This window comes from Salinivibrio sp. VYel1, from assembly GCF_009377945.1.
Lineage (GTDB): Bacteria > Pseudomonadota > Gammaproteobacteria > Enterobacterales > Vibrionaceae > Salinivibrio > Salinivibrio siamensis.
In genome coordinates, this window is the sequence record NZ_RSAM01000015.1 from 1 (window position 1) to 57,671 (window position 57,671).

General features: G+C 51.9%; 51 protein-coding genes and 1 riboswitch. Of the genes, 18 read left to right on the plus strand and 33 right to left on the minus strand.

Annotation, left to right across the window (positions count from 1 at the left end):
* Positions 1–466 precede the first annotated feature (466 nt).
* Positions 467–949 (plus strand): RNA-binding protein, encoded by a 483-nt coding sequence (locus EHW58_RS13345; RefSeq protein WP_152796979.1) that lies wholly within the window; start codon positions 467–469, stop codon positions 947–949.
* Here the strand turns inward: EHW58_RS13345 and murI are convergent.
* Positions 903–1,724 carry a glutamate racemase gene (gene murI, locus EHW58_RS13350; protein ID WP_152796981.1) on the minus strand — a complete coding sequence of 274 codons (822 nt, stop codon included), beginning with the start codon at positions 1,722–1,724 and terminating at the stop codon, positions 903–905. The two genes, EHW58_RS13345 and murI, sit on opposite strands and share 47 nt — an antisense overlap.
* A gap of 79 nt (positions 1,725–1,803) precedes the next feature.
* Positions 1,804–3,612, minus strand: coding sequence for a TonB-dependent receptor domain-containing protein (locus EHW58_RS13355; protein ID WP_152796984.1), 1,809 nt, complete (start codon positions 3,610–3,612; stop codon positions 1,804–1,806).
* 54 nt (positions 3,613–3,666) lie between these two features.
* Positions 3,667–3,822: riboswitch (cobalamin riboswitch) on the minus strand.
* 178 nt (positions 3,823–4,000) lie between these two features.
* Here EHW58_RS13355 and trmA point away from each other — a divergent pair.
* On the plus strand, positions 4,001–5,104 hold the full coding sequence (trmA, locus tag EHW58_RS13360; protein WP_077579510.1) for a tRNA (uridine(54)-C5)-methyltransferase TrmA: 1,104 nt from the start codon (positions 4,001–4,003) through the stop codon (positions 5,102–5,104).
* 85 nt (positions 5,105–5,189) lie between these two features.
* On the opposite strand, the gene EHW58_RS13365 is transcribed toward trmA, so the two are convergent.
* Both EHW58_RS13365 and fabR read right to left on the minus strand, forming a co-directional pair.
* On the minus strand, positions 5,190–5,573 hold the full coding sequence (locus EHW58_RS13365) for a YijD family membrane protein (protein WP_046074424.1): 384 nt from the start codon (positions 5,571–5,573) through the stop codon (positions 5,190–5,192).
* A gap of 13 nt (positions 5,574–5,586) precedes the next feature.
* Positions 5,587–6,222: an HTH-type transcriptional repressor FabR gene (gene fabR, locus EHW58_RS13370; RefSeq protein ID WP_046074425.1), complete on the minus strand. Its 636-nt coding sequence runs from the start codon at positions 6,220–6,222 to the stop codon at positions 5,587–5,589.
* A 195-nt stretch (positions 6,223–6,417) separates the two neighbouring features.
* Here fabR and sthA point away from each other — a divergent pair, with 195 nt between their 5' ends.
* Positions 6,418–7,836, plus strand: a complete 1,419-nt coding sequence (gene sthA / locus EHW58_RS13375) for a Si-specific NAD(P)(+) transhydrogenase (RefSeq protein WP_077579507.1) — start codon at positions 6,418–6,420, stop codon at positions 7,834–7,836.
* 43 nt (positions 7,837–7,879) lie between these two features.
* Here the strand turns inward: sthA and cysQ are convergent, their stop codons facing one another.
* Genes cysQ through gspC form a run of 14 tightly spaced genes read right to left on the minus strand, consistent with a single transcriptional unit; the run spans position 7,880 to position 20,494 of the window.
* Positions 7,880–8,692, minus strand: a complete 813-nt coding sequence (cysQ, locus tag EHW58_RS13380; protein WP_046074427.1) for a 3'(2'),5'-bisphosphate nucleotidase CysQ — start codon at positions 8,690–8,692, stop codon at positions 7,880–7,882.
* 3 nt (positions 8,693–8,695) lie between these two features.
* Positions 8,696–9,250 carry an ADP compounds hydrolase NudE gene (gene nudE, locus EHW58_RS13385; protein ID WP_046074428.1) on the minus strand — a complete coding sequence of 185 codons (555 nt, stop codon included), beginning with the start codon at positions 9,248–9,250 and terminating at the stop codon, positions 8,696–8,698.
* A 42-nt stretch (positions 9,251–9,292) separates the two neighbouring features.
* Entirely contained in the window at positions 9,293–10,039 is a 747-nt protein-coding gene (locus EHW58_RS13390; protein WP_152796985.1) for a type II secretion system protein N, read from the minus strand.
* Between the two features lie 3 nt (positions 10,040–10,042).
* Positions 10,043–10,537, minus strand: coding sequence for a type II secretion system protein GspM (gspM, locus tag EHW58_RS13395; protein WP_046074429.1), 495 nt, complete (start codon positions 10,535–10,537; stop codon positions 10,043–10,045).
* Positions 10,534–11,778: a type II secretion system protein GspL gene (gene gspL / locus EHW58_RS13400; RefSeq protein WP_046074430.1), complete on the minus strand. Its 1,245-nt coding sequence runs from the start codon at positions 11,776–11,778 to the stop codon at positions 10,534–10,536. Before gspL ends, gspM begins: the two co-directional genes overlap by 4 nt.
* A complete protein-coding gene (gene gspK, locus EHW58_RS13405; RefSeq protein WP_152796987.1) occupies positions 11,747–12,751 on the minus strand; it encodes a type II secretion system minor pseudopilin GspK in 1,005 nt (334 codons plus the stop codon). The genes gspL and gspK overlap by 32 nt, the downstream gene beginning before the upstream one ends.
* The gene (gene gspJ / locus EHW58_RS13410; protein ID WP_077668115.1) at positions 12,748–13,386 is read right to left on the minus strand and encodes a type II secretion system minor pseudopilin GspJ; all 639 of its coding nucleotides are present in this window, start codon (positions 13,384–13,386) and stop codon (positions 12,748–12,750) included. The genes gspK and gspJ overlap by 4 nt, the downstream gene beginning before the upstream one ends.
* Positions 13,370–13,747 (minus strand): type II secretion system minor pseudopilin GspI, encoded by a 378-nt coding sequence (gene gspI, locus EHW58_RS13415; RefSeq protein ID WP_227486554.1) that lies wholly within the window; start codon positions 13,745–13,747, stop codon positions 13,370–13,372. Before gspI ends, gspJ begins: the two co-directional genes overlap by 17 nt.
* A complete protein-coding gene (gene gspH, locus EHW58_RS13420; protein WP_172970050.1) occupies positions 13,728–14,294 on the minus strand; it encodes a type II secretion system minor pseudopilin GspH in 567 nt (188 codons plus the stop codon). The genes gspI and gspH overlap by 20 nt, the downstream gene beginning before the upstream one ends.
* Position 14,295: 1 nt before the next feature.
* Positions 14,296–14,754, minus strand: coding sequence for a type II secretion system major pseudopilin GspG (gene gspG / locus EHW58_RS13425; protein ID WP_046074434.1), 459 nt, complete (start codon positions 14,752–14,754; stop codon positions 14,296–14,298).
* Positions 14,755–14,758: 4 nt separating this feature from the next.
* Positions 14,759–15,994: a type II secretion system inner membrane protein GspF gene (gene gspF / locus EHW58_RS13430; RefSeq protein WP_152796991.1), complete on the minus strand. Its 1,236-nt coding sequence runs from the start codon at positions 15,992–15,994 to the stop codon at positions 14,759–14,761.
* Positions 15,994–17,520, minus strand: a complete 1,527-nt coding sequence (gene gspE, locus EHW58_RS13435; protein ID WP_152796993.1) for a type II secretion system ATPase GspE — start codon at positions 17,518–17,520, stop codon at positions 15,994–15,996. Before gspE ends, gspF begins: the two co-directional genes overlap by 1 nt.
* Positions 17,517–19,511, minus strand: a complete 1,995-nt coding sequence (gene gspD, locus EHW58_RS13440) for a type II secretion system secretin GspD (protein ID WP_152797040.1) — start codon at positions 19,509–19,511, stop codon at positions 17,517–17,519. The genes gspE and gspD overlap by 4 nt, the downstream gene beginning before the upstream one ends.
* A 56-nt stretch (positions 19,512–19,567) precedes the next feature.
* The gene (gene gspC, locus EHW58_RS13445; protein WP_152796995.1) at positions 19,568–20,494 is read right to left on the minus strand and encodes a type II secretion system protein GspC; all 927 of its coding nucleotides are present in this window, start codon (positions 20,492–20,494) and stop codon (positions 19,568–19,570) included.
* 226 nt (positions 20,495–20,720) lie between these two features.
* Here gspC and hslR point away from each other — a divergent pair, with 226 nt between their 5' ends.
* The 4 genes from hslR (at position 20,721) to EHW58_RS13465 (ending at position 25,959) form a co-directional block, all read left to right on the plus strand.
* Positions 20,721–21,125, plus strand: coding sequence for a ribosome-associated heat shock protein Hsp15 (gene hslR / locus EHW58_RS13450; RefSeq protein WP_101494489.1), 405 nt, complete (start codon positions 20,721–20,723; stop codon positions 21,123–21,125).
* Positions 21,126–21,159: 34 nt separating this feature from the next.
* Positions 21,160–22,035, plus strand: a complete 876-nt coding sequence (gene hslO / locus EHW58_RS13455; RefSeq protein ID WP_046074438.1) for an Hsp33 family molecular chaperone HslO — start codon at positions 21,160–21,162, stop codon at positions 22,033–22,035.
* A 322-nt stretch (positions 22,036–22,357) separates the two neighbouring features.
* Positions 22,358–23,986 carry a phosphoenolpyruvate carboxykinase (ATP) gene (gene pckA / locus EHW58_RS13460; RefSeq protein WP_152796997.1) on the plus strand — a complete coding sequence of 543 codons (1,629 nt, stop codon included), beginning with the start codon at positions 22,358–22,360 and terminating at the stop codon, positions 23,984–23,986.
* Positions 23,987–24,114: 128 nt separating this feature from the next.
* Positions 24,115–25,959, plus strand: coding sequence for an AsmA family protein (locus tag EHW58_RS13465; protein ID WP_152796999.1), 1,845 nt, complete (start codon positions 24,115–24,117; stop codon positions 25,957–25,959).
* Here the strand turns inward: EHW58_RS13465 and EHW58_RS13470 are convergent.
* From EHW58_RS13470 to EHW58_RS13480, 3 genes are read right to left on the minus strand one after another with little or no spacing between them, the layout of a single operon-like run.
* Positions 25,956–26,900, minus strand: coding sequence for a bifunctional GNAT family N-acetyltransferase/hotdog fold thioesterase (locus tag EHW58_RS13470; RefSeq protein ID WP_046074441.1), 945 nt, complete (start codon positions 26,898–26,900; stop codon positions 25,956–25,958). The two genes, EHW58_RS13465 and EHW58_RS13470, sit on opposite strands and share 4 nt — an antisense overlap.
* Positions 26,901–26,927: 27 nt before the next feature.
* Positions 26,928–27,362: a D-aminoacyl-tRNA deacylase gene (gene dtd / locus EHW58_RS13475; RefSeq protein WP_046074442.1), complete on the minus strand. Its 435-nt coding sequence runs from the start codon at positions 27,360–27,362 to the stop codon at positions 26,928–26,930.
* On the minus strand, positions 27,334–28,302 hold the full coding sequence (locus EHW58_RS13480) for a virulence factor BrkB family protein (protein WP_077579495.1): 969 nt from the start codon (positions 28,300–28,302) through the stop codon (positions 27,334–27,336). The genes dtd and EHW58_RS13480 overlap by 29 nt, the downstream gene beginning before the upstream one ends.
* A 64-nt stretch (positions 28,303–28,366) precedes the next feature.
* On the opposite strand from EHW58_RS13480, the gene EHW58_RS13485 reads away from it, so the two are divergent.
* Positions 28,367–29,008 carry a DUF2959 family protein gene (locus EHW58_RS13485; protein WP_370517865.1) on the plus strand — a complete coding sequence of 214 codons (642 nt, stop codon included), beginning with the start codon at positions 28,367–28,369 and terminating at the stop codon, positions 29,006–29,008.
* 67 nt (positions 29,009–29,075) lie between these two features.
* Here EHW58_RS13485 and typA read toward each other — a convergent pair whose 3' ends face one another.
* The gene (gene typA / locus EHW58_RS13490; protein ID WP_046074444.1) at positions 29,076–30,902 is read right to left on the minus strand and encodes a translational GTPase TypA; all 1,827 of its coding nucleotides are present in this window, start codon (positions 30,900–30,902) and stop codon (positions 29,076–29,078) included.
* A 517-nt stretch (positions 30,903–31,419) separates the two neighbouring features.
* Here typA and glnA point away from each other — a divergent pair.
* The 6 genes from glnA (at position 31,420) to add (ending at position 39,808) form a co-directional block, all read left to right on the plus strand.
* A complete protein-coding gene (gene glnA / locus EHW58_RS13495) occupies positions 31,420–32,829 on the plus strand; it encodes a glutamate--ammonia ligase (protein WP_046074445.1) in 1,410 nt (469 codons plus the stop codon).
* Positions 32,830–32,941: 112 nt separating this feature from the next.
* Positions 32,942–33,481 (plus strand): DUF4124 domain-containing protein, encoded by a 540-nt coding sequence (locus EHW58_RS13500; protein ID WP_152797003.1) that lies wholly within the window; start codon positions 32,942–32,944, stop codon positions 33,479–33,481.
* Between the two features lie 109 nt (positions 33,482–33,590).
* On the plus strand, positions 33,591–34,655 hold the full coding sequence (glnL, locus tag EHW58_RS13505) for a nitrogen regulation protein NR(II) (RefSeq protein ID WP_152797004.1): 1,065 nt from the start codon (positions 33,591–33,593) through the stop codon (positions 34,653–34,655).
* Entirely contained in the window at positions 34,648–36,057 is a 1,410-nt protein-coding gene (gene glnG / locus EHW58_RS13510) for a nitrogen regulation protein NR(I) (RefSeq protein ID WP_152797006.1), read from the plus strand. The genes glnL and glnG overlap by 8 nt, the downstream gene beginning before the upstream one ends.
* Positions 36,058–36,168: 111 nt before the next feature.
* Entirely contained in the window at positions 36,169–38,721 is a 2,553-nt protein-coding gene (locus EHW58_RS13515) for an EAL domain-containing protein (protein WP_152797008.1), read from the plus strand.
* An 85-nt stretch (positions 38,722–38,806) separates the two neighbouring features.
* Positions 38,807–39,808 (plus strand): adenosine deaminase, encoded by a 1,002-nt coding sequence (gene add, locus EHW58_RS13520; RefSeq protein WP_077639133.1) that lies wholly within the window; start codon positions 38,807–38,809, stop codon positions 39,806–39,808.
* A 69-nt stretch (positions 39,809–39,877) separates the two neighbouring features.
* Here the strand turns inward: add and hemN are convergent, their stop codons facing one another.
* The 5 genes from hemN to EHW58_RS13545 form a co-directional block, all read right to left on the minus strand.
* A complete protein-coding gene (gene hemN, locus EHW58_RS13525) occupies positions 39,878–41,251 on the minus strand; it encodes an oxygen-independent coproporphyrinogen III oxidase (protein WP_046074450.1) in 1,374 nt (457 codons plus the stop codon).
* A 200-nt stretch (positions 41,252–41,451) separates the two neighbouring features.
* Positions 41,452–41,946, minus strand: a complete 495-nt coding sequence (locus tag EHW58_RS13530; protein WP_370517864.1) for a DUF2489 domain-containing protein — start codon at positions 41,944–41,946, stop codon at positions 41,452–41,454.
* Positions 41,947–41,959: 13 nt separating this feature from the next.
* Positions 41,960–42,445 carry a Der GTPase-activating protein YihI gene (gene yihI, locus EHW58_RS13535; protein ID WP_152797011.1) on the minus strand — a complete coding sequence of 162 codons (486 nt, stop codon included), beginning with the start codon at positions 42,443–42,445 and terminating at the stop codon, positions 41,960–41,962.
* Positions 42,442–43,083 (minus strand): class I SAM-dependent methyltransferase, encoded by a 642-nt coding sequence (locus tag EHW58_RS13540; protein ID WP_077607199.1) that lies wholly within the window; start codon positions 43,081–43,083, stop codon positions 42,442–42,444. Before EHW58_RS13540 ends, yihI begins: the two co-directional genes overlap by 4 nt.
* Before the next feature lie 669 nt (positions 43,084–43,752).
* Positions 43,753–44,370 (minus strand): cytochrome c, encoded by a 618-nt coding sequence (locus tag EHW58_RS13545; protein ID WP_046074454.1) that lies wholly within the window; start codon positions 44,368–44,370, stop codon positions 43,753–43,755.
* Positions 44,371–44,519: 149 nt separating this feature from the next.
* Between EHW58_RS13545 and yihA the strand changes: the two genes are divergently transcribed.
* On the plus strand, positions 44,520–45,161 hold the full coding sequence (gene yihA, locus EHW58_RS13550) for a ribosome biogenesis GTP-binding protein YihA/YsxC (RefSeq protein ID WP_046074455.1): 642 nt from the start codon (positions 44,520–44,522) through the stop codon (positions 45,159–45,161).
* Positions 45,162–45,719: 558 nt separating this feature from the next.
* Here yihA and polA read toward each other — a convergent pair.
* The gene (gene polA, locus EHW58_RS13555) at positions 45,720–48,470 is read right to left on the minus strand and encodes a DNA polymerase I (RefSeq protein WP_077639136.1); all 2,751 of its coding nucleotides are present in this window, start codon (positions 48,468–48,470) and stop codon (positions 45,720–45,722) included.
* Between the two features lie 453 nt (positions 48,471–48,923).
* Here polA and elbB point away from each other — a divergent pair, with 453 nt between their 5' ends.
* On the plus strand, positions 48,924–49,574 hold the full coding sequence (elbB, locus tag EHW58_RS13560) for an isoprenoid biosynthesis glyoxalase ElbB (protein WP_152797012.1): 651 nt from the start codon (positions 48,924–48,926) through the stop codon (positions 49,572–49,574).
* Between the two features lie 559 nt (positions 49,575–50,133).
* On the opposite strand, the gene EHW58_RS13565 is transcribed toward elbB, so the two are convergent.
* The 4 genes from EHW58_RS13565 to recQ form a co-directional block, all read right to left on the minus strand.
* Positions 50,134–50,568, minus strand: coding sequence for a GNAT family N-acetyltransferase (locus EHW58_RS13565; RefSeq protein ID WP_077666762.1), 435 nt, complete (start codon positions 50,566–50,568; stop codon positions 50,134–50,136).
* A 61-nt stretch (positions 50,569–50,629) separates the two neighbouring features.
* Entirely contained in the window at positions 50,630–51,298 is a 669-nt protein-coding gene (locus EHW58_RS13570) for a 7-cyano-7-deazaguanine/7-aminomethyl-7-deazaguanine transporter (protein WP_046074459.1), read from the minus strand.
* Between the two features lie 112 nt (positions 51,299–51,410).
* On the minus strand, positions 51,411–51,713 hold the full coding sequence (locus tag EHW58_RS13575) for a DUF3630 family protein (protein ID WP_152797015.1): 303 nt from the start codon (positions 51,711–51,713) through the stop codon (positions 51,411–51,413).
* Positions 51,700–53,514: an ATP-dependent DNA helicase RecQ gene (gene recQ / locus EHW58_RS13580; RefSeq protein WP_227486558.1), complete on the minus strand. Its 1,815-nt coding sequence runs from the start codon at positions 53,512–53,514 to the stop codon at positions 51,700–51,702. Before recQ ends, EHW58_RS13575 begins: the two co-directional genes overlap by 14 nt.
* A 237-nt stretch (positions 53,515–53,751) precedes the next feature.
* Between recQ and rarD the strand changes: the two genes are divergently transcribed.
* Together rarD and EHW58_RS13590 are read left to right on the plus strand one after the other, a co-directional pair.
* Positions 53,752–54,684, plus strand: coding sequence for an EamA family transporter RarD (rarD, locus tag EHW58_RS13585; RefSeq protein WP_172970052.1), 933 nt, complete (start codon positions 53,752–53,754; stop codon positions 54,682–54,684).
* Positions 54,681–55,325, plus strand: a complete 645-nt coding sequence (locus EHW58_RS13590; protein WP_077668103.1) for a LysE family translocator — start codon at positions 54,681–54,683, stop codon at positions 55,323–55,325. The genes rarD and EHW58_RS13590 overlap by 4 nt, the downstream gene beginning before the upstream one ends.
* An 86-nt stretch (positions 55,326–55,411) precedes the next feature.
* Here the strand turns inward: EHW58_RS13590 and uvrD are convergent, their stop codons facing one another.
* Positions 55,412–57,592, minus strand: coding sequence for a DNA helicase II (gene uvrD, locus EHW58_RS13595; protein ID WP_069360776.1), 2,181 nt, complete (start codon positions 57,590–57,592; stop codon positions 55,412–55,414).
* Between the last annotated feature and the right edge of the window lie 79 nt (positions 57,593–57,671).

Consider the following 57,671-nt stretch of genomic DNA (forward strand, 5'->3'; position numbering starts at 1 on the left):
GAAGCTGCGCTTCGCTTGGTCAGGGCTGCGTATCTTACGCGCCTTGCCGTTAAAGTCAAGAAGAAATTTTATCTTTTATTTTCAACCCGCCGGGTGAAATAAAACCTCTTTTTGACTCCCCTAACGCTTGGCGTTAAGTAGGTCGGCCATCTTAATCTTTTAAAAACTCACGTCAAGCGTTTATTTTTATTTGATTTTTTGCCTCGACATGGCAGTAAATCGCTTGCCGTGTCGATGTGGGGCGTAGTATAGCGACGCGGATCACACTGACAAGGGATTTTTACGTTTTTTATTTCGACTGAGCAATAATCCACCTAAAATGATGAATAACCAGCGATTTGAAACATTATTGATACGAGACCTTTACCGCAAGGTAACGCTGGCTTGTTTTCTTGGTCTTTTTCACGACATGCATTGCCGAAATGTTGTCATGTCATCACTTTAATCGTTCTATTTAATTACGCTTATGAAATCACCAGTTAATTTTGCTTTAGTCATCTGCATCGCCGTCCTTGGCGCAATTATTGTCAGCCTGATGGACGTCAGCTCACCCGCACTCTCGTTTGCTGTGGGTGCGATACTTAGTGGCCTGGCTTGCCTATATCTTCCTTTGCCCAACTTTATTCAGCCAGAGCAAGCACCATTTACATCTACCTCGTCGAGCGAAAAAGAAGAAGAGTCTCCGCAAAGTAAAACGCTATACGTTGGAAACTTACCTTATCGTGCGAATGAAAATGATGTACGCACGCTGTTTAGCGAACATGGAGAAGTGTTTGCCGTTCGTCTAATGAAAGACAAGCGGACGGGGAAACGCCGAGGGTTTGGTTTTGTGGTGATGGCCGCCGGGCATGCCGACGATGCTATCAATGCGCTCAATAATAATGTTTATGGTGAGCGGACACTTAAAGTCCGTGAAGCGAATGAGCCAAAAAAGCAGGCGAATAGCTGACATCCGTAAAACCTATCGATCGGATAAAGTCCGCCAAGGCATCGGCTTTAATAGGGGTTGCCGTCGCATAAGCGCAATGCTTCGACGTCGCTGCGGTAGCCCTTGCGTCGCTATCTAGACTCACCAGCGAGACCACGCGACGCGCAATCGCCTCTCCCGAATCAATTAAGTGGACTTCATCCCCCACCACTGATTGAATTTCATCACGCAGTAAAGGGAAGTGAGTACAGCCGAGCACGAGGGTATCGACGCTCGCTTTAAACGGACGCAATATCGCCGCTAGATCTTGCTGGTTCACCGCCTCACCCCGGAGTTTGCGCTCTGCCATATGCACGAGTGCCGTGGTACCGACTGAGACTACCTGGCAATCTTTGGCAAAGTCAGCCACCAATTGTTCGGTATACGGACGAGCCACCGTGGCGGGTGTTGCTAATAAGCCAATCGCCTTTTGCTGACTCATTGCGGCCGCAGGCTTGATCGCGGGTACAACCCCCACGACCGGAAGCGCCAACTGCTGACGGAGCGTGGGTAATACCAGCGTCGATGCTGTATTGCATGCAATGACGACGATATCAATATCATGATGCGCACACACAGCGCGCACTTGAGCCGCCACCCGTGTGACCAAGCGCGAGTCATCTAACTCACCGTATGGAAAAGCTTCGTTATCGAACAAATAGGTGTAGTTAGCGTCAGGAAGCTGGTCTCGTACCGACTGGTAAATCGATAAGCCACCCACACCAGAGTCAAAAATCAAAATATTGGGCTGCGCCATGGGACACTCATGCAATCAATAAGGCCCTTATCATAACGACAAGGGCGTGAAGAAAGCTAGTTTCGCCGAGAAGCAATCACTAGTACTGATAGTCCAACGTCATAAAATAGGCGCGCTCAGCGGCAGGGTACCCACCCGCAGTCTCATACTCTTTATCAAACACATTATCGACTTTGCCTTTCACGGTCAGATTTTCAGTCGCCCGATAGGAGGCAGTGACCGTCCACAGGCTATAACTTCCCAACATATCTCCGCCGGAATAATCAAGACGCTCACTTTGATACTGCCACTGAGTACCGAGTTGCACCTGCTCCCATTGGTACGATGCATCCCATTTCGCCACCCGTTTGGCGCGACGAGCTAGCTGCTCGCCCGTTTTATCATTTTTAGGATCTTTATATTCTAACGATATGCGGTTATTTAAAGAGCGCACATCAAAGTTAGTGATAAATTCAACCCCCTTAATCGTTACCTCTTCAACATTGCGATATTTACTCGTCGCGAGATCGTAATCAATCATATTATCGATATGGTTGATGTAGCCGGTAAGCGACCAATCGATGTCTGCAGTTAAGCCATGCAGAGCAAGCTCGGTATTTGCGGATTCATCTGGATTTAAGTTTTCATCTCCATACTGACCATAAAGCTCAGTAAAAAGCGGTGCTTTGAAGGCGGTGCTATAACTGGCGACCAATTGATACCCTTCCGCTATCGCAAGACCCGCGCTTGTCTGCCACGTCGTATGCTGCCCGTATTGTTCGTTATCATCCAAGCGCACGCTTGCTTCAATAGATAGTGGCTCTACTGGGCTAAATTGCGTTAAAAAGTAAGTGCCCAGGTTATCGCGCGGATTGATTGCAATATCATCGGGGTTGGTAATCAAGCTTCCTTCATTAAAGGTATCGTGTCGATAATCCACACCACCGCCAAGCAGCCAACCCTCCGAGGCTTGATACTGGAGTCCCAACGAGGTAGAGACTTGTTCCAAATCAGAGTTTTTATTCTCCTTGCGCGCACTGCCAGGAAAGTAGTCATACTTATCTCGCTGAGAAAACTCCCCGCTCAGCGTTGCACTCCAGACCCCTGAGCGATAATTCAGATTGCCAGCCAGTGCTTGGCTTTCTAACCAGCCATGTTTCAAGCTCCCTGAATAATCGTAATCGTATTCATTCTGGTACCAGCGCCCGGTGATATCGGCCGACCAAGATGCATTCCAACGATGGCTGTATCCAAGTTGTGCATTGCGGCCAGTAAAACCATGCTGATCGCCACGGTTACTCGGCGTCGGATGAACATTGTATCCATCACTGGACTCATACCCAGCCATGCCAGAGAAGTGACCGTTATCGCCCAATTTTGTTGCCCATGCGCCACTAACAGCATGATGATCCAAACTGCCCATGGTTACGGAAACATTGGCTCGCTCTTTATCGGTTTTGGTGATGATATTGATCACACCACCAATCGCACTCGACCCATACAGTGTGGCGCGTGCGCCGCGAATGATCTCAATCCGCTCGATACTGTTTACTGGGATCTGATTAAAATCCACCGAGCCTGTGATGGACGAGGCCATACGCACCCCATCAATCAAGACTAAAGAGTGGTCTGATTCTGTGCCGCGCATAAAAATAGAGGCAAGTTGGCCACGGCCTCCGCTTTGCGCAATCTCGATGCTCGGCACCGTACGCAATACATCGACAAGGCTTCGAGCCTGCAAGCGCGCAATGTCTTGACGCGTCAAAATGGTTGCCGATTGCAACACTGAGGCATCGGACTGCGCAAACCGACTGGCGGTCACCACCACCGTTTCGGTGTTTGGCTCGGCCCACGTGCTCACAGGAAAAAATGACGCTGCCACTAGGCTCGCCACTATCTGTTTGTTCATTGGTTGTTCCTTCCTATCGCGAGAATGTGCAGCGACGTGCTGCGTCTGTGGGCTGTATTCGGACTTAAGAGCATGGCTTTCGCCGCCTACTGCTAACGACTTCCCATCGCATACTATTTATCAGCATTGGCGACAGTGTCTGACCTTGGGTCGGGTTAGGGTCGTTCTCTTACACCGCTGCGCGTCAGTTGCGGGCTCTCACCGCATTCCTGTGACCCGTCACATATAGCAAGACAGGATCACTTTCCCACGCCTGGATATTAGCCGTCTAGATGGATATTGTCCATTGATAACCTTATTGAATAAGGGAGAATCGTGAGCAAGGGTGGACATAGCTGGGGATTTGTCTAAAATCTGCGCTCATTTTCCAATCGCTGAGGCAGCCATCATGACCAAGGCTCACACCGCCGTTGACTACGACACACAGCTTGCTGAGAAAGTCCAACGACTCAATGCACAACTCGCGCCGTTTCACGCACCTGAGCTAGAGATCTTTCGCTCACCGGAAACCCACTATCGGATGCGCGCAGAGTTTCGGGTATGGCATGAAGGCGACGACTTGTATTACATCATGTTTGATCCTGCGACCAAGCAGAAGTATCGGGTCGATACCTTTCCTGCCGCGAGCCGCTTGATCAATGACCTCATGCCGCTATTAATGGAGGCCATCAAGCCCAACGACGCCTTACGACGTAAACTGTTCCAGGTTGATTTCCTCTCCACCTTAAGCGGTGAGATCTTGGTATCGTTGCTCTATCATCGCCAGCTAGACGAAGAGTGGGACAGCGCCGCGCAAGCGCTTAAACAACGTTTGAACGATGAGGGCTTTAATCTCAATTTGATTGGCCGTGCGCGCAAGCAAAAGAAAGTGCTAGACCGCGACTACGTTTTAGAAAAGCTCAATGCCGATGGTCAAACGCTGATCTACCAGCAAATTGAAAACAGCTTTACCCAACCTAACGGGCCGGTGGCGGAGAAAATGCTGGAATGGGCCATCGATTGCACTCGCGATAGCCAAGGTGATTTGCTGGAGCTGTATTGCGGGAACGGCAACTTTTCCCTCGCCTTGGCGAAAAACTTTCGCCGCGTCCTCGCCACCGAGCTGGCGAAACCCTCAGTGCAATCAGCGCAGTACAATATTGCCGCCAACAACATCGACAATGTGCAGATTATTCGCATGTCTGCCGAAGAATTCACTCAGGCGATCAATGGCGAGCGCGAGTTCCGCCGCTTAAAAGATCAAGGGGTGACACTGAGTGACTATCAGTGCAATACCATTTTTGTCGATCCCCCTCGTGCGGGCATGGATGATGAAACCTGCAAAATGGTGCAAGGTTACGATCGGATTTTATATATCTCCTGTAACCCTGAGACCTTGGTCGAGAACTTAGAGCGCCTAAGCCAAACACACCGCATTAGTCGCTGTGCGCTGTTTGATCAATTCCCGTTCACCCACCATACCGAAGCAGGGGTGTGGTTAGAGCGCAAATAGTCACGGCAAGCAAGCGCGGATAAACGTAAAAAGGCGTCTTCTCGACGCCTTTTTTGGGTTTCAATCACAGCTGTTTTAGAGGCAATTAGACGTCAGAGGCGGTATCATTTTTCGCTTTGCGGCTGAAAAAGCCCAGTTTGTGGCCGACCCAGAACGCCAGTGCCATGGCAACCAAAATCGAGAAGAAGTTGCCACCCAGCTCTGGCATTTGCATACGGATAAACGCTGAATAGCCAAATGCCCCCACCAAGAAGCAGGCAAACGCAATCAGCGGCGTGCCTTCCGTCAGTGGCTGGCGTTCGTGAAGTTGGTAGCAAGCGTGCACGGCCAGTACAAACGCAAGAATGGGAAAAATAGAAAATGCCACACCACTGACGAACAGTGTCGCGAGGGTTGCACTTCCACAAATGCCGGTAACCAGTGCCAGCAGCAAAAATTTACGTTCTGATTTCACTTGCTCGTGTTCCATGTCTTCACCTGTTTTATGACAGTTTTTCCTGTAAGGCTCGCCGCTCCCGGTCTTTTCGGTACCAGTAAGCTCCCTTGGCTATCATGCGTAATTGTAACACCATGCGCTCGGCCAATTCTGCGCGGGCGTGAGGATCGAGATCAAGCGCTTCCGCGCCCATATTAAAGACCAAGATCACACATGCTTCCGACTGATTGTACGCTTCTTCATAGGTGAGCTGCGTACGAGATTGTAAATACTCGGTCAACTCAGCAACAAAATGTTGTATTTCCCTTGCCACAGCGGCACGAAACGCCGAAGAGGTGCCTGAACGCTCGCGCAAAAGCAACCGAAACACATTTGGGCTGCTCTCGATAAACTCCATAAAGGTTTCTACCGAAGTACGCACCACACTGCCTTCCGCGGCTATCCGCTGACGCGCTTGACGCATCAATTGACGGAGCAATAGCCCGCCCTCATCAACCATGGTTAACCCCAGCTCATCCATGTCTTTAAAGTGGCGGTAAAAAGAGGTGGGCGCGATTCCCGCCTCTCGCGCCACTTCGCGCAAGCTGAGGCTGGAAAAACTGCGCTCAGCACTGAGCTGGCTGAACGCCGCATCAATGACAGAACGGCGCGTTTTTTCTTTTTGTTGTGCTCGAATACCCATCGCACTCTATCCATGGTCACCATGCTGCCACTATACGCAATTTTAGCGTTTAAATCAGCCAATCCAGGCAGTGTTCCCCATCGCGGCGGCGCGGATTTGAACACAGATTTGCTCGCAAAAGTTAACCTTACGGATAATAAGCGTTAAACTGGTCATAAATAGATGTTGCAATAATGAAAATAAGGTCTGAACCCTATGAGCAAGTCGAGCCCTCGCCCGCAAGATCATTTTGATGCGATCGTGATAGGTAGTGGCCCCGGTGGTGAAGGTGCCGCCATGGGCTTATCCAAAGCGGGTAAGCGGGTGGCAGTGATTGAGCGAGAAAGCACCGTTGGCGGTGGCTGTACCCATTGGGGCACCATCCCGTCTAAAGCACTACGCCACACTGTCAGCCGGATCATTGAATTCAATCAAAGCCCTATCTACACCCAAAACAGCAAGAGTATCCACAGTACTTTCTCACACATTCTCAGCCATGCTGAGTCGGTCATAGGCAAACAAACCCGTATGCGCCAAGGGTTCTATGACCGAAACCAATGTACCCTGCTCCATGGTAGCGCCGAATTTGTCGATGCGCATACCTTAACCGTGCATCATAGTGATGGCAGCGCTGATACCTATACAGCCGATCACTTTGTGGTTGCTACCGGCTCTCGCCCTTATCAACCCGCTGACGTGGATTTTTCCCACCCACGCATCTACGACAGTGACTCCATTTTGTCGTTAGCCCATGACCCGCGCCACGTGATTATTTATGGCGCAGGCGTGATTGGCAGTGAATATGCGTCTATTTTCCGTGGGCTCGGGGTCAAAGTGGATTTAATCAACACCCGTGATCGCTTGCTGTCGTTTTTGGACAACGAAATCTCTGATGCTTTGTCTTATCACTTTGGCAGCAGTGGTGTCATGATCCGCAATGATGAGACCTATGAGCGCATTGAGGGCACCGACGATGGCGTGATTGTGCATCTGGAGTCAGGCAAAAAAATGAAAGCAGATTGCCTGCTGTATGCCAATGGCCGTGCAGGCAATACCGATAAACTCAATTTGTCCTCGGTCGGCCTTACACCTAACTCGCGTGGGCAGCTCGACGTTGATAGCGAAAGCTACGCAACAGAAGTGGGGCATATCTATGCCGTCGGTGATGTGATTGGTTACCCTAGCCTTGCCAGTGCCGCTTATGATCAAGGGCGCGTGGTGGCCGAAGCCATTTGCCAAGGCAACGCCAACGTGCGCTTGATTGAACACATCCCCACGGGGATCTATACCATTCCAGAAATCAGCTCAGTGGGTAAAACCGAGCAAGAGCTCACCGCAGAAAAAGTCCCGTATGAAGTTGGCCGATCGCTATTCAAGCACTTAGCACGCGCGCAAATCGCGGGGATGGATGTCGGCAGTTTAAAAATCCTTTTCCACCGCGATACCCGCGAAATATTAGGCATTCACTGCTTTGGCGAGCGCGCCTCGGAAATCATTCATATCGGCCAAGCGATTTTTGAGCAAAAAGGCGAAGGGAATACCATCGATTATTTTGTGAATACCACCTTCAACTACCCGACCATGGCCGAAGCTTACCGGGTGGCAGCCCTCAATGGCTTAAATCGTTTGTTCTGAACCGGTCATAAAAGAAAACGGCACCTGACGGTGCCGTCAATCATTACGATGCCTGCAGTATCGACGACCACGCGAGCGACTCATCCCCCAACACAATAAAGTTAGGGTTCTGTAATGAGTCCCGTTCGTTGTACGACAAAGCCCCGAGCTCTGTGCTCAGAATACGTCCACCCGCTTGCTCAACAATGCATTGGGTAGCGGCAGTGTCCCACTCCCCTGTGGGGCCCAAGCGCAAATAACAATCGACCGCGCCTTCTGCGACCAAGCAGGCTTTGAGTGCCGCGGAGCCTAATGGCACCAAATCATAATTAATTTCAGGTGCCAGCTTTTCGGTGACCGCATGAATATCTTGACGGCGACTGATGGCGATAGAGAGTGAGGTAATCGTCTCTTCTCGCTTCATTGTCGAGATGCGATGCATTTCGCCATCTGGGGTGATTTTCCAGGCCCCTTTGTCTTGGCAAGCATAGTAGGTCACCCCGGAGACGGGGGCATAGACCACGCCCATGACGGGATGGTTATCCTCCACCAGCGCGATAATAGTGGCAAAGTCACCACTGCCTGCAATAAACTCTTGGGTACCGTCGAGGGGATCAATCAACCAATAGCGCTGCCATTGCTGACGGTCGCTTAATGGCACACCACAGTCTTCTTCTGATAACACGGGGATGTCTGGCGTCAACGCGGTGAGCTTTTCCGTGATCAGCTTATGTGCCGCCAAATCAGCACTGGTTACTGGGGTTTGGTCACTTTTAGTGATCGCTTCAAAATCACCGTCTTGGTAAATATCTAAAATAACCTGACCCGCAGAGCGAGCAATATCAATCACCTCGGGTAACAACTCAGGCAATGCCATGCCTCACCTCTCAGATTGTAAGTACTTCAGCGCCATCATTAATGCGGTGATACTGCGCGCTTCACAAAAATCACCGTGGGTGAGTAACTCTTCCGCTTGGGCAAGTGGCCAACGAATGATTTCAAGCGGTTCAGGCTCATCCCCTTCCAAGCTTTCTGGATACAAATCACGTGCCAACATCAGCGTCATGCGGCTAGAAAAGTACGACGGTGCCAGAACAACCTCTTTCAGTGGCACTAGCTCACGGGCACCTTGCCCAATTTCCTCTTTCAGCTCCCGCACCGCCGCTTGCTCGGGCGCTTCACCCGGATCAATCAGTCCTTTGGGAAAGCCTAGCTCATACTGTTCTGTGCCTGCGGCATATTCGCGTACCAGTAAGAGATCGCCCGATTCGGTCACCGGCACCATCATCACAGCATTACGCCCCGACGGTTTCATCCGCTCATAGGTACGCTCGACGCCATTACTAAAAATCAGTTCCAGCGACTCCACTTTAAACAAGCGAGAAGTGGCGACCACCTGCTTAGACTGAATGTAAGGAAGTTTACGCTGCGTCATATCGTGATTTGCCACCCTTTTTGATAAGCCTATCAGGCCTTGTTAGCCGCGAAAAGAAAAGCGATAGCGTCCTTGATTATCCGGTGCACCCAACCAAGAGAGAGGTGCTTTCATCGGCTCAGGATAGGCCGGCCCCGGCTTCAGCCATCCTGACACAGAGTATCGCCCAGACGGTGTAATTGACAATGAAAACTTATTACTCAACGAGGGGGAATCGCCTTGACCCTGCGCAGCGACACCTTGGCCATCACAGGCGAGAGAAGCACGCAATGGAATATCATTGAGCCGCCCTGAGGGCAGGGTGAGTCCGGCCTGCTGCCACTGAATCTGCCCCGCTAACTGCTGACACCCTGACTCGGCCAACACCGCCTCGCGTACAATCACATCAAGCCGGCCATCAATCGTCACACTCGGCGGTAACGCCACCGAACGGGTCAGCAGATGCGCGGGAGCAGAGAGCAAGGTTTGAGAAAGCGTTAGCTCGGTGCCATTAAAGCCCACCACACCTTTACCACTGACACCTTGAGGGCTTTGGACCTTTATCGCGGCTTCCAGCGTGGCGCTGGTCAATAACCGGTGCCAATGGAGCTCCCATTGTATTGGGCCGACAGCCTGATCTTGCCAACGCAGTTGCCTGACTTGCCCCTGCCACACGGTGCCGTTGATCCCACTCAGCTGTAGCTCGGCCGGCAAAGGCGCTAAGCGCAGTAGTGTTGCTGGGGCGTGCACTATCGCACTCACAACGAAAACCAATACACACCCCACCCCTATCAGCGTTTTCTTCCACATCGTTTACCGCTCCAGCTGCAGTCGGGTTACTTGCACCACACCGGCCGTATCGGTCGCTTCAGTGCTCAGGCGAGCGACTTGAATGCCATGCAGCTGAGAGAGTTGCTCGATCCACCGTAGTAATTGATTAAACGGTAGAGGTTCGAGCCCCAATTGCACGCTGTCCTCCCCAGGCTGCAACCGTGTAATGGTAAGATTAAACTCACCCGCACTGGCAGCGATCACTTGGTTGAGCGGTTGGCTTCGACTGGCCACTACTTGGCGACTGCGTCCAGACTGTGAGCGCAATTGCATGATGTGATTGCGCTTTTTTTGTAGCTCATTGTAAACCTTTCGCTCACTGACCAATGCGGCGCGCGCTTGCTCCGCCTGTGCCTGTATCGGCACCACGATGCCCCAATACAGCAAACTTAACAGCAGCACTCCCGCCGCAATCAACACGAGCCGTTGCTCGCGCAAGCTGATCGACTGCCACTGAGTCTGAATACGTGCGATCATGATTGGCTCCTTAGGGTAAATTCACCGCTGACCGTCTCACCACTGCGATTAAGCTGCCCCAAGTCTGTCGCATAATGCTTACTCAACGTGGCACGTAAGCGCTCAAACTGCGCGAAATCATTGCCGGTTGCTCGCAGTATCAAGGCTTCTCGATTGGCTTGGTAGCGCAGCGCCTCGAGCTCGATACCAGGTACATCTTCCAGTAGAGGAGCCAGTTCGACCAGCCAGGGTAAAAGCGCCGCATCATGTTGTTGGTTTTCTAGCCGAGCTATCTCTGCATCCATTTGCCGCACCATGTATGAGCGAGTCGGGATCCGCTCGTACTCGGGCAAGGTTTGGCGAAAAAGGGCTTCACTTTGTCCCCGTAATGCACGGGCTTGTTGCTGGGTGTCACGAATCGACAACCACTGCTCGACACCAAGCAATCCAGCCATGGCGATCAACAGACAGGCTGCGGGCAAAAAGGGTCTAAGTGTCTGCTTGGTTTGGCTTTGAGGGCGATATCCGCCGGTCAGTAGGTTTGCCGTCACGCCATGACTCTGCACCGCTAATAGATGCATTGCGTGATCTGACTGCCACTCGACAGGGAGCGGTAACGCGCTCAAGGGATTGTCAGCCTGTGGCTTGTCGTCGCCATAGCCTTTGATAGTGAGAGAGTCGGCCTGCTCAGGTGACAGGGTTTCCTCACTGTCTTGGCGGTGTTGCCACCAAGTCTGCCCCCAAAAGGCGAGCCAGTCCGCCGAGCCTACCACGCCTTGATTTGCACTAAAACGGCACAGCCACTGTTCACCCAATGCCAAGAGTGAGAGCGAATCAGACGACCAAGGTACACAAAGCACATCGGGGATCCACTGGCGAGCATCAATGCCTGCCTCATCCAGCGCGTGTTGCCAAGCTTGCATTTGCTGGTGCGCTACCACGGCGACATGTGCGGTGTCTGCCTGGGTGTCAACAATACTCACGTGTACTGCTTCCACCTCTTCCGCCAAGGCTTCCTCGAGCAAGTAAGGCACCACCTTGTCGCGTTGGCGCCTTGAGCCTGGGGGCAATGTTACCGAGGTTAATGTCAGCCACGTGCTGTCCACCAGCACCACTACTCGCCGCGTTTGTGCTTGCTCGGTTAACGCTGACAGTTGCTGACAACTGCCGCTCTCAACCACTTGGTTATCACTGGCACGAACCTGCGCCCAATAAATGGGCTGGCTGGCATCACTGATCCTTATTATCAGTCGCTCGCTCACGCATTCCTCCGAACCGACGGCGCAAAACAGAAACCTCGCCATCGTCTTGATAGTGCAATAGTGCCTGGATGTGACGTTGGGCAGAGGCCACCTGCACATCGGCTTGTAATAAAAAGAACTCGCTGGTCACGCTGAGATGGGACACGACTCGCTCTCGCTCGGCGTCATCAAACTCGGTGAGGTTCAAGGTATCGATAAACGCGGCCACACTTTTCCACCCTTCCTCCGGGCGCTGGGCAATCACCTGCTGGGCTTGTTCCACCGGTAACGCGGAGGTAAATAGGGCTGAAAGCAAAGGCGCTTGCTTCTCGGTTAAGGTATTCACATTGACCTTAAGCTCAGCGCTAGGCAACGCGCAAAGCTGAGGCGAGGCGCGCCGAAACACATCACCATTCACCCCGCGCACCGCACGCCACTCACTCACATCGGCCAGCAAAGCATCCGCCGTCACATACGCAGGCTGCACGCTTTCATAATGCGCGTCTTCCGCCCCGAGAGACTGATCCAGCTGATTGTTTTCATCAATAAAATCACGGCTTGCCTGAGCAATCACATCCGCTTGATAATCCTCTTCCACATACTGCCCCACTAGCGCCCGTAATACGGTGACCTCATAAGGTGTCGCCCCACCCACTTTGGCGCCACGTAACTGTAAACTATTGAGGTTAAAACAGGCGCTCGCATCTTGTAAGTGTCCACTTACTTTTCCACCATCCAGCGGGAAGGTTCGAGCGGGCTCTGCCCAGGTTTGACTTAAGTTCACCGTTTCACTGCCTGCTAAGCTCTCGCGCAATACCGATGCCGCCAAGCCTTCAATCGCATTGCCAAACCAATACGCTTGCTGAAAATGCAGCTGGTTTTCGGCGCGGTGGTAGTTGGTGTATAACCGCGCCGCCATGCTTCCGGCAATCGCGGTCATCAGCGCCATGATCATCATCACCACCAAAAGGGCGGCGCCCTGCTGACGATTCATTGTGCCTCCCGCTGCAGTGGTGCCGGCAAGGTTTGCCCCGCCACGAGATAAGTGCGCACTAACTGCCCGTAGCGAGGATGGGTAAAGCGCACTTGAACGGCTTTCGGCAATGCATGTTTGGTATCAAAACTGTCTTGCCAATCCTGTTTGACGTAGAAGCGAAAGGTCAAATCATCAATATCACTGAGCAGCGTCGCCACCGCGGGTTCATCACTCGCGGCTTGGTCTGGGTAACGCCAGCGCAAGCGTTCCAGCTTGCCATCTCTCTGACGGTACCCGACCGCTACCACTTCTCCGCGTGGAAAGCGCATTTGTGGGTTAATCCAGCCCGTGCGGGTAAAGCGCACGCCCATCCCATCACTTTGTAATACCTCTGAACCCGCGATCAGCAACTGCTCTGTTGGCGCTTGTCCTTCGACCCGCTGACGTCTTGCCGCCATTTGACGAAAGTCACTGTCCATGATCACCAACGCGCGCTGCAGCTTCTGTAAGGTCTCACCCACCTGCTGAGACTGCTCGTCACTGCGCTGCACGGTTTGCAGTACTTGGTATGCGGTCAGACTAATGCTGGCGAATACCACCAACGCCAACAGCACTTCCAATAAGGTAAATCCTCGTTCAACGCGTGGCGACATAGGTCCTCACGGTCACTAACGGGTTATCGGTCTCTGCGGCGGCAGCCACTGACATATCAACCGCACGTAACTGGCCCGTTTCTGTGGCGACTGGCACCAACTGCCATTGCCATTGTTGCCCCGCCATCTCGGTGGTACCTTGTGTGGCTTTATCTGGCACCTTAGCGCTGAGCACCACCTCGGCGAGTTGATTATCCGCCACCATAGCGGCTAAGGTTTTTTGTTCTAAGCGACTCAGTGAGCGGGTGTGCTGTCCAGTGGCTTTCATCACACTCAGCGCCGCCACGGCAAAGATCGCCACCGCGACTAAGACCTCAAGCAAGGTCATTCCCTGCTGCGAGTTAGCGCGTACTAACATCATCACCCTCTCCTGCTCGCTGCCAGGTAAACTGCGCCAGTTCATTCGCTTTGAGCTGCCAGACCGCACGGCCATCTGTTTCAATCATCAGGGTAAACGGTGTCAGCTCACCATTGGGCAGTAGCCAGATTTGCGGTGGCGCCACCGCCTGCTCATCGTCTTCGTCAAATAAATCCTCAAACAGCGGCTTATCCTCGAACAACCTATCTTGTTGCTGCCAACCAAAGCCATCCATGGTTAAGACAAAGCGGCTTTGCTCTGGCAGGCGGCCTTGGGTCGCCCAGCGGTCACTGCTAACAGGTTGCCATTGCTCTTGTCCCAACACTAAAAGTTGATAGCGCTGTTGTTCGATACGCACGCCATAGGTGCGTCCTTCCAACCAACTTTGCTCTGCCCACAGCTTCATCCGCTGATACAGTGCTTGCCCGGCTTCTTGTGTGCGAGTGTCCGCCGGCTCAGGCATCACCATTATCACGCCTGAGGTGCTCACCGCGACGATGACGACCACCAGCAGGATCTCTAATAAGGTAAAGCCGGCCGCTTGACGCATGTTATTGCAGCTCGTTGAGGTTCCAGTTACCAATGTCTTGGTTGACCCCTTCCCCACCTTCTTGGCCATCAGCGCCTAAAGAAAAGATATCAACAACACCGTGCTCGCCTGGGCTGACATAGCGATAGTCATTGTTCCACGGGTCTTGCGGCAGACGTTTGATGTAACCTTGCGCGGGGTAGTTACGGGGGACCGGATCACTTTGTGGCTGGGTCACTAGCGCGTCTAAGCCTTGATCGGTGGTGGGGTACTGATTGTTATCCAATTTGTACATATCCAGCGCATTTTCAAGCGCACTGACATCCGCCACCGCTTTTTTCACCGCGGCTTTGTCTTTGTTGCCCAGCAAGTTTGGGGCAACAAAGCTGGCTAGCAGGCCAATAATCACCACCACCACCATGACTTCGAGCAACGTGAAACCTTGTTGACGACGCATTTCTTTCTCCTTGTTAAAATTCATAAAATCACAAACCGACCATGTCATTCATGGCAATAATTGGCATCAAGGTGGCCACCACGATAAAAAGCACTAACCCGGCCATCATTACAATCATTAACGGGCCAAATACTCCCAGGGCAACATTGACTTGCGCCTCAAAATCTTTGTCTTGGTTATCGGCTGCGCGTGAGAGCATCGGCTCCAGCTCGCCACTGCGCTCACCGCTAGCAATCATATGTAGCATCATCGGCGGAAACAGCCCGGATTGGTCAAGCGCAACACGCAAGCTAGCCCCCTCACGCACTTTATCGGCGGCCTCTAATACCCGTTTGCGCACATACTGGTTAGTGATCACTTGCGCGGCAACCTTCATTCCGTCCAACAAGGGAATCGCACTGGCGGTGCAAATCGCTAAGGTACGAGCAAAACGCGATGTATTGAGGCCGCGAGCAACACGGCCAAGAATGGGCAGAGAAAGCTTTTGCTTATCCCAGGCAAGACGACGCTGGGTGTCTTTCAGCAATAGACGAATCCCCATACTGACAAGAACCAGCCCACCGACCACCCACACGCCCCACTGGGTGATAAAGTCACTGGCGTTTAAGAGAAATTGGGTTGATGCGGGCAGTGATTGCCCCGTTTGGACAAATTGACCGACGATATCAGGTACCACGGTGGCCAACAGGAAGGCGACAATCAGTACCGAGAAAAATGTCAAAATCGCCGGATACAGCATGGCTTGTAACAAAGTGGCTTGAATGCGTTGACGGTTTTCCACATAGTCCGCAAGGCGTTCGAGGACGGTGCCCAAGTGGCCTGCTTTTTCACCGGCTGAAATCATCGCCCGGTAGAGTTCGTCAAAGACATTGGGGTAATCCGCCAACGCATCGGCGAGTGTATACCCTTCCATCACTCGCGCGCGCACACTGGTCATCATGCTGCCAATTCGCGGCTTCTCGGCCTGCTCTGCCACCGCTTTTAAGCACTCTTCGAGAGGCATCGCCGCCTCAATCAAGGTCGCCAACTGACGGGTGATCAGTGACAGCTCCTGGGTGCTAATACCGCGCCCGCGCTGACGAAAAAGCGGCTGAGAAGCCGTACTTTTTTGTGTCGCACGCTTACGGGTAGTGGCCTGGACATCGAGGGGAGTAAAGCCCTTGTCACGCAATTGTTGCCGCGCTTGGCGTGCCGTGTCGGCTTCAATCACGCCCTTGCGTTTGCGTCCTCGTGCGTCCAGTGCTTGGTAGTCAAAGGCGGCCATTAACTCTCCTTGGTCACTCGCATCACTTCTTCCAGGGTGGTTTCCCCGTTCAGCACTTTGGCCAAGCCGTCATAGCGGATACTGGGGCTTTGCGCCCGCACCGCCTCCTCGATGGCATGCTCACCGGCATCATGGTGAATCAGTGCTTGTACGTTCTCATCCACGGTCAACAACTCATGGATCCCCGTGCGGCCGCGGTAGCCTTTTTGGTGACAATGCTCGCAACCACTTGGTTTATATAAGGTGATGGTTTCGCCTTGATTGGCAAGCCCCACATCTGCAAACAATTGTTGCTGCGTTTCGTCGGCTTGATAGGGCACTCGACAGTGTTCGCACAGGGTACGGACCAAGCGCTGCGCCAATACACCAAGTAGCGATGATGAAAGCAAGAAAGGCTCAATCCCCATATCGCGCAAGCGCGTCACCGCGCCAATGGCAGTGTTGGTATGTAATGTGGACATCACCAAATGGCCGGTCAGGGAGGCTTGAACCGCAATTTGCGCGGTTTCTAAGTCGCGAATTTCCCCCACCATCACCACGTCAGGATCTTGACGCAACATCGCACGCAAACCGCGAGCGAAGGTCATATCGACTTTCGGGTTGACTTGGGTCTGGCCAATACCGGCCAGATCGAACTCGATCGGATCTTCAACGGTGAGGATATTCCGATCCTCACTGTTAATGGTTTGTAATCCTGCGTATAAGGTGGTGGATTTCCCCGACCCGGTCGGCCCGGTGACCAGTAAGATACCATGAGGCTTGTGAATAAGGGTTCGGAAGCCTTGGTGAAGCGCTGGTGCCATGCCAAGTTGGGCTAAATCAAGTTGTACGGCATTCTTATCGAGTAAACGCATCACCACACGCTCACCGTGTGATGAAGGCATGGTCGACACCCGCACATCGACCGCACGGCCACCTATACGGACTGAAATACGACCATCTTGCGGCACGCGCTTTTCGGCAATATCCAGCTTGGCCATGACTTTCACTCGAGAGACTAACAGCGGCGCCAGTTTACGACTCGGAGAGAGGACTTCTCGTAACACACCATCAACACGGAAACGAATCGATAACGCATGCTCAAAGGTTTCAATGTGGATATCAGACGCACTTTCTTTGATCGCTTCCCCCATCATCGCGTTTATGAGCTTGATGATCGGGGCATCATCTTCTGATTCCAGCAGGTCTTCACTTTGAGGCAACTCCTCCGCGAGAGAGAAAAAATCATCACTGTCTGCATCCGCGCCAATATCGGCCATTAGCTGTTGAGCATCTGCGCTATCGCGTTGATACAAACGGGTGAGATGTTGGTCAAAGTCACTGTCTGACACAATTTCAGGGGCACAACTTTTTCCTAACACCCGTTGAACCTCGGCAAGGGTGTTCGGTGTCACAGACGACAAGCACAGTAGGCGTGCAGGCTCAGTGTCATTGAGTAATATCACCCCATGACGGCGGGCAAAGCCAAAAGGCAACTGCCAACGAGCGTCCGGATCTCGGCTGAGCTCTGTCGCGCGATCACTCATCCTGCTAGCTCCGCTTTTAGCGCGCGTACCTCGGCAGGCATCACTGCCTCGCTGTTGTAATCTGGCAGCACCGGCTTTTCGGCATCCGGCATCAGCTTCACGCCGTCTTGTGCCCGTAACAGCTGCTCAGCTCGAATATAGTTGTACTTACGCTGCGTCACGCCATCCGCTGTTAAGCCGGTACGAATAATGGTCGGCTTGATAAACAGCATCAGGTTCTTCTTTTCAGTCTGGGTCGAGGTCGACTTAAACAAGTGACCTAACACGGGAATATCTCCCAGTACAGGGACCTTGGACTCACTCTCTACCGTGCGTTCATCAATCAAACCACTTAGCACAATCATCTGTTGGTCGCCTACCATCACGGAAGTGGTCAACTGGCGCTTGCCAAAGCGCACATCCACAGCACCGCTCGCGCCAAGTACGTTAGACACCTCCTGCTCGATATCCAATAGCACCGCCGATCCTTCATTGATTTGAGGGGTCACCTTCAGCTTGATGCCAACATCTTTACGCTCGACCGTTTGGAACGGGTTATCGTTATTCGAGCCAGTTTGCGAGCCGGTGATGACGGGTACCTCTTCCCCCACCACAAACGAGGCTTCTTGGTTATCCAGTACCATCAGATTGGGCGAAGACAGAATATTGGATTCATTGTTCGAGGCCACTGCTGTCACCAATGCCGTCCAATCGCCCATGATCACCCCAGCCGCGAGGCCATTTAGCCCCCCCAAGACTTCATTGAGCGCCGAGTAATCACCCGATTCAGTCACTTCGACTGGCGTTTCAACTCCATCGATGATTCGAGTTTCGGTACGTGTTCTATCTTTGGTGGCTTCTTGGCCGCCAAGATAACTCGAAACCCCCACCCCTGTGTTATTAAACTGAATGCCCCCGTTTTCGAGCGACCCCCATTGCACCCCTAAATTGGCCCCATCGGATTCGGACATTTCCACAATCAGTGCTTCAATCAAGACTTGCGCACGGCGAATATCAAGCTGAGAAATCACGCTCTCTAAGGTTTTCAATATATCGGGCGGCGCGGTAATCACCAGCGCATTGGTCCCTTGGTGGGCGGAAATCTGCACCGTCTGTTGTGTCGAGCCTGGCTTGCTCTTTTTCTCTTTTTCTTCCAGCAGATTATCCGACACCCCTTTAAGCACATCGACCACCTCGTCCGCTTTGGCATAGCGCAAGTAAATCACTCGGCTATTCCCGGTCGTCGCCATCTCTTTGTCCAACTGTCGGATCAGTTTTTTCACCCGCTCACGCACTTTTGGCTCGCCCGAAACCAAGACCGCATTTAGACGCTCATCGGCGACAATACGCGGTTCAAGCAATTCAGGGCGCGTGTTGGCATTGTCCCGCTCATTCAGTGCATCGACAATACGCACCATTTCAGCGGCAGAGGCGTGCTCTAGGCGCACAACCTCAACCTCTTTATCACCGGCTTGGTCAACACGTTGAATAATATCGGTTAAGCGATTCACCACCGCTGCACGTCCGGTAATCATGATCACATTAGCCGGATCGTAGTGCACCACATTGCCGGCGCCGGCATTGTTGATAAGCTGACGTAAAAGAGGGGACAGTTCACGCACCGAAACGTTTTTTACCGCGACCACACGCGTGACAACTTCATCGCCCACCACGTTATCGGCTTCACCCACCACAGGCACGGGCGACGTTTTGGCATCTTTGTCGCGTACCACCTTGACGACACCGTTATCCATTTCCACCACGGCAAAGCCATATACTTCCAAGACATTGAGGAAAAATTGGTAGTACTGCGCTTCGGTCAACGTGTTGTAGCTGCGGACGTTGACCGTGCCTCTCACGGAGGGATCGACAATGATGGTCTTTTCTAAGTTACGGCCCACAATTTCAATAAATTCCTGAATGTCAGTGCCTTTAAATGATGCACTGAATTCCGCCGCGCTCGCCGACAGCCCAGAGAAAAGAAAAGTCACAGCGATGAAATAGGGGATCAGTCGTTGCCTTAAATTCACGTCACGCTCCTACTGCCGCGCGCAGCGGTGGTTGTAATTTATAATTGAATCGAGATGTCATGTTGCTGTCCTTGCCGCTCGACCACCAGATCAAGCGTGCCATGTTGTTGAATGCGACTGAGAATGTCGGGCAGTGCCACCGAACGACTGAGCTTGAGGCCATTAATCGCAATCGCGATGTCCCCAGACTGCAACCCAGATTGTTCAAACAACACCGGGTTTTTCCCAGGGGTGAGACGAAAGCCTTTCAGCGCCTTGGCATCACCCACTTGCGCGAGCTGCACATAATCAAATAGACGCTGAGGATTTTGATTGAGCTGCTGCGCAAGATTGACCGGCCAGTCAGTGCTGGCTCCCTCATGGGGCGCGGGCTTTGGGGGCGCCACCTCCCCTTTTGACGGTGAAAAGACGGTTTGCGGCGTACTATCCGCCTCTACGCCTGGCATCAACAATGCCTCTCGCCGTGTTCCCTGGCGTAAGATCACCCGATCTGACAACACCTGGTCAATACTGACTTGGGTGCCGTTCACCTGCTCACCCACCCCATAGGTGGCCTGCTGGCCGCGATTGGCGATCACCGCCAACGCGCGGGATGGTTGGTCACTGGCCACCACCCCTACCAAGGTTAATTGCAAGCGTGTTTCCGGCACCTCGCTCACTGCTTGTCGACGCTGCGCCTTTGAGGTTTGATAACGCCCGAAAAGCTGGGCATTGATCACAGGTGCAAGAGACAGCCTGTTCCCGGGGGATTGAGAGGTGGACGCTTCGTGCATCACAGGCGACTGCGTAGGAGGCGCAGGCTGATAAAAAGCCCACACCAGACGACCTGCCAACCATGCGAGCACGCAGGCTAGGCCAATATTGAGCCAAGGGGCAGCGCGACGCAGTGTGTGTGGCGACAAAGAGAAGCGATTATGTTGGCGTCCTGCCTGAGAGATCATGCCTTTTAAACCAATTTGGGTCACCGTTTATCCATTGATGGCTTTTTTTGCCAGCAAGTTCCATCATTAGATTACGAAAAGCTGGGCATACTAGCAAAAACACTGTGTGATAGTGAGACTTTTTCAGTCATAGATCGGTATTTTATCGAAGTCATCGACTGGACGGGCAGCGGAACCACGATGCTGTGATACTGCTCTAAAGTAAATTTTGTGCTAATGTCGCCGATCCAGATTGCGCAGGAGTTGGATGATGAAAAACCACGCATCAACGCCCTTGACGGCGGTCAGGTTAGATAAATGGCTATGGGCTGCCCGTTTTTACAAAACGCGCTCCATTGCGCGCAATATGATTGACGGGGGCAAAGTACAGTACAATGGCCAACGTGCTAAGCCGAGTAAAATGGTAGAAGTCGGAGCAGAAATCCGCCTTCGCCAAGGCAATGATGAAAAAACCGTCACTGTCATGGCGCTTTCGGAGCAGCGGCAGGGGGCGCCGATCGCGCAAACCTTGTATCAAGAAACCGAGAGCAGCCTCGCCAAGCGCGAGCACGAGTCAGAAATGCGTCGCTTAAATGCACACAACCCACGTCCTGATGGGCGGCCGGATAAAAAGCAACGCCGAGATATTCGTAAATTTAAACAAGGCATAGATTAAGGTCGCATTCGCGCCATTGCCGGAGAGAGATTGCATGTCAAACGATCAACTACACCGTTACCTATTTGAAGATGTGTCTGTTCGTGGTGAGCTGGTCAAGCTCGATGACACCTATCAGCGCATACTTGAAAACCAAGATTTCCCGGCGCCGGTCAATGCCTTGCTGGGAGAGATGCTCGCCGCGACCAGCTTATTGACCGCTACGCTCAAGTTTAACGGCTCAATCACAGTGCAACTGCAAGGCGATGGTCCTGTCTCTCTCGCTGTGATTAATGGGGATCACCACCAGCAGCTGCGGGGAACGGCTCGCGTCAAGGGCGAAGTCAAAGACGATGCAACCCTGCCGGAGATGATGGGCAAAGGCCAACTCATCATCACCATTGAGCCTGTCGATGGTGAACGCTATCAAGGGATTGTCGGTCTTGAGTCTGACAACTTACAAGCCTGTCTTGAAGATTACTTCGCCCGTTCCGAGCAACTGATGACTCGCCTTTGGTTGCGCACGGGTGAGCACGACGGTAAGCCCCATGCGGCTGGGATGATGCTGCAAATCCTGCCAGATGGCAAAGGCGACAACAGCGACTTCGAGCATCTGGCTCAGTTGACTGAAACCATTAAAAACGAAGAGCTATTTAGCCTGTCTGCTAAAGATGTGCTGTATCGTTTGTACCACCAAGAAAAAGTCACGCTGTATCCAGCGCAAGAGGTGGTATTCAAATGCAGCTGCTCACGTGAGCGCAGTGCCAGCGCGATCGCCGCCATTGAGCGTAGCGAAGTGGATAAAATGGTGGCTGAAATGGGAACGATTCATTTGCATTGTGATTATTGTGGCACAGATTACGCTTTCGATAGTGTTGATGTTGCAGCTATTTTCGAGCAAAACGCGGATTCTTCCTCACAAATGCAGTAACAGCGTGCTACATTTTTAGCGCTCCGAAGCAAATCCACCTGACGGAGTTCAAAAGCCAGCATTATGCTGGCTTTTTTCTTATTCCTACCCGACTTAACTCACATTTTTTCTCGCATTATTTTTGTACAAACAATAATAGGTCTTTGGGTAGCGCAAACGATTAACTAAGCGTTACCATGTCTATGACATGGCACCTGGTGGTCCGTACCCTACAATCAAAATAACCCCAGTGTGCAGTCTTATATGGAGTCAGTCCCTGAAATCACATATTCAGGTTGCTAGCACAAAGACAGTTAACAACATCTTACCCCAAGGAGCACCTATGACTGTCCTGAACGTCGAACCCGAGGTCGCTGACATCGATCTTTCCCGTCATGGTCTGGAAAATGTCAAAGAAGTCATCCGTAACCCCTCTTATGAGCAACTGTTCGAGGAAGAAACCAAACCTGGGCTGGAAGGCTACGAAAAAGGCGTGGTGACCGAGCTCGGCGCGGTGGCGGTAGATACGGGTATTTTTACCGGCCGCTCACCAAAAGATAAGTACATCGTCCGCGATGACACCACCCGCGATACCATTTGGTGGTCTGATCAAGGCAAAAACGATAATAAGCCGATTGACCAAGCGGTATGGAAAGATCTGAAAGCCCTCGTCACTGATCAATTATCAGGCAAGCGCCTGTTTGTGATTGATGGCTATTGTGGCGCCAACCCAAATACTCGATTACGTATTCGCGTGATCACCGAGGTAGCGTGGCAAGCACACTTCGTGAAAAACATGTTTATCCGCCCAACCGATGAAGAGCTGAAAGACTTTGAGCCCGACTTTGTGGTGATGAACGGTGCCAAGTGTGTCAATACCAAATGGCGCGAGCAAGGTTTGAACTCGGAAAACTTCACCGTATTCAACCTCACCGAACGCATGCAGCTCATCGGCGGTACCTGGTACGGCGGCGAGATGAAAAAAGGCATGTTCGCGATGATGAATTACTTCTTGCCACTGCAAGATATCGCCTCGATGCACTGCTCGGCGAACATGGGTAAAGACGGTGATGTCGCCATCTTCTTTGGTTTATCCGGCACCGGCAAAACCACCCTCTCTACCGATCCCAAACGCCAGCTGATTGGTGATGATGAACACGGCTGGGACGACCATGGTGTGTTTAACTTCGAAGGCGGGTGCTACGCGAAAACCATCAAGCTCTCGAAAGAAGCAGAACCCGATATTTACAACGCCATTCGCCGTGATGCATTGCTGGAAAACGTTACCGTTCGCGGCAATGGCACCATCGACTTTGACGACAACACCAAAACAGAAAACACCCGTGTCTCCTACCCAATTTACCACATCGATAACATCGTTAAGCCGGTATCAAAAGGGGGGCATGCCAACAAGGTGATTTTCTTGTCGGCGGATGCCTTTGGTGTGCTGCCCCCGGTGTCTAAGCTGACGCCAGAGCAAACCAAGTACCACTTTTTATCTGGCTTCACGGCTAAGCTCGCGGGCACTGAGCGTGGTATTACCGAGCCCACACCAGCGTTTTCCGCCGCCTTCGGTGCCGCCTTCTTGACCTTGCATCCGACCAAGTACGCAGAGGTGTTGGTCAAACGCATGGAAGCCGCCGGCGCGGAAGCCTATTTGGTCAACACGGGCTGGAACGGCTCAGGCCAACGGATCTCCATCCAGGATACGCGTGCGATCATTGATGCGATTTTAGATGGCTCCATCGAAAAAGCGGAGACCAAGTCAATTCCAATCTTTAATTTGGAAGTGCCCATCTCACTCGACGAAGTGAGCGACGGCATTCTTGACCCGCGTGACACCTATGTCGATCCTCTTCAGTGGGAAAGCAAAGCCAACGATCTGGCACAACGCTTTATCGATAACTTTGAAAAATATACCGACACCCCCGAAGGAGCCGCGCTGGTCTCAGCCGGACCTAAGCTAGACTAACCCCCTACCCCCGTATCGCGCGTGCGATATGGGGGCCTCTTCCCCGACCGAGATACTGGCTAATAGTTGAAGTGACGACACTTTTGCGCCAGTCTTATTGCTACTGATTGCCTTAATAGGGTTGGTTCATGCGCATCCTGGCCAAACTGTTCGCCAGCTTTTTCATTCTCTGTGTCACCGCATTATTGGTGTTAGCAGTCCTCTTTCACACACGCTACAGCACCGCGCTGTTTCATCATGTCGTGTCACCTTTGCTGCCAGGCGATCTCTCCGCCAAACAGGTGGTCTATCATTGGCGTCAGCCACTGAGTTTGACCCTCACCAAGCCTAACTATCACGTCGGTCCGCAACACTGGCAGGCCGACCGGCTGCGCGTACAACTTGATGCTACCCGGTTGCCACACATTCACTGGCTGCGGATTGATGGCCTGTCTATCGATCTGACGGGCCGCACGCCATCACCTAGCCTAGAGATGTTGCCTGCGTCCCTGCAAATCGGTCGTATCTTGTTCAACGACCTAAATCTCATTGGACGAGATTGGCAAGCGCACCAAGTGAGTGCCCAGCTTGATAAGTGGCAAAAGGGCGACTCACCATGGGGATCGGTCCGTGGTCGCGCACAATGGGAAGCCAAACAGATCGATTGGCACGACCTAACGGTCTCTGATGCCCTCCTAGATGCCCAACCCTCGCCAAAAGGCTGGCAACTCAATGGCGTCTCATTTCAATGGCAACGTGCTGCCTTTAGCGCCCAAGGGCAATGGCAACCTGGTGCACTCGCCTTGAGCCAATTGACCATTAGCAATGCCATTGTGGATAGTGAGCAAACACAACAGCGGCTCCGCGAAGCCTTGTCACATTGGCCGTCAAACACCCAGGTCACCATCGCTCGAGCGGACGTCCGTCAACTCAGTGCCGAAACGGATCATCTGTCGGTCAATGCCCTGACCTTTTCAGCGGAACAATTAGCGTTTACCCCTCAGTCGCCTTGGTGGCATCAACCTCAGCTACGCGCCTCGTTTAATGCCGACTATATCCGTTGGCAAGGGCAAACGTGGGAGCAACCGTTAGGGGAGCTGGAGCGTCGCGGTGATACGTGGATAGTCAATCAATTCACCAGTCAGTGGCATGAAGGGTTTATCGCGCTTTCCGGCCAATTTTCGCCCCAAGCTTGGCAGATAGACAGGCTACGCGCCAATGGCCTCACCCTCAGCCGCGAACGGCTTAGGCCGCTGATAGGCGCATTGCCAGATTGGCCGCCACATATCGTCATTACCGATCTGTCGCTGAAACACAATGAGTGGTTAGCGTTATCGCCAGGGTTCCCGGTCAAGGTGGATGGCATTGATATCGATGGGCGCGATCTGCGTCTGCGGCATGACACGCAGTGGCAATTACGCCATGGAACACTGACCGCGAGCGCCAGCTATGCCAGCATCAATCAGCAGTGGCTGGCTGAACCCTACTTACGCGTAGAAGCGAGCGATGGGCTCGTCAATCTACGTCAATTATTACTGGGTTTTTCCGATGGTCAGCTTGCTGCCTCCGGCCAGTGGAATTACAACACGCCGAGCCTACCATGGTCATTCCAAATTGACGGCCTACACGTCCCCTTATCCCTTTATCAATCATGGTTTGACTGGCCGCTGCCTTTAGGCGGGTTTCACGATCTTCAAGGGCAATGGTCTGGGCTGGCGTCTGATACCGAAAGTTTCAACGTGGGGTTAAATGGCACCCTTGCCGTTACCCTGCTGAATGGCCACGCGGATGTCACGCCAGATAAAGGCTGGCCAGAACGAATGTCTGGGTGGTTTCAAAAAACGCCGACCCAGCAACGTCAGTCGCGGTCGTTCCCGTTTGAACAACTTTCTCTAAAAGCCGACCGTGGCCATATCACGGGTATTCTTCAGGGGGACACATCCGTGTCGATTGATTGGCCGATTTATCAAACCGCCACCCCAAGTGTACGTTAACGCAGTAGTGCCAACTGAGGGGCAGGCTGTGCGGTGGCACCATCGTCTGATGGCAGCAACACATAAGTGCCGGTAAACACGCCGGCCTTATCGTCGCCACTAAAAAACTCGACTTCGAGCGTGACACGCGCCCGACGACCGTTTTCCAGCCTATCAAGCTCACCGCTCAAGTTATCCAGCGATACACTCGCCCTTGGCCGCTCCGCCACCGGGCGACGATAACGAATGTGGCTGTCTGCGAGGACAATATCCGCACTGAGTTGACGCTCTTTCATTAACAGCCACACCATTCCCCAACCCGCGAGCGTGGCAAGACTAAAAATGCTGCCCGCAAACATGGTGTGACGCGGATTCAAATTGGCATTTAAATTGGCACAAACTTCAAAGTGATAGCCGGTGAATTGGCTGATCTGCACCCCCATTTTATCGCTGATAGGGATTTGTTCTTGCCAGCGCTGCTGCAGCTCGGTACACCACTCAGGATGACGTACCACATCAGACAAAGGGTCTAAGGGTTTCACCATCTGTTGATGACGAATCGGCCCGCGCTCATCACTGAGATCCCCCTGACGAATGAAGTCATGTTGAGCATAAAAGCTTACCGCCTCTTCTCGCGCACTGCACACAAGACGCTTGGCCCCCTCTTGCCGGGCCAATGACTCTAGTGCCATTAATATGAGCGCCCCGAGGCCACGATTACGAAAATCGGGAGAGACCGCCATATAACGGATCTGACCATCGTTGTCTGGGGTTAAGTAAAGACGCCCGATGGCGACGGGGTCATCATCACTGTCGACAATCATCCGATGACAGGCATTGCCATCGTAGGCATCGCGCTCTGAGCCGCGCGGCGCATGCCAAGGCTCGCGCAACATGCGATAGCGAAAGTCATAGTAACGCGCAAGCTCTTGCTCTGTGCGTGGCGTGACGATTTTAAACATGCCTATCTCTCCCTGTTAGGCGCACATTTATACCTGAAGCCAGAAAGTTACCGGCCCATCATTGACCAAGCTCACCTTCATATCTGCAGCAAACTGACCGGTTTGCGTCTTCACGCCAGCCTGTTGGCAATCATGACAAAACACCTCATACAGGCGTTCCGCTTCGGCGGGCGAGGCCCCTGAAAAACTTGGACGCATTCCTTTTTTCGTGTCAGCCGCGAGGGTGAACTGAGAGACCACCAGTAACGATCCCCCTGCCTGTGACACATTAAGATTCATTTTTCCTTCGTCATCTTCAAAGACGCGATAACCGCGCACTTTATGCGCCAGCTTGGCTGCCTGAGTCTCGGTGTCGCCTTTCTCGACACCTAGCAGCACGACCAAGCCTTTTCCTATACAGCCCACGCGAGTGCCTTCTACGGTCACATTGGCTTCACTCACGCGTTGAATGAGGGCGATCATGGGTTTCCTCTTTTTCAATGGTTAAAGGGGGAGATGACGCATCCAGAGCGCTCGACCCAAAATGAGAAGCGTCGCCCTCCGCGCGCGGCCACCAACGTTCAGACTCTCTCAGCGTCGCCGTCACTTGGGCACCAAACAATACGATACACCAACTAAAATACACCCAGACAAAGAGAATGGGTATCACCGCCAACGCGCCATAAATCAGTTGATACGAGGGAAAGTGCGTCACATAGAGGGCGAAGACTTTCTTGCTTAATTCAAACAGGATACTCGCCACCGCCGCCCCGGCAAAGGCATGGCGCAGACGCACGCGCGTATTGGGGACCAACGTATAAAGCCCCATGAAGGTCAATGTGGTCAGGATAAAGGGCAAAACGCGCAATAAAGTGGTAAACAAATCATTGGCAATCCCGCTTTGTAATAACGACAGCGAGGTTAAATAGGAGCTCAACGCAATGCTGGTGCCAATAAGAATTGGCCCTAAGGTGAGCACCATCCAATAGATGGAAAAGGCGATCATTGTGGGTCGCTTGGTCTGAATTTTAAAGGTGTGATTCAGGCTTTTGTCGATGGCGGAAATCAGCATGATGGCCACCACAAACAAAAAACTCACCCCCACTGCCGTCATCTTGCCGGCATTAGCAACAAACTCATTGAGGTAGCGTGCCACCACCTCGCCAGCAGCCGGCACAAAGTTGTTAATCACAAACTGCTGTAACGTCTCACCCACCTCTGAAAAACCAGGAAAACTCGAAAAGGCGGATAATACCACGGTCACCAAGGGGACCAAAGATAATAGGGTCACATACGCCATATGGCCCGCACTCACCGTGAGCCGATCTTCGCCCATACGCCGCCATAAATGGGTCAGCATCGCCATCAACCAATGACGATAATGACACCACCTTTTCTCATCCAGGATCCCAATTTTGCGCATCCTTCCACCTTAACCTTGTGTTAGCCTTAAGCGTAATGAGTGTACATGATTTATGATTAAGGAGTTGCCTGTGCGGGTTATCTTTATGCTTGCGACCTTTTTAACCCTACTCACCGGCTGTCAGTCTGCCTATTACTCGGCGATGGAGCAAGTGGGCATCCATAAACGCGATATCATGGTCGACAGAGTGGAAGACGCCGCTGATGCGCAGCAAGCGGCGCAGTCAAAATTTAAAGACGCACGACAAGCTTTAAGCCAGCTCACGGGGTTTGAGGGGGGAGAGCTACAAGCCGCCTATGAGGCAGTCGATAGTCAGTACCAGCAAAGCCATGATGCCGTCACCCGCGTGCGTGAACGCATCGACGCCCTTGAATCTGTCTCTGACGCGCTGTTTGATGAGTGGGAAGAAGAATTAGACTTGTACACGAATCGACGCCTACAGCGTGATAGTGAGCAGCGCTTACGCCAGACTCGTGAGGAATACGAGCGATTACGTGATGCCATGCGTCGTGCCGAACAAACCATGACACCGGTACTGAACACCTTGCAAGATAACCGGCTTTATCTCAAACACAACCTCAATGCCCGCGCAATTGGTGCGTTACAAGGTGAGTTGGATGCCCTTTCGGACGAGATAGACCGCGCAGTCGCTGACATGCAACGCGCAATCCAAGCGTCAAATCGCTTTATCCAAACCCTCAATTAAACGCTAGCCAATAAAAAAGGCACCCGAGGGTGCCCTTTGTCCACATCGCGCGGTGATGCCCGCGTGATTAACCTTTACGACCTGCGCGCTTACGCTCGGTTTCGGTCAATAGCTTCTTACGGATACGAATGCTCTCCGGCGTCGCTTCAACCAGTTCATCATCATCGATAAACTCAAGCGCCTGCTCCAAGGTGTACTTGATCGCTGGGCTCAATACCTGCGCGTCATCGGTACCTGATGCACGAACGTTGGTCAGCTGCTTACCTTTCAAGCAGTTAACGGTCAGATCGTTGGCACGATTATGAATACCAATCACCTGACCTTCGTATACTTCGTCACCGTGCTCGGCAAACAAGCGTCCGCGGTCTTGCAAGTTAAACAGTGCGTAAGTCAGTGCTTTACCTGCCGCATTTGAGATCAACACACCATTAATGCGCTGGCCAATATCGCCACCTTTGTACTTACCGTAATGGTCAAAGGTATGATAAATCAGCCCCGAGCCAGAGGTCAGTGTTAAAAACTCTGTTTGGAAACCAATCAGACCACGTGATGGCATCACAAAGTCCATGCGTACACGGCCTTTACCATCTGGAAGCATGTTCGTCAGCTCGCCTTTACGCAGACCGATGCTTTCCATCACGCCACCTTGATGCTCTTCGAGCACGTCAATGGTCACTGTCTCAAACGGTTCGAATTTCTCGCCGTTTTCTTCTTTGATGATCACTTCTGGGCGCGATACCGCCAGCTCAAAGCCTTCGCGACGCATGTTTTCGATCAAAATAGACAGATGGAGTTCACCACGGCCAGACACGCGGAATTTATCTGGGTTATCGGTCTCTTCCACGCGAAGTGCCACATTGTGGACCAGCTCTTTTTGCAGACGCTCAAGGATATTACGTGACGTAACGTATTTACCTTCGAGACCTGCAAACGGCGAGGTATTCACCTGGAAGGTCATGGTCACAGTGGGCTCATCCACCGTCAGTGCAGGCAAGGCTTCCACATTACTTGGATCGCAAATCGTGTCTGAGATTTTCAGCTCACCCAACCCCGTAATGGCAATAATATCGCCCGCAGAGGCTTCATCAACGTCATGACGCTCTAGGCCCATGTAGCCCAAAACACTGCCGACTTTACCGTTACGCTTGCTGCCATCTGCACTCACAATCGTGACTTGCTGGTTCGGCTTCACTGAGCCACGTGTAATACGACCCACACCGATCACACCCACATAAGAGTTATAATCCAGCTGAGACACCTGCATTTGCAGCGGCGTGGTGATATCGACATCCGGTGCATCAACGTTATCAACGATCGCGTTGAACAGCGGCTCCATATCCTCGCCTTCTGTGGTTTCTTCTAGGCTCGCCCAGCCGTTAAGGGCTGACGCGTAAACCACTTGGAAATCCAATTGCTCATCCGACGCACCGAGGGTGTCAAACAAGTCAAAGACTTGATCCATCACCCAGTCAGGACGCGCCCCAGGGCGGTCAATCTTGTTGATCACCACAATCGGTTTCAAACCATGGGCAAAGGCTTTTTGGGTCACAAAACGGGTTTGCGGCATCGGGCCGTCTACCGCATCGACGACCAGTAGTACGGAGTCAACCATCGACATGATACGCTCAACCTCACCACCAAAGTCGGCGTGTCCTGGGGTATCAACGATGTTGATGCGGTAGTCATTCCAGTTAATGGCAGTGTTCTTGGCCAAGATGGTAATGCCACGTTCTTTCTCAATGTCGTTTGAGTCCATGACACGCTCTTCCACCTCACCGCGGGAAGCCAGCGTACCGGATTGCTGCAGCAGCTTATCCACTAGCGTGGTTTTACCGTGGTCAACGTGGGCAATAATGGCGATATTTCTTAGTTTATCTGTCTGTATTTTGGTCATGGACTCTCTTTTTCACTCGATAGACGGGGCGCGCGCCGAAGTTGGCGAGCTATGCTAACACGACGGCACCGCCACCTGATTAAAAAAACGGCCGTAATGTACCAGATTTTGTCGCAAAACCCACCTTATTATGTGAATTGGCTCACCGTCACTCAGGGTTCACCCTGTCACAGTTGGTTATTTATTGTGCAAATACAAGGATTCATCGTGATGAGAGAAAAATGAATTTTTAAAGACCGTCCACACTCTTGTCATGCATTGTCTGCTACAAAGAGAGGGGACGATGCCTGCACGCATCTCGTGCAAAGCGGCGCACCGTCTTTGCCCTTTGCACCATATGCGATCACGATTGCACTATAATGGTGCACATTGCACGCTTTTGACCCAGGCTGCACACGGTTTTATCGCGTTAAACGCGGTTTGGCGCGGCTTAAAATTGTTGGCACGGTTTTCGCTTTGTCATGAAGCAAGGAGCCAACTCGCTATTTACTCAATTTGACACCGGAGGTTATTTCACATGTCAGTAGAAAACGTGCTCGCACTGATCCAAGAAAACGAGGTGAAATTCATCGACCTGCGCTTTACCGATACCAAGGGTAAAGAGCAACATGTTTCTATTCCCTCACATCAGATTGATGATGACTTCTTTGAAGAAGGCAAAATGTTTGATGGCTCATCGGTTGCGGGCTGGAAAGGCATTAATGAGTCAGACATGGTGATGATGCCTGACCCAAGCTCTGCCGTGCTTGACCCTTTTACCGAGGAAAGCACCCTGAATATCCGTTGTGACATTCTTGAGCCTTCAACCATGCAAGGCTACGACCGTGACCCACGCTCAATTGCTAAACGCGCAGAAGATTACATGCGCGCAACCGGCATCGCCGATACCGTTCTCATCGGTCCTGAGCCAGAGTTCTTCTTATTCGACGACGTCAAATTTGCCACCGATATGGCTGGCTCGTTCTACAAAATTGACGACGTCGAAGCAAGCTGGAACTCAGGCACCGCTCTCGAAGGGGGTAACAAAGGTCACCGCCCTGGTGTGAAAGGCGGTTATTTCCCAGTTGCACCGGTTGATTCATCACAAGACATCCGTTCTGCCATGTCATTAGTGATGGAGGAAATGGGTCTAGTGGTTGAAGCACATCACCACGAGGTAGCGACCGCGGGTCAGAATGAAATTGCCACCCGTTTCAACACCTTGACCACCAAAGCCGACGAAATTCAAATCTACAAATACGTGGTTCACAATGTCGCGCACGCCTTTGGTAAAACGGCAACCTTTATGCCTAAGCCACTGGTTGGTGACAATGGTTCAGGAATGCACGTCCACCAGTCGCTTGCCAAAGATGGTCAAAACCTGTTTGCCGGTGACAAATACGGTGGTTTGTCTGAAACCGCACTGTACTACATTGGCGGTGTCATCAAGCACGCGCGTGCGATCAACGCATTCGCCAACGCCTCAACCAACTCGTATAAGCGTCTGGTCCCAGGCTTTGAAGCGCCGGTCATGTTGGCTTACTCAGCACGTAACCGCTCAGCGTCAATCCGTATCCCTGTGGTACCGAGCCCGAAAGCACGCCGTATTGAGCTTCGCTTTGCCGACCCAACAGCCAACCCGTATCTCTGCTTCGCTGCCATGCTAATGGCTGGCCTAGACGGGATTAAGAACAAGATCCATCCTGGCGATGCCATGGACAAAGACTTGTACGACTTGCCAGCGGAAGAAGCAGCGGAAATCCCAACCGTTGCCGAGTCACTGAAAGAGGCCCTGCAAGCGCTTGACGCGGATCGTGAATTCTTGACCACAGGTGGCGTATTCTCGGATGACTTCATTGATTCTTACATCACGCTGAAAGGCGAAGATGTTGAGCGCATCCAAATGACCACGCATCCCGTAGAATTCGAGTTGTACTACTCGGTATAAGCGCGCAAACAACGCAAATTGTTGCCCACCTCGCAGGTGGGCTTTTTTGTGCTTTTTACCCGCACGATGTGGCTTATCATGGTCCATATCTTCAGAAAAAGAAGGGTAAGCGATGCGCTGGATAGCCATCATCGTGTTCAGCCTCACTGTCACCTGCCAGGCTGGCACGATTTACCAATGGCGGGATCAAAACGGACAGTGGCATATCAGTGATCAGCCTCCCAATGCGCCCCACCAAGTGCGGCATTATGCTCCCTCGCCGGTGTCGCCATCGTTAACGCAACCGCCGCAGACAACCACCCAGCCCGCCAGTCAATCAAACGTGGCGATCACACTGGTTCACCCCAGTGATGGCGCGACGTTACGTAATAATCCCGGTAAGGTTTCAGTAAAAGCCACCCTTGCTCCGGCGGCTTCCCCAAGCGACCAGGTCCAGCTGGTGATGGACGGTAACCCCGTTCAGGCTCACCCTAAGCAGACGCGTAGCGCCTCACAGCTCACACTACAATGGCACCTCAGCCCGATAGACAGGGGCACCCATCGTTTTCAAGTCCGCTATTTAGAAAGCGGCAAGGTAATTGCATCATCCTCTGAGCATCAGGTGTATTTGCATCGCGCCCATGTGAATCAGCCACATCGAACGCATGATTAATCCGCGGCAACGCCGATGAATTCACAAACCCGGCAGTGCAAGCTGCATCAAGCAAGGATCTCGATTACACTCAATGCACCAAAACAGTGCAAACAAGGACGCAACACAGATGACCCCCGCTCAACTGTTCGATCATCTTCTCACCGCGATCATTGTGGTGGATAGCCAATGGCGTATTCAGTACGTCAACGCGGCCGCCGAGCAGCTGATGCACCAAAGTGCCAGGCGCCTGCTGACACAACCGCTCACCGCGCAGATTCAGCACGCCAGCGTCGACTGGGGACAAATTGCCAACACCACACGTGCCGGGCAAAGCTTGACGGACAGTGATGTGACCTGGGTGGTGGACGGCCAGCCACAAAAGGTGCAACTCAGCGCCAGTCCGTTGTTTGATCAAGAAGATGAGGGACGGCTGTTACTGGAAGTGAATGTGGTCAGCCAACAACAAAGGATCAGTAAGGAGCTTACCCAAAAAGCGCAACAACAAGCGGCAAAAGAGTTGGTACGCGGCTTGGCACATGAAATAAAAAACCCGCTCGGCGGCTTACGCGGGGCGGCACAGTTGCTAGAAAAGATGCTGCCTGATGCGAACTTGGCTGAATATACGCAAATTATTATCGAGCAAGCCGACCGATTGCGAAACTTGGTCGACCGTTTACTGGGGCCACAGCGCCCTGGGTTGCGCCAACGACAAAACATTCACGTTGTGTTGGAAAAAGTCCGCCAATTGATCAGCCTCGATAACCACGAAGGCATCCAGATCATTCGCGATTACGACCCCAGCTTACCCGATTTTGAGATGGATCCTGAGCAGCTTGAGCAAGCGATTCTCAACGTCGCCACCAATGCTGCCGATGCCATACGCGGTCAGCCTGACGCCTGTTTGACGCTCCGCACGCGTACAGGCTTTCAAACCGTGATCCATGGCGAGCGTCACCGAGTGGTCGCGCAAATTGAAATCATCGACAATGGGCCTGGGATCGCGCCGCATTTGCAGGATACCTTGTTTTACCCCATGGTGACGAGCAAGGCTGACGGCAATGGGCTTGGACTCGCTATCACCCATCATTTAATCGATCAGCATCAAGGCAAAATTGACGTGAATAGCTGGCCAGGCCATACCTGCTTCACCATCCAATTGCCAATCATTGAAAAGGACACGCCACATGAGTAAAGGGACCATTTGGATTGTTGATGATGACAGCTCCATTCGTTGGGTGATGGAACGCACCCTCAGTGCCGCCGGCCTCACCTGCGATACGTTTAGCAATGCTGAAAATGTACTCAGTGCCCTGCATGAACGTCGCCCTGATGTGTTGGTCTCCGATATTCGCATGCCAGGTAGCGATGGGCTGGCGCTGCTAAAAACGGTACAAGAGCAACACCCTGACTTACCCGTGATCATCATGACCGCGCACTCGGATTTAGATGCCGCGGTTAACGCCTACCAAAAAGGCGCGTTTGAATACCTGCCCAAGCCGTTTGATATTGATGAAGCGCTGGCACTGGTTGAGCGCGCACTGGCCCACTATAAAGAGCAGCAAAAGCAACAAACGTCACAACAGCCGCAAACGCAGACACCAGAGATCATCGGCGAGGCGCCCGCGATGCAAGAGGTGTTTCGTGCCATTGGCCGGCTGTCACGCTCCTCGATTTCGGTGTTAATCAATGGTGAGTCGGGCACGGGTAAGGAGCTAGTCGCCCAAGCGCTACATCGTCATAGTCCGCGGGCCAATCAAGCCTTTATCGCCCTGAATATGGCCGCCATCCCCAAAGACTTGATTGAGTCCGAGCTGTTCGGTCATGAAAAAGGGGCATTTACTGGGGCCAACGCGGTCAGGCAAGGACGCTTTGAGCAAGCCAATGGGGGGACGTTATTTCTCGATGAGATTGGCGATATGCCATTGGATGTGCAAACGCGTTTACTGCGTGTGCTAGCGGATGGTCAATTCTATCGGGTCGGCGGTCACGCGGCGGTCGATGTGGATGTGCGCATTATCGCGGCTACCCACCAAGATCTCGAACGCTTGGTGACAGAAGGCAGTTTCCGAGACGACCTGTTTCACCGCTTGAACGTGATCCGCGTTCATCTGCCCTCACTCAAAGATAGGCGCCAAGATATTCCCCAGCTATGTCAGCATTTTCTTGCCCGCGCGGCCAAAGAGCTGGATGTCGAAGCCAAGCAACTCCACCCAGACACAGAAACCATGATGAGCCAGTTACCTTGGCCGGGTAACGTCCGCCAGCTAGAAAACACCTGCCGCTGGCTGACCGTGATGGCCAGCAGTAAGGAGGTGCTGCCCTCCGATCTCCCAAGGGAGCTGCTCAACCAGCCAAGTGCTATGACCGACAATGAAGCCCATGATTGGCAGCAGGCTCTCACGTATTGGGCGCAAGATGCGATAACACAAGGACAACATGGTATTTTGCAACAAGCGCTCCCCAGTGTTGAACGCATCTTGTTACAATCGGCGCTCAAGCACACGCATGGTCACAAACAAGAGGCAGCTAAAATTTTAGGGTGGGGGCGTAATACCCTGACACGTAAACTCAAAGAGCTAAATATTGAGTCGTAACTCATTATTGAAACTGACACTCTTTGAACCTCTGCTAAATTTAAGTAAAGAGATTGAGGTAAAATCTAACAATCATGTTGTTTTTTTTATAAGAGTAAAGTTGCTGTCCTGATGAGAAACTTACGCCCATTGTCGATACGCGCTGCCGTGATGCTCCCCGTGTTTCTCGTCCTAACACTCACGCTGGTCGTGATCATTATTACCATCAACAACCACTATCGCGCCAGCTCGCAATTTGTCGGCAAGTTATTGCTCGAAGACTACTCCGTCGGTATTGAGCGAGACTTGCGCCAGTATCTTGCTCACCCCTTTAATGCCAACATCTTTGTCGCCGACAGCCTAGCCGCCCGGCTTGGCGATGCGCCAATGACTGACGCAGGGCTGCGTGATTATCTTCTCAATAGCTACACCTCCCTCTACCAAGCCATGCCTTACATGCAGGTATTAAGCATTGGCGTCGATGCCGAGGGCGAATATTTCGGCTACCGTAAAAGCCAAGCAGGTCAGTATATTTTGATGGAGCAAAGTGACGCGACCCAGGGTACGCTGCGTATTTTTGATGGCCGCACGCCAAACGCTAACGTCATTTATCAAGACAACTACTACGATCCACGCATCCGACCATGGTACATTCCTGCTTTCAATCGCGAGCAGCCGCGCTGGACCGACATTTACCGTGATGCCGATGAGGTCGGCGAAGTCTCCTTATCGGCCATCGCCCCGGTGATGGTCGATGATAATGTGTGGGGCGTGGTCGCCAGCGACATCAAGCTCAATGCGTTTAATCGCTTCTTAAGTGAGCGTCAACAAAAACTTGGGGGGGCATTATTTATTGTCGACGATGAGGGTCGGATGATCGCCCACAGTGGCCAAGAGAGCCCCAGCAATATCTTGCATTTTCCCGATATTAGCCATAACCCAGTCCTCGACAATACGATTAGCCAGGTCGCAAATGCGTGGCCGCCCGACCCCAGCCGTTTAGGCAAGCCCTTTAATTTCGATATTGCCGATAAGGGCCATTTTTATGGCACCATTAAAAAAGTGGCAATGCCCGCTCCCTTTCAGCATCAATGGTATGTGGTGGTCGCACTGCCCGACCAGCTACTGTTAAAAAACCTTCTTAGCCAGCAAGAAATCAGTATTTATCTGGTGGTAACCATGGCACTGGTCGGGCTTGCGGTGGTGTATTTCATTATACGCCAACTGACTCGCCCATTGAGAGACACCGCTGAAGCGGCAGCCAAACTGGCATCCGGCAACTTGACTTACCGCATCAATACACCCGCAAGCCTGCGGGAAATCGCGATACTCAAAGAAGCGTTTAATAATATGTCGGTCAAATTGCAGCATTCTTTCAATGCGCTGCGTCAACAAGTCCGCCAAGATAACCTCACGCAACTCTATACGCGAGAAGGCTTGATTGAACAGGCCGCTGGCTTACGCTATCACGCTCCCAATACCTTGGTGATTTTGGGGATCAATGGCTTTCGTAATATTAATGACAGCCTGGGACAAGAAGGCGGGGACACGCTTTTATGCGCGATTGCCGATCGACTCAGCGCCCTCTCCGATGGCTCTGGGATGCTACTGGCACGCGTACGTGGCGATGAGTTCGCCGTTCTCGCGCCCAATACCACTAACCGAACGCAATCAGAGGCATTGGTCGATCAGTTATTGAGTTTATTTAAGCGCCCCGTCACCATTGGCAACGATGATGTCCTGGTCGACGCATGTGCGGGCGTAGTCTTTGGCTACACCTTTGGCGATGCCATCTATGAAGGCCTTGATCACGCTGGTCTCGCATTGAGTGAAGCCAAACGCAGTGAAACAGCGATGTACGTGTACTTTGAAGCCAATATGCAGGCACGGATTCAAGAGCAATCACGGCTTCTCCTCGAGCTTCATCACGCCGTTCAGCATCACCAGTTTGAGGTCTATTACCAACCCTTTGTCCGCTTGCTTGATGGCCGGTTCTGCGGCGCAGAAGCCTTGGTGCGCTGGCGCCACCCTACACGCGGTATGGTCTCCCCGGCTGAATTCATTCCCGTGGCGGAACAAAGTGGCTTGATTAATCAAATCGGCATGCAGGTACTTGAGCAAGCCGCCTATGACACCGTGGCGCAGATTCAAAAAGGCTTATGGCCAGCCAATTATCAGCTACACGTGAACTTATCCGCTCGTCAGCTACTGTCGGCTGACTTTATCGACAAACTGCAAAGCGTGCTGGATCGTACTCAACTGCCAGCGGATAATTTAACCTTGGAGATCACTGAGTCACAGCTGATGAGCCACGAACACTTGGCAACTTCAGGGTTAACCAAAATCCGTGCGCTGGGAATTAAAATTGCTATCGATGACTTTGGCACCGGCTATTCATCGCTGGCATACCTTCACCAAATGGCGTTTGATAGCCTTAAGATTGATCGCAGCTTCGTTCACTCGATGACTGAAAACAGCACCAACCAACGCATCATTGAAGCCGTGGTTGCCATGACACGTGGCATGGATGTACACCTAGTGGCCGAGGGGATAGAGACCCAGGAAGAAGCCGAGCGGCTGCGCGACATCGGTTGCCATTTTGCACAAGGTTTCTTGTTTGCCAAACCGCTGCCCCTCACCGAGCAACCAACAGAACGGGTAACGGACAAGCTCCCCACGCGATAGCTGTCACGCCATCGACACACTGACTACTGACGATGAGCAGGTCACTCGCTATACTGAGCCCCAACTCACCTGCTGGGAACCGATGATGATAAGAAAAGACTTACCCGTGACGGATTTACACCGCCACCTAGACGGCAATATTCGTATCGAAACCATTTTGGCATTAGGGCAAAAATTTGCGATGCCGCTGCCCGCCACTGATATCGAGTCATTGCGCCCACATGTGCAAGTGGTTGAGACCGAACCCGATTTGGTCGCGTTCCTGTCTAAGCTCGATTGGGGCGTGGCAGTATTAGGTGATTTAGATGCCGTTCGTCGCGTCGCCTACGAAAACGTAGAAGATGCCTTAAACGCTCAAATTGATTATGCCGAGTTGCGCTTTTCGCCCTACTACATGGCGCTGAAGCATCAGCTCCCCCTCGAAGGGGTGGTAGAAGCCGTGGTAGATGGTGTGCAGGCGGGTAGCCGCGACTTTGGCGTGAAAACCAACTTGATTGGTATCATGAGCCGTACTTTCGGCACGCAAGCATGTATGGCCGAGCTCGATGCGCTACTGACGCAAAAATCACACTTAGTCGCCATCGATCTGGCCGGAGATGAGCTGGGCCAACCAGGTGACCAATTCACCGAGCACTTTGCCAAAGTACGGGCCAGCGACCTGCAAGTCACCGTGCACGCTGGCGAAGCCGCTGGCGCCGCCAGTATGTGGCAGGCAATCAATGAGCTCGGCGCCACCCGAATCGGTCACGGGGTCAAGGCAATAGAGGACCCAGCGCTGATGGATTATTTGGCTAAACACCAGATAGGTATCGAAACTTGCCTGACGTCAAACATCCAAACCAGCACCATTGCCGATCTCGCACAACATCCTGTGCGTCAATTCCTCGACCATGGCATTTTGGCGTCCTTGAATACCGACGACCCAGCGGTAGAAGGCATTGAGCTGCCCTATGAGTATGAAGTGGCTGCCCCTGCCGCAGGCTTAACCCCTGCGCAAATCACCACATTGCAAGAAAATGGTCTTTCGATTGCTTTCTTGTCTGATAGCGAGAAATCCGCACTGACAGCCCACGCGGCAACACGCTAGGTCGCCGTAGAGCCTCTCCACGCGAGCCTCGCGCCGTAAAAAAACCGCCATTTGGCGGTTTTTTTTAGGCTAAATCACCCGCGAAAACTGTTGCTGACGCGCTCTATCTCGCAAATAAACATCAAAGCTCATACAGATATTGCGGATCAGCATACGGCCTGTTTTGGTCACCGTAATCGTTTGATCGGTCACTTGCACCAACTCGTCATCAATAAAGCACTGCAGTAACGCCAGATCTTCAGCAAAATACTGATCAAAATCTATCTGGTAACGTGTCGCAATGTCCGCTTTCTCTAAGGTGAAGTTACACATCAGCGCTTTTATGACATCACGACGAATGCGATCGTCCGGCTCAAGCATCACGCCTTTAAACAGTGCATGGCGTTCAGCATCCACTTGCTGATAATACGCTTTCATCTCTTTTTGGTTCTGCGCGTAACAATCACCAATCATCGAAATCGCCGATACGCCGAGTCCGAGCAAATCACAGTCACCTTGCGTGGTATAGCCTTGGAAGTTGCGATGTAAACGCCCTTCTCTCTGCGCCACCGCCAGCTCATCATCAGGCAGAGCAAAGTGATCCATCCCGATAAACTGATAGCCTGCCCCTGTTAACGTATTGATGGTGTCTTGCAACATGGTGAGCTTGGCGTCCGGAGACGGTAAATCCTCTTCTTTGATTTTGCGCTGCGCCGCGAACAAATTAGGCAAGTGCGCGTAATTAAACACTGAGAGTCGACCCGGACGCATCGTCAAAACTTGCGCTAAGGTTTTGGCAAACCCCTCTGGAGATTGGCTGGGCAAGCCATAAATCAAATCGAGGTTGGTGGAGCGGAAGCCCAGTTCACGGGCACGTTCAACCAAGGCGTGAATAAAGTCTTCATCTTGCTCGCGATTGACCAGCTGCTGCACTTTTTTATCAAAGTCTTGCACCCCGATACTGATGCGATTGAAACCTTCGCTCCGCAGGTGATCGAGCATATCGAGTGGAATTTCGCGCGGGTCGACTTCAATGCTGATTTCCGCATCGCGCTCAAAACCAAACTCTTGACGCAACAATCCCATTAAGCGGGAGATTTGCGCCTTGGTGAGAAAGGTGGGCGTGCCACCGCCCCAATGCAGCTGAGTCACTCGACGTGAACCCAGCAAGAAAGCACGCTGACGGATTTCGTGCTCAAGCGCATCTAGATACTCATCCGCCTTGTGTTGGTGCCGTGTCACCACTTTATTGCAGCCACAGTAATAACAAAGTTTATGGCAAAACGGGATATGCACATACAACGACAACGGGCGCTCAGGGTACTGACTACACGCCATATCAAATTCCGCGGGCGCAAACGCCTCATGAAATTCGAGTGCCGTCGGATACGACGTATAACGGGGCCCTGAATAGTTGTACTTATTGATAAGGGCTTGATCCCAAATGATTTGTGGTGATGACATGGCTTACATTCCGCAAAAGCGCTTAGGAAAGGAGTAACAGCGTCTAGTGTGCCACAGCCTTGAGTAAGGTGTTTAGCACTACCCGCACTGGTGTTGCGAAAGTGTCGGTGAGATCGATTTTCGCCCAATAATTATAAGGGTATTGAGGCAAAATGACAGAGGAAAGCAGCCACGATAGGCTGCATTCCAGACAGTCACACTTAGTGCGTGAGGATATGATCAGGGATGTGACGCGCGCCGGTGAAGGCGAGGATTTCCGCAAGCTCAACTTTTATCGCCTCTTCCAAACGCGCTTCATGTTTGGCTCGGTCTAAGTCGAGTCGCATGCGCTCATTCTTTTTCAATCCCTTCCTTGCCTCACCGCGAGGGGTATCTTTTACCGCCTCATACAGTTCAAACAAGGCCGGGTAGCTGCTATCAAACGCAACCCGTTTATCGCCTTGTAGATGATCCATGATCATGTAAAGACGGATCGCAGCCTCCGATAAATCGCATTGATTCTGTAGTGCGGCAAACGCAATCACATCAACACTCTCAATGATTTTGTCATTGCGTTGGATGATCGCTGCCTCTTTCATCTCGGCTTGCCACTTGGTTTGTCGCTTTAACTTCGCCAGCAATACGCCTGCGTAAACCGATAGCGCTAAAATAATGAGCGCCCCAAGTCCTGCCAATATCCAGATCCACTCCTGCACCGGTTACTCCTTGTTAATCGTCCTGTTGCTCAAATTTAGCCAGCAGGTCGTCGTCATCATCCAACTCGTTATCGTCGGCAAGCAGGCCCAGTTTCTCCATCAGCACCTCAATCCGATCCAACTTCTCATCCACATAAGCTTGTAAACCCGCCCCTAATTTCTCGCCATTTTCGATTCTATCCAACAACACGTTCAATTGTGGATCTTGCTCAAGCTTGGCTAGCTCTTGCTCTGGTGTGAGCTTGGGTTGCTTAGATTTTTCTGCATCCGTACCCAATGGGATCGGCTTTTTACTGCCTATGCGCGGGTCTTTTTTGCCACCGCTGCGACGCACTTGCTTGTTGTCTTCTTCTGAATGACGCGAGCCGGCTTTTTTGCCTTTACGCTTTTTTTGCTTTTTCAGCATTCGCGCAATGCGGTCTTGCTCGTTCTGATTCTTATCTACGTATTGCGCCGGGCCTTCCGATCCTACGCGGCGCGTTTTCTTTTTACGCGTCATGACTCTGGTTTCCTCATTAAAATTACGTCGTTGCCGATAAACGTCAGTTCCAACCCCGCTTGGTGAGCTAAAAACTGGAATGTATATCGGCTAAAAAAGCTGACATGCGTCAGATCATTCTTATAGTGCCAGCGTGAAAAAGCGTCTGGATCTTTAACCAGCTTGGTCATGATGCCCAAGTAACCCCCCGGCTTGAGCATCGACAACCACTGCTGCCATTGCACCTTTGGCCAATAGAAATGCTCGATGGCCTCCGTACAGGTAATAAAGTCATAATGTGCATCCAGTACGTCGGTTTGTGGCGCATAGAAGGGATCATAGCAGGCGACATCATGCCCTGCGTCTCGCAGCATACTGGCCAAGACAGGCCCAGGACCACAACCAAAATCTAATCCCTTTGCTGGCACCGATAAGCGGTCGAGTAAAGGGTTGATCACGCGCGATAAAAAACGCTGATAACCGTCATCCTCAGGGTGATTTTGGTGTAAGTCATAGATAGCTTTCTCATTTTCAGGCGCGAGCAATGCCTGGCGCTCAACAAACACCAACGCGCACGCCGCGCACTGAAGGTACGCTCTGCGTTTGTCGGTATGATAAAGATGGGTTGTTGTGTGCTCACATAAAGGGCAATGCTGCATATCATTCATCTATGCCAAAAGCTGGCGCGAATGTAGCAGAAAGTGGGTCAATAAAAAAGCGACAGGCATAAAGCCTGTCGCGTATCGCGCTTGCGATAATAAGCGGATAGTGTCCGTCCTGGTACCTTGTTCATCCCTGACTCATGGCGCTTGGCGCCTTAGTATCAACGTCCTGTTATCGTGGGTCGCATACCTGCGTGTCAGTCGCTTCCTGCGTCCTTGTCGTTCGACACCCACCACACATCCTGTGTCACGTCGTCCTTGTGCGCCTACCTTGGCAACATCCACATCCTGTGGTCAGACCGTCCTGGTGCTCATGTGCCTTGCTTGGCTCAATCACTTGTCCTTAAGACCAACGTCCTGTTGATAGTGGTAGCATATCGCAATGAGCGCGACTGCCTAGAATGCCAGCCATAAAACATTGAATCAGGAAACAAGACACAGAGGTAACTGACTGATTTTAAATGAACATAAAATATGTCTTTCAAAAAATGACGTGTTTTTCTTGCAAGAGAATAGCCAATCTCTTACGCAGAAGGTCGCCGTTGTCGCTATCAGTGATGTGCTGACAAAATGCGTGCCAAGCGTCATAGACTGTCGCATAAATGGAAGAGATAAAAAAAACGGTGGCGTACATTACGCCACCGTTTTCGTTGGACAGCTCGGTTATTAGTGGAGCCCGCCTAAGTAGTTAGACAGTGCATCAATTTCCTTGTCCGTCAGTTTCGCCGCAACCGAGCGCATCATTTTGTTCATATCATTATGACGCTCTCCGGCACGGAACATTTTCAACTGACTGGCTAGATACTTCGCAGGCTGGCCAGAAATTTTCGGGAAACCAGAAGAAGGGGTGCCATTCCCGCGAGGACCATGACAGGCTGTACAGGCTGCAATACCGCGCTCCGGATCGCCCGCCATGTAGAGCTGACGGCCTACTTCGATGGCCGTTTCGGGCGTGGTGCCAGGCTTGGGTGTTAAGGTTGCATAGTAAGCCGCTAAGTCTGCCATGTCCTGCTCAGAGAGCGGTGCCACCATACCAGCCATCACAGCGTTATAACGCCCCTGCTCACCGCCGCTTTGCGCGCCGAGCTTAAATTCTTTCAGTTGTTTCTCTAGATAGTTGGCGTGCTGACCCGCCAAGTTTGGGTAATCAGGCAAAACACTGTTACCGTCAGCACCGTGACAGGCGACACAGGTATTGGATTTTGCTTTGCCCGCTTCAGCATCTCCTTGGGCCCAGACTGAAGTGCTGGCGAGGAGAGTCAATATTAGCGCTAATTTCTTCATGACATTCCGTTTATAATTATCAAGCTTCCAGTACCACTACTTAGTTACCGTCATGGTACAATTACCGATCAAAAACCGAGCACGGTTATTTTACACAAATTCACACAAAAGTAATCAGTCTACTACACCAAGACGAGACGGAGTTAACAGTGGAGCAATCACTTAATTACCGTAACACCCAGTTTGTTACCAGCGCACCCGACATTCGCCATCTTCCTGATAATACGGGGATAGAGATTGCGTTTGCTGGCCGTTCCAACGCCGGTAAGTCTAGCTCCCTTAACCGTCTTTGTGACCAAAAGAGCCTAGCAAAGACCAGTAAGACACCCGGGCGCACACAATTAATTAACCTCTTTAAAGTGGACGAAGGGTGTCACATTGTCGACCTACCTGGTTATGGTTATGCCCAAGTCCCGTTGGAAATGAAAGAGAAGTGGCAGCGTTCACTGGGGGAATATTTACAAAAACGTGATCAACTTGGCGGATTAGTGGTCTTGATGGATATTCGTCATCCGATGAAAGACTTGGATCAGCAACTGATTTACTGGGCGGTTGAATCTCACTTACCGGTGTTAGTGCTACTGACCAAAGCCGACAAATTGAAATCAGGGGCACGTAAGCAGCAACTGATGAAAATCCGCGAAGCGTCACTGGCCTTTTGCGGGGATGTTGAGGTCGAGTTGTACTCATCGCTCAAAGGGATGGGCGTCGACAAATTGCGCCGTAAACTAGACGCTTGGTATCAACAAACACCCCCGGTGATCGCAGACGACCCACAGCCAACCGATTAACCCTCTTGGACGGGTAGGGCCCACCTGTCGCTTACGCAGATAAAAAAAAGCCGACCCTCAATACGAGAGTCGGCGAATCTTTGTGCGTAAGCGAGCTCAATCAGCCCCCATAGACACATAAAGAACAAGAAGCTGTGCGCATTATAACCAAGCCTCCAGCCATAATTAAAGTAATTACTCTAATTTTTTTGAAAAGAATGGGATGATGCGAATCAGCAAAACACAAAAAAGGCAGTGGCAGGGTCGACTCATCGCGTTGACGATTAGCCAATAAAAAAAGCCCCAGTCAGTATCCTGACTGGGGCTGCTGAATCAGCCAAATCCAATAACGTGAAACAAAAGGTCTGAAAGATAGAACATCTTACCTCTGTACCCTACGTTGTTAACTGTATATCAATCACTCAGTATTGAAAAGTATCTTACGTAATTTTTTTTCATAAAAATAAGGCGGTTTAGAGTAAAAACGCCAAAGATCAGGTGGATAGTGACCAAAAAAAAGCCGATAAAAATATCGGCTTTCGGTATAAAACGACAGAAAGGTCAATAAAAACCCTGAACTTAGTGGGCTTCTCCCCAGTTATCTCCGAAACCGGCTTCGGCAATCAAAGGGACATCCAAGTCAGCCGCTGATGCCATCAATTTCCGTACTTGGCTTTCAACTTTGGACATTGATGACGTTTTGACTTCCAACACCAGTTCATCGTGAACTTGCATCACTAGGCGAGCATCATCCGCCGCATTGGCTTGAATCCATTGATCAACCAGTATCATCGCACGCTTGATAATATCGGCGGCGGTTCCTTGCATCGGCGCATTGATTGCCGCGCGCTCTGCCCCTTTACGACGCATGCCATTACGCGATTTAATTTCTGGCAAATAGAGGCGACGACCAAAAATGGTTTCCACATAGCCTTTTTCCGCTGCTTGTTCACGGGTGCGGTCCATGTAGGCCTTCACGCCTGGATAACGCTCAAAGTAAGTATCCATATAGCTTTGTGCTTCATGGCGACCAATCCCTAATTGACGAGATAAGCCAAAGGCACTCATGCCATAAATCAGGCCAAAGTTGATTGCTTTGGCGCGGCGACGCTGTTCACTGGTGACTTCATCGAGGCTTACCCCCATCACTTCCGCTGCGGTGGCGGCGTGAATATCTTTGCCCTCACGGAAGGCTTCTAGCAAGGCTTTATCACCGGATAAGTGCGCCATAATCCGCAATTCGATTTGCGAGTAATCGACCGCCAAAATGGTGTGATCCGGTTCCGCGGTGAAGGCTTCTCGAATACGGCGACCCTGTTCGTTACGAATAGGGATATTTTGTAAGTTCGGATCGGTGGACGATAAGCGCCCTGTTGCAGTAACGGCTTGATGATACGAGGTATGCACGCGGCCGGTTTGCGCATTGATCATGCGCGGCAACTTGTCCGTATACGTCGATTTGAGTTTTGCCAACCCACGGTATTCCAGAATCCGCGCTGGCAGCGGGTAATCGAGAGAGAGCTCTTGCAGCACTTCTTCATTGGTTGAGGGGCTGCCTGATGGGGTTTTCTTTACCACCGGCAGGCCCATTTTCTCAAACAAAATCGCTTGTAGTTGCTTGGGCGAGCTTAAGTTGAACTCCTCACCAGCAATCTCAAACGCTTCACGCTCAAGCTCAATCAAGCGAGTATGTAGCGCCTCTGATTGGGTCGCCAGCTTGTCTTTGTCGATTAGCACACCATGACGTTCCATACGCGACAACACGCTGACTAACGGCATCTCATAGCACTCAAAAATGGTTTTCAGTTTCTCGTCACTGGTGACTTTACCAATCAGGTATTGGTGCAAACGCAACGTAATATCGGCATCTTCCGCCGCATAAGGTGCCGCTTGCTCAAGAGGAATTTGATTAAAGGTCAGTTGTTTCTTGCCTTTCCCCGCTATCTCTTCAAAGCTGATGCAGGTGTGCTGCAAGTAGCGCTCAGCGAGGCTGTCCATGTCATGGCGTCCCGCCACACTGTTATAGACGTACGACTCGAGCATGGTGTCATAGGCAATCCCTTTTAAGGTGATCCCGTGACGCGCAAACACACTGGCATCATATTTCAGATTCTGGCCAACTTTCGCCGCTGAAGGGTCTTCCAACCAAGGGCGTAACACCTCCAGCACTTCATCCAGCGATAACTGCGCGGGCGCTTCCAGATAATCATGAGCCACGGGTACATAGGCCGCTTCACCTGGCGCGACGGCAAATGAAATCCCAACCAGATTGGCTTCCATATAGTTGAGACTATCGGTTTCGGTATCGACCGCCACCACCTCAGCATCACGAATTTTCTTCAGCCAAGTGTCTAGTGCGTCCCGCGTTAATAGCGTTTGGTAGCCACTACGGTCAATCGTGGCCGCTTGCGAGATAGGTTCATCAGACACCACTTCTTCCGGCGCATCACCTTCATCCAGCTCTTTGAGCCAGCGGCGGAATTGCAAATCACGATACATGGTCACCAAGGTGTCATTATCAGGCGCTTGCTTGACCAGCTGTTCAGGGGTGAAATCGAGCGCTACATCCAATTTAATCGTAGCGAGTTGATATGACAGGTAAGCGGCTTCTCGATGCTCAGTCAATTTCTTCGCCATGCTTTTGGCACCGCGGAAGCTGAGCTCAGCAATCTTATCAAGGTTGGCGTAAATATCGTCCAAGCCACCTAGATTGGCAATCAACGCGGTCGCGGTTTTATCGCCCACACCCGGTACGCCAGGAATATTATCGACTTTGTCGCCCATCAGAGCCAGATAATCAATAATATGCTCAGGGCCGAAACCATACTTCTCACGCACCGCCTCAGGATCCATCACCACATTAGTCATGGTGTTGATTAAGGTGACATGCTCATCCACCAACTGCGCCATGTCTTTATCACCCGTACTGATAAGCACCGGCATCCCCGCTTTCGAGGCTTGAGTAGCGAGCGTGCCGATAACATCGTCGGCTTCCACGCCCTCTACCGCCAGTAAAGGCAAGCCCATCGCGTTGATAATCTTGTGCAAAGGTTCAATTTGCCCGCGTAGATCCTCTGGCATCGGTGGACGGTTGGCTTTGTACTGCTCGTACATGTCGTCACGGAACGTCTTCCCTTTGGCATCAAAAATCACCGCCACATGCGAATGCGGGTACTGTCGCAACAGGCTGCGCAGCATATTCACCACCCCAAACACCGCGCCAGTGGGTTCGCCTTGGCTATTAGTGAGATTGGGAGACGCATGGTATGCCCGGTAAAGATACGAAGAGCCATCCACAAGGATTAACGGATTGTCGGGAAGAGTTGCCATATCAGAATCTTGATCGCCAGTTAAACACGTTAGCCGTTAAGCATGCCACGAGTCTCGACCCCTGTTAACCATGGTTTTTCCCACAAGGTCGCCAATCTGTGGATAACTTTGTTGGTAATTATTTTATAGGATTTTGATTTTGTCTAAACAAGCATGAAAAATGGATTTTTTATTAAATAAAAACATCAACTTAAATAAAAAACCAGGATCTAGATCTTGATCGAAAAAGGATCCTGTGGTGTGGAAAAAGAAATCGCTATCGGTGTCAAAGGTTGCAGAGAAAGTCATCACAAACTGCGGAGATAATCACCAATTTATCTTGCGATCTTGACTACTATTTCGCATAAGCCCTTGGCCAATGCGACACTGTCAAACGCCATTAAGCGTAGACGATGCTTTATGCATTGCCCACTCTGATTGCAATATTGTAAATGCCGATACAAGGAGAGCGTCATGAAAAAGGTTGCTGTGATCTTATCTGGCTGCGGCGTGTTTGACGGTGCCGAGATCCAAGAAACTGTGTTATCCCTACTTGCCCTTGAGCAAAACGATGCCCAATGGCAGTGCTTTGCGCCAGATATCGATCAGCACCATGTCATTAACCATCGTACTGGCGAGGCGATGAGCGAAACGCGTAATGTGCTCACTGAAGCCAGCCGCATTGTACGTGGAGATATTCTTCCGCTGACCGATCTGAACGCCGATGACTTCGACGCCTTACTGGTTCCCGGGGGCTTTGGGGCAGCGAAAAACTTGTCGGATTTTGCCTACAATGGCGATCCGGTTCAGGTGCACCAAGATATGTTTGCGGTGTGTCAGGCCTTTGCCCGTTCCGAGAAGCCTGCTGGCTATATGTGTATTGCCCCTATTATGATCCCGCAGATCTACCCGAAAGGCGTCAAAGGCACCATTGGTAATAAGCCCGATATCGCCGCCGCCTTTAATCGTATGGGCGGTGAACATATAGAGTGTCCGGTATCGGATTATGTGTTAGACCAACGTCACCATCTGCTTTCCACCCCCGCCTATATGCTCGCGACATCCGTCACTGGTGCGGCCGTTGGCATCAATCGTATGGTAAAAAAATTGGTTGAGCTCGCCTAAGCCACGCTCATCCACAAAGAGACAAAGAAGAGAAAAGAAAAAAGCGACGCCGAGATGGGCGTCGCTATAACAAGTGAGCGCAAAATCAAAGCTGTCTTAGTAACAGTTTGCTGGCCCCAATACACTGGAAGCAATGTGAGCAATGTCGTGCCTTCAGCGCTGAGCATGTGGGCTTGGCCCTGAAGACAAGTTAACAATAACCATTCTCATTACCGTTTTCAACACTTAATTGAGAATATTTTTCATTTGTTGATCTTGTGCGCAGACTCTCTCATTGTCATCAAACTGTCATTGCACCCACAGCCATCACACCAACAACCCGGGTTCGAAAAGCCCTTGCCCAGAAAAGAAAAAAGCGACACCCCGAGAGGTGTCGCCTAGCAAAAATAGGCTAACTTAATCACTGTCTGATAAGCGCCCCGCTAATACACTGGAAGCAATGTGAGCAATGTCGTGCCTTCAGGGTTAAGCATGTGGGCTTGCCCTGAGTGCAAGTTAATAATAACCATTCTCATTATCGTTCATCAAGAAGAAAATGCGATTATTTTGCATTCACTGCTCAATTATTGATCTGCTTCTCAAAATAAAGGCGATAGTCAGCAGGCTGACCCTTTTCCTCCAACGCCACAATCTGATAACCATGACAAACCAGCATACAAACCATCGCGGTAAAGCGGTTGCGTGATTTAACCGCAAGCGTTTGATAACCCGACTCATCAACCCACGCTTCTTGAGCCTTGAGTAGCGCTTTCGCCACCCCTTTGCCACGGGCCGCTTTGGTCACTCCGCCGAGCCAGCTATAAAACTGGGTCTCACTGGTGGCATAGCCTATTTTCGCCCCCACAGGCTCACCGTGTAGATATCCCACCAATACCAATGCCGTGCGTCCGGCTAATCGCGCGTGGCATTGCTCCAAGGATACACCCGCATCCAACTCGGGCACGCTGTTAAGCACCGTTACCGCCTCCTCTAAGTGCCCAGCACGAATTTCCATCTCACCTCCCCGCATTGATGTAAAAAAAGAGCCGCGATGCGACTCTTTATTCTGCTACTAATTAGGACGTTTGCTGTACCGTCGCCGATGGCGTCACCTGTGTGATTCTTCGAATAATCAAGTTGAGTAACACTCCATACATAGGAATAAACAGCCCCAAGCTAATAATCAGCTTAAAGGCATAGTCTACCAAGGCAATTTCAACCCAATGCTCGGCCATAAAAGCATCCTGGCTTTGGTAAAACGCAATCGCAAAGAACGCGAGCGTGTCTGACGCATTACCAAACAAGGTAGAACAACTCGGCGCGACCCACCATTGGCGTTGCTGGCGTAACCGGTTAAACACATGAATATCTAAGATCTGGCCGAGCAGATAAGCCATAAAGCTGGCAATCGCAATTCGCGCAACGGTGAGATTAAACGTACCCAGCTGTTCCATGCCTTGATAGCTGCCTTGGTAAAACAAGACGGATAATACGTAAGAAATCAGCAGCGAAGGTACCATGACCAGCAAGATAATACGGCGTGCCAATGCTGGACCATAGATCCTGACCGTTAAATCCGTCGCCAAGAAAATAAACGGAAAGGTAAACGCTCCCCACGTGGTATGAAACCCCCATACCGTAAAGGGTATCTGCACCAAGTAGTTGCTGGAGGCAATGATCAGTAAATGAAAAATCACGAGGTAGCCCAGCGCTTTACGCTGCTGAGCAAGAGAAAAGTGGCTCATAGTGCACCTTTTTGTTATTGGGGGCGAGGGAACCCAAAAAACTTAGCTACCTGTCTGCAGGTAGCGCGAGGTGGCGAATTATACAGCAATCAATCGACGGTGCCAGTGCAATTTAGAGAGGCGGATGACGCGTCCACCAGCGATGTAAAAACGCAATCACCTCATCGCCGTCGCTGTCCAACGGCTCCAACCACACGCTCTGGGTATAATGCGCCGCTTTGAGCATTAGCCGAGTGCCTTCAAAATCAATCAGCCAGGTCATCATGTCCGCGTCTTGTTGCCGCTCAAGCACAGAGGCTGCGAGGGTGTCTAACAATGGCTGACAGACTTCTTTAGCATTATCCGCATCAAGCTGCGGCTGATAAAACGCCAAGGCGCCGTCGGACGCCATCAGTTGCCAGTTACTCGGCGCCATAACCAAATTCACTTACACTAAGATGATCATCAATTAAGTCCAAAAACGCATCGCCGAATTTTTCTAGCTTGCGCTGCCCCACGCCACTCACCGCCAGGAGCTCTGCTTGAGATGACGGCAGCATCTCGGCCATTTCCATCAAACTGGCATCGTTAAATACCACGTAAGGCGGAATATCTTCTTCGTCAGCAATGGCTTTCCGTAACTTACGCAGCTTGGCAAACAGTTTTTTATCGTAATGGCGCTGGCTCAGCTTGTTGGCTTTGGTGCGAGGGCTGAGGCCAATACGCGGCACCGCCAGCTCGAGGGCAATCTCGCTGCGCAGCAATGGTCGCGCTTGTTCGGTCAACTGCAGCACCGAACTACGGGCAATGTTTTGCACCAGATAACCGCGGTGGATCAATTGGCGAATAATACTCACCCAGTATTCATGGCTCCACTCTCGCCCGATGCCATAGGTAGAGAGCTTGTCGTGACCATGATCTTTAATGCGCTGATTTTGCATCCCGCGCAACACTTCCACCACATATCCAACCCCGAAGCTTTGGTTAACACGGTACACGCACGACAGCGCTTTTTGTGCTTGTTCGGTGCCATCAAAATGGGTGGGTGGGTCGAGACAAATATCACAGTTGCCACAAGGGGTTTGGCGATTCTCGCCAAAGTAGTTTAGGAGCACTAAACGGCGACAGGTTTGCGCTTCAGCAAACGCGCCCATCGCGGTCAGTTTATGACTTTCGACCTGCTTTTGGGGCCCATCCGGCTTTTCTTCCAAGCAGCGATGGAGCCATCCCATGTCGGAGGGGTCATACAACAACACCGCTTCAGCCGGTAATCCATCTCGCCCTGCTCGGCCGGTTTCTTGGTAGTAAGATTCAATATTGCGCGGCACATCATAGTGCACCACAAAGCGGACATTGGGCTTATTGATCCCCATCCCAAATGCCACGGTCGCCACCACAATGTTGACATCGTCACGTTGAAACGCCTCTTGCACAGAGCCGCGCGCCTCAGTGCTCATTCCCGCATGGTAGGCAGCGGCGAGCATATTGTTATCACACAGTTTTTGAGTGACCTGCTCAACCCGCTTGCGACTATTACAATAAACAATCCCAGACTGACCACGCAGGCCAGTCAGAAACTGCACCAATTGCGCCAAGGGCTTGTGCTTTTCCAGCAAGGTGTAGCGAATGTTAGGGCGGTCAAAGCTACCCAGATGCACCAAGGGATCGTGCAGAGCAAGGCGGGATAAAATATCCTCGCGCGTGGTGGCATCGGCGGTGGCTGTCAGCGCCATCACAGGCACATCAGGAAAGTGCTGTTTGAGCTGGCCTAAAGAGGCATATTCGCGGCGAAAGTCATGGCCCCATTGGGAAATACAGTGCGCTTCGTCGACCGCAATCAACGCCAGTTGCCACTCGGTTAAGCGATGGATAAAGTCGCGCCCTAACGCGCGCTCAGGCGACACATAGAGTAGCTTCACCTCCCCCTGATTTAACGTGCGCAAGGTGTCCGCTTGCGCCTCAGGCGTCATCGCTGAGTTTAAACACGCCGCGGCAACACCATTGGCATTAAGCTGGTCAACCTGATCTTTCATCAATGAAATCAAAGGTGAAATCACCACGGTCAAGCCAGTGCGCACCAACGCAGGGATCTGATAGCACAGTGATTTCCCGCCCCCGGTCGGCATAATCACCAAGGCGTCACGCCCCGCAATCGCCGCATCAATCACCGCTTGCTGACCCTCGCGGAACTGGTGATAACCAAACACCGCTTTGAGTACCTGATGGGCAGGACTCATGGCAGGATCAGCGGTAGCGACGTCAGTCGCGGTTGACGCATCGGCATGGGCGGGGGTGGCGGACATAATCAAGCTCATTACTCAAACTGGCGCTCATTCTACCGACACCCCGTAAGCGATGAAACCCTGAGCACAGAGAAAGGTGCTTGCGCCCGCCCTTACAACTTGTTACATCTAGGCAACATGCACACGTTGGTGTTCATCCCTGACCGACACTTATAACGAGACTGCGCTGTGATTCCTGATCCAAAACGTACACGTCAAGGCGTGTTATTGGCCCTTGCGGCCTATATTATGTGGGGTATCGCCCCCATGTACTTTAAAACGGTCAACCATATTCCGGCGCCGGAAATTTTAGCGCACCGGGTATTGTGGTCGTTTGTTTTTTTGGCATTACTGCTTTTTTTCACCCGTCGTTTTTATCAGCTCAAGCCGATTGTCCGCGCGCCGAAAAAGCTGTTGATGTTGATGCTCACCTCTTGCTTTATTGGCTGTAATTGGCTGATTTTTATCTGGGCGATTGTCAATAACCGCATGCTAGATGCCAGCCTTGGCTACTACATTAATCCACTGGTGAACGTAGCGCTGGGGATGATCTTTCTTGGTGAGCGTTTCCGCCGTCTACAGTGGCTTGCGGCTGCGCTGGCGTTGGTAGGGGTATTGGTACAACTGATCACCTTTGGTTCACTGCCTTGGATTGCGTTGGTGCTGGCCACCAGTTTTGCGATTTACGGCTTACTGCGCAAAAAAATCAATCTCCCTGCGGTGCCGGGTTTGTTTGTGGAGACCTGCACACTCTTGCCCGTTGCGCTGATTTATCTGTGGCAGTTTGCCGATACACCCAGCGCCAACCTGCTCGATAATCCCATCAACCTGAATATGCTACTGGCCGCTGCCGGTTTGATCACGACGGTGCCTTTACTGTGCTTTACCGGCGCCGCCACCCGCTTACCCTTGACGGTATTGGGCTTTTTCCAATATATCGGCCCCAGCTTAATGTTTTTACTTGCCGTCGGCTTGTATGACGAACCCTTTACCCCAGATAAAGCCACCACCTTTGCCTTTATTTGGGCCGCCTTGGCGATATTTAGCTTTGATGCCTATCGAGCTAAGCGCCAGCAAGAAGCCAAGATAGAGACCACTCCTTTGTCAGCAGGAAAATCAGGATGAATGAGTTCGCTATTCTCGCCACGCTGGCGGGGGTGCATATGGTTGCGCTGCTCAGCCCCGGGCCCGACTTTGCCTTGGTGCTCCAAAATGCGACCCGTTATGGCCGTGCCACTGGCTTAGCGATCGCACTAGGGTTATCGCTCAGTATTTTGGCGCACACAATACTGAGCATTACCGGCATCAGCCTGTTGGTGCATCAGCACCCACAACTGTTTATGTGGGTGCAGGTGGCCGGGGGCAGTGTGCTGATGTATTTAGGCCTTAGCGCCATTAAAGGCTTGCTCGCCGCCACCACAGCACCGGCGCAAACCGCCAATGATGCGCCTGCGGTACGCGGCCAAAAACAGGCCTTTTGGAAAGGGGTGCTGACCAACCTTTTTAACCCTAAAGCCTTGGTGTTTTTTATTTCGTTGATGAGTACCTTGGTGCCGGCGAGCATGTCTGCCAGCGGCAAAGCCATGGCCGTGGCGGTCGTGTTCCTACTCTCATTAGGCTGGTTTTCTTCGCTTGCCTGGCTGCTATCAGGCAGTCGCGTACAGCAAGTGCTCACCAAAGTCGCCCCGGTTATCGATGGCCTGTGTGCGTTGTTGTTTTTGCTGCTAGGTGGCGCGGTCGTTTGGCAAGCTGGCGTGTTCGGCTAACACCGCGGCCGAAAAGCGCAGGTGATTGGATAAATACCAACACGCCCAGCCGAGGCTGGGCGTTTTTTGGCGTTAACCGGTCGAGCTTAAAGCGCTTCCAGTTTGGCGTACTGAGTCACCAACCACTTAATCCCTTCCCCATTAAAGGCAACTTGCACGCGGCTTTGTCCGCCACTGCCTTCAAAGTTGATGATGGTGCCTTCACCAAATTTAGGGTGTTGAACCCGCTGACCCAAACTAAACCCGGTTTGGTTAAAGTTCTCCTGAGTCTGCGTTTTGGAAAAACGACCACCGCTTGCGGCAGGGCGTGAGACATTGGCACGCATCCGCACTTCTTCCAAGCAGGCCTCGGGCAGCTCACGAATAAAGCGCGAGATCTTATGGAACATGTCTTTGCCGTACACACGGCGCATTTCTGCGTAGGTCAGATAGAGCTTTTCCATCGCTCGCGTCATGCCGACATAGCAAAGGCGACGCTCTTCTTCTAAGCGGCCCGCTTCTTCGGCTGACATCTGGCTGGGGAACATACCCTCTTCCACCCCGACCATAAAGACTAAGGGGAATTCGAGGCCTTTGGCACTGTGTAAGGTCATCAATTGGACCGCATCATCAAACTCGTCCGCTTGGCCTTCACCGGCCTCAAGGGCGGCGTGGGCCAAGAACGCCGACAGCGGTGTCATCCCTTCCGCTTCCGCCTCTTCAGGAGGCGTAAATTGGCGCGTAGCCGTCACCAACTCTTCCAAGTTATCGACACGCGCTTGCGCTTTTTCACCTTTTTCTTGCTCGTACATGGCGCGCAAGCCGGAGTGACGGATCACCGCATCGGTTTGTTGATACAGTGCCATGTCACGAGTGTCATCTTCTAGCGCATTGACCAGCTCGATAAACCGGCCCAGCGCATTGGCTGCGCGTCCTGCCAGTGCTTTTTCTGCCAAGATTTGCTCGGCCGTGTGCCATAAGGTTTGGCCACGATCGCGCGCCGCGCCACGAAGCGTCTCAAGGGTGCGATCACCAATCCCCCGAGTGGGCGTGTTTACCACCCGCTCAAACGCCGCATCGTCATTGCGATTCGCCATCAAACGTAAATAGGCCAGCGCATCTTTGATTTCCTGACGTTCGAAAAAGCGCATGCCGCCGTAGATACGATAAGGGAGACCGGCTTGAATTAAGGCTTCTTCCAGCACCCGAGATTGGGCGTTGTTGCGGTATAAAATCGCGCTGTCGGTGAGCGCGCCGCCTTCGTCTTGCCAGGTTTTGATTTTCCCGACCACAAAACGCGCTTCATCCAGCTCATTAAAACCGGCATACACAGAGATGGGCTCACCCTCTTTGCCCTCGGTCCACAGGCTTTTGCCCATCCGGTCGGCATTGTTTTCAATCAGGGTGTTCGCCGCTTGCAAAATCGTACTGGTTGAGCGGTAGTTTTGCTCCAAACGAATGGTCTGCGGGGTGGTGAAATCATCCAGAAAACGCTGAATATTTTCGACTTTCGCGCCACGCCAACCGTAAATGGATTGGTCGTCGTCCCCCACAATCATCACATGCGCCTGTTGGCCCGCCATCATGCGCAACCAAGCATATTGGATGTTGTTGGTATCTTGGAACTCATCCACCAAAATGTGCTGGAAACGCGCTTGGTAGTGTTCGCGGATCACCGCTTTATCGCGCAATAACTCTAACGTTCGCAGCAAGATCTCGGCAAAATCCACCAAACCGGCGCGATCACAGGCTTCTTGATAAGCCTGATAAATCCGCAGCCAAGTACTTTCAACCGGATCATGGCGGGTATCAATGTGCTTGGGGCGCAAGCCTTCATCTTTTTTGCCATTGATGTACCAACTCGCTTGCTTGGCGGGCCAGTGTTTTTCATCCAAGTTTTGCGCTTTAATTAACCGACGTAGCAAACGCTGCTGATCGTCTGAATCAAGAATTTGGAAGTCTTGTGGCAGGTTGGCGTCCAAATAGTGGGCACGGAGAATACGATGGCAAATGCCGTGGAAGGTGCCACACCACATGCCAGAGGCGGTGCCTTGCATCAATTGCTCGATACGGCCGCGCATTTCCGCTGCCGCTTTGTTGGTGAAGGTGACCGCCATCACCGAGAACGGCGATGCCTCTTCGACCCGCATCAGCCAAGCCATACGATGAACCAGCACCCGGGTTTTACCACTGCCAGCACCTGCCAACACCAAATGGTTGCCGAGCGGCGCGGCCACGGCTTCACGCTGTTTGTCGTTGAGTCCGTCAAGAAGAGTTGATACGTCCATCGCCACCTGCCATTTTACTGGGTATTTATACACTGGTTAGCGATTATACCAGCTCGCCACTAAATTGCGCGCCCGATCC

Coding starts and splice junctions, on each gene's coding strand:
- sthA (WP_077579507.1), top strand. CDS start 6,418: ATGAGCAAGTCGAGCCCTCGCCCGCAAGATCATTTTGATGCGATCGTG.
- gspI (WP_227486554.1), bottom strand. CDS start 13,747: ATGATGTTAGTACGCGCTAACTCGCAGCAGGGAATGACCTTGCTTGAG.
- EHW58_RS13500 (WP_152797003.1), top strand. CDS start 32,942: ATGCGCTGGATAGCCATCATCGTGTTCAGCCTCACTGTCACCTGCCAG.
- add (WP_077639133.1), top strand. CDS start 38,807: ATGATAAGAAAAGACTTACCCGTGACGGATTTACACCGCCACCTAGAC.
- hslR (WP_101494489.1), top strand. CDS start 20,721: ATGAAAAACCACGCATCAACGCCCTTGACGGCGGTCAGGTTAGATAAA.
- nudE (WP_046074428.1), bottom strand. CDS start 9,250: ATGACGCAGCGTAAACTTCCTTACATTCAGTCTAAGCAGGTGGTCGCC.
- gspH (WP_172970050.1), bottom strand. CDS start 14,294: ATGCGTCAAGCGGCCGGCTTTACCTTATTAGAGATCCTGCTGGTGGTC.
- EHW58_RS13470 (WP_046074441.1), bottom strand. CDS start 26,900: ATGTTTAAAATCGTCACGCCACGCACAGAGCAAGAGCTTGCGCGTTAC.
- gspE (WP_152796993.1), bottom strand. CDS start 17,520: ATGAGTGATCGCGCGACAGAGCTCAGCCGAGATCCGGACGCTCGTTGG.
- EHW58_RS13565 (WP_077666762.1), bottom strand. CDS start 50,568: ATGGAAATTCGTGCTGGGCACTTAGAGGAGGCGGTAACGGTGCTTAAC.
- gspG (WP_046074434.1), bottom strand. CDS start 14,754: ATGAATTTTAACAAGGAGAAAGAAATGCGTCGTCAACAAGGTTTCACG.
- glnA (WP_046074445.1), top strand. CDS start 31,420: ATGTCAGTAGAAAACGTGCTCGCACTGATCCAAGAAAACGAGGTGAAA.
- EHW58_RS13575 (WP_152797015.1), bottom strand. CDS start 51,713: ATGGCGCCGAGTAACTGGCAACTGATGGCGTCCGACGGCGCCTTGGCG.
- hslO (WP_046074438.1), top strand. CDS start 21,160: ATGTCAAACGATCAACTACACCGTTACCTATTTGAAGATGTGTCTGTT.
- EHW58_RS13590 (WP_077668103.1), top strand. CDS start 54,681: ATGAATGAGTTCGCTATTCTCGCCACGCTGGCGGGGGTGCATATGGTT.
- elbB (WP_152797012.1), top strand. CDS start 48,924: ATGAAAAAGGTTGCTGTGATCTTATCTGGCTGCGGCGTGTTTGACGGT.
- gspJ (WP_077668115.1), bottom strand. CDS start 13,386: ATGTCGCCACGCGTTGAACGAGGATTTACCTTATTGGAAGTGCTGTTG.
- hemN (WP_046074450.1), bottom strand. CDS start 41,251: ATGTCATCACCACAAATCATTTGGGATCAAGCCCTTATCAATAAGTAC.
- dtd (WP_046074442.1), bottom strand. CDS start 27,362: ATGATCGCCCTCATTCAACGCGTGAGTGAAGCCAATGTGACCGTAGAA.
- glnL (WP_152797004.1), top strand. CDS start 33,591: ATGACCCCCGCTCAACTGTTCGATCATCTTCTCACCGCGATCATTGTG.
- polA (WP_077639136.1), bottom strand. CDS start 48,470: ATGGCAACTCTTCCCGACAATCCGTTAATCCTTGTGGATGGCTCTTCG.
- typA (WP_046074444.1), bottom strand. CDS start 30,902: ATGACCAAAATACAGACAGATAAACTAAGAAATATCGCCATTATTGCC.
- fabR (WP_046074425.1), bottom strand. CDS start 6,222: ATGGGTATTCGAGCACAACAAAAAGAAAAAACGCGCCGTTCTGTCATT.
- EHW58_RS13355 (WP_152796984.1), bottom strand. CDS start 3,612: ATGAACAAACAGATAGTGGCGAGCCTAGTGGCAGCGTCATTTTTTCCT.
- EHW58_RS13515 (WP_152797008.1), top strand. CDS start 36,169: ATGAGAAACTTACGCCCATTGTCGATACGCGCTGCCGTGATGCTCCCC.
- uvrD (WP_069360776.1), bottom strand. CDS start 57,592: ATGGACGTATCAACTCTTCTTGACGGACTCAACGACAAACAGCGTGAA.
- trmA (WP_077579510.1), top strand. CDS start 4,001: ATGACCAAGGCTCACACCGCCGTTGACTACGACACACAGCTTGCTGAG.
- EHW58_RS13545 (WP_046074454.1), bottom strand. CDS start 44,370: ATGAAGAAATTAGCGCTAATATTGACTCTCCTCGCCAGCACTTCAGTC.
- pckA (WP_152796997.1), top strand. CDS start 22,358: ATGACTGTCCTGAACGTCGAACCCGAGGTCGCTGACATCGATCTTTCC.
- gspM (WP_046074429.1), bottom strand. CDS start 10,537: ATGATCGCACGTATTCAGACTCAGTGGCAGTCGATCAGCTTGCGCGAG.
- EHW58_RS13465 (WP_152796999.1), top strand. CDS start 24,115: ATGCGCATCCTGGCCAAACTGTTCGCCAGCTTTTTCATTCTCTGTGTC.
- EHW58_RS13345 (WP_152796979.1), top strand. CDS start 467: ATGAAATCACCAGTTAATTTTGCTTTAGTCATCTGCATCGCCGTCCTT.
- recQ (WP_227486558.1), bottom strand. CDS start 53,514: ATGAGTCCTGCCCATCAGGTACTCAAAGCGGTGTTTGGTTATCACCAG.
- EHW58_RS13390 (WP_152796985.1), bottom strand. CDS start 10,039: ATGTGGAAGAAAACGCTGATAGGGGTGGGGTGTGTATTGGTTTTCGTT.
- gspK (WP_152796987.1), bottom strand. CDS start 12,751: ATGAATCGTCAGCAGGGCGCCGCCCTTTTGGTGGTGATGATGATCATG.
- EHW58_RS13570 (WP_046074459.1), bottom strand. CDS start 51,298: ATGAGCCACTTTTCTCTTGCTCAGCAGCGTAAAGCGCTGGGCTACCTC.
- murI (WP_152796981.1), bottom strand. CDS start 1,724: ATGGCGCAGCCCAATATTTTGATTTTTGACTCTGGTGTGGGTGGCTTA.
- cysQ (WP_046074427.1), bottom strand. CDS start 8,692: ATGGCATTGCCTGAGTTGTTACCCGAGGTGATTGATATTGCTCGCTCT.
- EHW58_RS13480 (WP_077579495.1), bottom strand. CDS start 28,302: ATGCGCAAAATTGGGATCCTGGATGAGAAAAGGTGGTGTCATTATCGT.
- glnG (WP_152797006.1), top strand. CDS start 34,648: ATGAGTAAAGGGACCATTTGGATTGTTGATGATGACAGCTCCATTCGT.
- yihI (WP_152797011.1), bottom strand. CDS start 42,445: ATGACGCGTAAAAAGAAAACGCGCCGCGTAGGATCGGAAGGCCCGGCG.
- EHW58_RS13365 (WP_046074424.1), bottom strand. CDS start 5,573: ATGGAACACGAGCAAGTGAAATCAGAACGTAAATTTTTGCTGCTGGCA.
- gspF (WP_152796991.1), bottom strand. CDS start 15,994: ATGGCCGCCTTTGACTACCAAGCACTGGACGCACGAGGACGCAAACGC.
- EHW58_RS13540 (WP_077607199.1), bottom strand. CDS start 43,083: ATGCAGCATTGCCCTTTATGTGAGCACACAACAACCCATCTTTATCAT.